Source organism: Candidatus Afararchaeum irisae (assembly GCA_034190545.1).
GTDB lineage: Archaea > Halobacteriota > Halobacteria > Halobacteriales > Afararchaeaceae > Afararchaeum > Afararchaeum irisae.
In genome coordinates, this window is sequence record JAXIOF010000048.1 from 11,134 (window position 1) to 58,806 (window position 47,673).

Sequence of the window (47,673 nt, forward strand, 5' to 3'; positions counted from 1 at the left end):
CTCGGCGACGAGATAAGAGCCTCTCCCGCAGTCAGCCAAGACGGCTCGACGGTCTATGCCGGAACAGTCGGAGGCGACCTCTACGCCATCGACAGTTCCAACGGCACTCCTGAGTGGGAGTTCTCGACACGTGACGAGATACATACAGCACCCGCTGTCTACGACGGAACAGTCTACATAGGGAGCACCGACGGACGTGTCTACGCCGTCGACGCCGAGTCGGGTGAGGAAGCCTGGAACAGCAACCAGCAGTACGCAGTCCGCGTCTCGCCCGCGGTCGACGAGTCGGGTGTCTACACCGCAAGCGACATCGGTCAGGTAATTTCGTTCACTATGGACGGAAGTATGAGATGGGGTAAGAGCTACGAGATAGAGGCAGCACCTACTCTCGGAGACGACAGCCTGTATGTCGGAAGTACCGACGGTAGCCTCTACTCCCTGTCGAAGAACGACGGCTCCGAGAACTGGAGCTTTGAGACGGGGGACAAGATTCTTACTTCACCCGCCTTAGCCGAGGGGGTCGTCTACTTCGGGAGCCTCGACGGAAGCCTCTACGCAGTTGACGCCGAGTCGGGAGAAGAGGTCTGGAGCTTCTCCGCGGGGAGTGAGATAAGATCCTCGCCTGCTGTTACGGCTGAGACCGTCTGTTTCGGAAGCTCCAACGGAAATATATATGCGGTGTCGAGAGACGACGCGTCGGAGGTCTGGAGTCTCAAGACACGTTACGGCACGAGGTCGTCGCCCGCTGTGGTAGGAGAAAGAGTCTTTCTCGGAAACCAGAACGGCAATCTCTTCTCTATAACCGGCAGCTTCTAGAGCTCACAGCCTATGTCTCTGTACATCCAGTGGGTCATTATATAGACACCTATCACCATTCCGACGGTTCCGACGACTGCGTTCATCGTAAGCTGAGCGAGACCCGAGTACATGTTGGCTATGTTACAGCCGGGTATCATCCTCGAACCTATGCCCATACCCAGACCACCCACGACGGCGTTCGGGACGCGTTTCATCTTAGGCATCCTTATGTCGAACTCGCCGCTCCAGAGCGAGGCTAAGAAAGCTCCGAAGACGAGTGAGGCGACTAGGAGCATCGGTGGTGCTATAGCACCCGGGACTACGGCGTTAGACGGACCCATCGAGAGATTTTTCTGGTAGAACGCCGCTATGTATCCGAAAGGTCCTGTGAACGAGACATTCTGGAGGTCGACTACCGGGTTGAGTATGAGTGCTAGCCAGCCGACCTCGGGTCCTGTCATCGCTATGTACGCACCCGAGTAGCCGTCTATCGTGTTCATGTAGGCGAACCACGGTATGCTCACGAATCCGATTCCGATTCCCGCCGTCTTGGCACTCCACGGGTCTTTCATCCTCTGTGCGAAGCTCTTGTCGGAGTCGAAGAAGCCAGAGACGTACGACTTAGTTCCCTGACTGAAACTGTTCCATCCCGCGGCGAAGACTCCCATGTTAGCCTGTGCCGACTCAGCACCCGAGATGCCCGCTCCCGAGTCGGCGACTTTTCTTCCGACTAAGACGACGTAAGCCACGACGATCGCTCCGGCTCCTATCACTCCCATGACTATCGGCGGAAGTCCCATCTCGAAGAGTGAGAATCCCTCCGCGAACGTGAGTGATGACTTGATAGGCGAGAGAGTCGGGAACAGAACGCTGTAAACTATGTATCCGACACCCATGAAGACGAGTGTTATCCAGAACTGGACGTATCCCTCTCCTGCACGGTAGAGTGTTCCGCTCGCACATCCCCCGGCATATGTCATCGAGACGCCGAAGATTATGCCTCCTATGATGCCGAAGAGCGATATCGACGAAGTCCACCAGTTCGCGCCTCCCATAACCGTGGCGACACCTGCCCAGAGGAGCATAGTGACGCCTATCGCCGAGACGACTCCCTTGGTGACACGTGAGTCCTTGAAGGCGATGAAGTCTCTCAGGGCGTGTACGAAACAGAACCTCCCCTTCTGCATGAACACCCCGATAGCTGTTCCGACGACTACCGAAAGTACGAGTCCCCCTAATCCTATTGCCATTTTTTCCTGTGTTATAAGATGAATAAGCTGGGTTGTCTGTGAACTGTACGTCAGAGCCTATCTACGCCATCGTGACGTAGAGGTGGAACGTGCCGTCGTTGTCCCAGTACTTGACATCGCCGTCGTCACCGACTACTTCGGGAACGTTCTCGACCGAGTCGACGTGGTCGGTTACCTCGACGAATGTCTCTCCCGGCGACAGCTTCTTCATAGCCTTCTTCGCCTCAAGCTGGGGATACGGACATACCTCTCCTGTTACGTCTATCTCCATGTCTGCGTCTATCTCGTCTGCCTCATCCTTGGTAATCTCTGTCGGAGACATACTGTACTCTTACCGAGAACTGTACATAAAACTTTCTTCGACGTATTAGCTACGACATTTGTCAAGTAAAATTCGAAAATGTGGGTAAATTACACGTAAATTTGGGGCATATGCCCGAAAGACTTTAAGTTAGTGCCTTTCGGAGTTACTGTAGGAGCGGTGACGTAAGAAGCTAACGGAAAGTATGCACACGAGACGTAGATTCCTCGGCTTGGTCGGGGGAACAGCTCTGACAGCTTCGGTGGCTGGATGTACAGGAGGATCGGAAGCCGAGATAGAGCCCGAGACGGTGTCTCTGACGGCGTCGGACGGTGTTGGTATAGAGGCTACCTACTACGCTTCCGACGAAGAGACTCCGCCGGCTGTCGTACTTGCTCACCAGCTCGGCGGCGACAGGAGTCAGTGGGGAGACTTCCCGAGACTCCTCGCTCACGAAGGCTTCAGCGTAGTCTCTGTCGACCTGAGAGGACACGGCGAGAGCGAGGGTGACTGGCAGAGCTTCGAGGAGGCTGACTTCAGAGGCATGGTCAACGACGTCGCGGCGGCGGAGTCTTATCTCTTCGAGAGGGGAGCCGACGACTCCCGAACCGGAATGGCGGGTGCTAGCATAGGTGCCAACACGGTTCTCGACTACGTCTCTGAGGGCGACCCCGACGCACTCCTCCTCCTGTCACCCGCGAAGTCGTACAGGGGGATAGATGTCGTTGAGGAGGCTGAGACATACGACAAGCCGGCACTCGTGGGATACTTCTCGGAGGACAGATCCGAAGCCGCGAGAAACGAGGCGGGAAGCATCGGCGAGTCTCTGGGAGCGAAGGTCGAGGAGTACGAAGGAGAGGGACACGGCGTCGACGCACTTGACATAGAGGGAAAGCCTCAGGAGTACGTCGACTGGCTCTCGTCGAACTTGAGCTTAGACGACTAAGACCACCACGGCGGTGAGTATCACGACTCCGAGTATGTCACAGACGTTGGTCACAACGGGTATTACGACGTCGTCGGGGTCGACACCCGTGACGTAAGCGAGGTATGTCGCCACGAGACTCACCACTACTACAACCGACGCGAGTACGGTTCCGCTCACCACAGAGACCGTGAGGACTGTTGCGAGGCTCAGACTTCCGCCTATGACTGTTATGCTCAGACCGTACGTAGAGAAGCCGAGGAGAACGAAGACAGTCAGGGCTAGCCCGAAGACAGCGACTATGTTCGACGCCACAGCCGGATCACGTGGGTCGAGCCTCATGGTTCCGAGATGGAGACTTGTCGAGAGACGTGACGACAGCATAGAGCCGAGGTTTCCCCCCATGCCTATCATGACGGGAACTAAGACGAGTAGCGAAGGGTTCTGTAGGTAAGACCTCCGGAGACCTTTGAGTATCACCCCCGAGCCCATTTCGAGAGCCGACAGGACGACGAGGAGCGGAAAAGTAGAGCCCACTAGCCTTCGGACGTCCCACGACGAGGACACCGACATCAGAGTAAGCCCCCATCTACTACGAGAACTCCAACATAGAGGTAGACGACTCCAAATACGTCTCCCGAGGTCGTGACTATAGGACCTATGAGGAGGTCGGGATCGAGACCGCGTCTGTATCCCGCGAAGAGTACGACCAGGAGGAAAAACGTGAGTGTGACTGCACTCAGAACCGCAGCCACGACGGATATACCTATCAGACTCGGAAGCGGAGCGGGCTGTCTTCCGAGGAGAGGCAGGAGTAGCCACGACGCGAGTCCTATCAGAACAGAGATCGATACTCCGTTTACGACCGAAGCCGTGACGGCGTTCGCGAGTCTCTCGTCGTACTCGAACCTCGGCTCTACGAGACCCTGGTGTAGACCCGTCGAGATCCGAGCCCCGAGCGAGCCGTATACGTTGCCTCTCGTAGCGAGCATTGCGGGAACCATCACGAGAAGACCCGGCACCGACTCCATCGCCGACCTCATTGCGTTTCCGCCGAGAAATACACCCGCGAATAGACCCCCGACGAGGCTGACTAAGAGAACAGGAACCGCGTCTCTGTAGATCTCCGCGCTCCTCTCTAAGACGGTTCCGCGCGTCTGATCCATACAGTTCTATCCATGTGGCTCGACTTAACTCCTGTCACGTAACGTCAGCCTCGTCAGTATCCTACCTTCCGAAGATCCACCATTTGATACGTCTCGGAAGCGAAGCCTCACGGTACTCCTTCTGTTTCTTGAGGTACGCCTTTATCTTCCGCCTGTCCTCCCTGTCCTGTATCAGCTTCGACTTCTCGTACTCGAGACGTGCGACAGTCGATTCGAGACCCTCTATGCGTTCCTCGGCTTTCTCCTCCAGATCCTCAAGAGCCTCTCTGTACCTCTCCTCCTTCTTCTCGATCTTCGCCTCGTGTGACTTGAGCTTCGTGTAGAGCTGTTTCCTGTCCCTCTTGACCGACTTGAGCCTGTCTCTAAGCTCCTCGACCTCCTCCGACCGGCTACGTCTCTCTTCCTCTACCGTCTCTGTCAGCTCTTCGAGCCTCGACTCAGCCTCCCTCTTCTCACGTCTGAGCCTCTCGTTTTCGTCTTCGAGTTCTTCTATCCTCTCTTTGAGCCTCTCTCTCTCGTCCTCGTGCCTACTTATCTCTTCCTCGTACTCCTGTCTGAGATCGTGCAGGTCGGTCAGCTTAGACAAGCCGTCTCTGAGGCCCTCGTCTCTCAGGTCTACCTCGAGGAACTCCTCGGAGTCTCTCTCAGTATCAGTATCGGGGTTAGACTCAGACGGGTCGTGTCTCGGGAGTTCACCCCCCTCCTCCGATCCCGAGTCGTCGGTCTCCTTCTGAGTAGAACGTACGGACGGCTCATCCATCTTACTTCAGAGTTGACTTCTAACCTCATATACCCTGTGTCAGACGTCCGTCTTACTGTCTGTGACAAGACATACCAAAGATTTACCTCATAGACGACTAACCGTGTATTAATGCGCGGCATAGAGTACGAGCCACGTAACGTCAAGGAGATACTCACGGAGATGAAGGACACCTCCGAGCTCATGGTCGACCTCGCCTACTCCGCTGTCCTCTTCAAGAACCGTGAGATAGCGCAGGAGGTTCTCGAACTCGAAGAGAGGATGAACGTCCTCCAGTACCACGCACGTATCGCTCTGATGCTCGCCGCGCGAAGCTCCGACGACGCAGAGAAGCTAGTCGGAATCTTTCAGATAGTCGGAGCCGCCGAGAAGATATCGAACGCCGCCGAGGACATAGCCGAGGTTCTCCTCAGGGAGATGGGTCTTCCTGAGTCGCTGAGGGGTGCTCTCCCCGAGGCTAAGGAGTCGGTGATGCGTGTGACTGTCGAGGAAGACTCCGAGATCGCGGGTAAGTCACTCGGGGAGACTGACCTCGAAACACAGACAGGGGCTCATGTCTTCGCCATAAAACGTGACAACGACTGGATATTCGCGCCACAGAAGGAGACACGTGTCCTCAAGAACGACGTCGTCTTCTGTGAGGGACCCGAGGAGGGTCTGAGGGACGTCCATCTCAAGGCGACTCGTGAGGAGAAGAGCTACGAGGGTGCCGTCGCGAGCGCGATAGAGGATCTCGACAGGGCGGTCAAGGCGATAATAGCGATGAAGAACAAGGCGGAGCTGTCGGTGGGTCTCGCCTACAGTGCTATACTTTTCGAGAACGAGAGGCTAGCGAGCCAGGTTCAGGTATTGGAGTCGGAGACTGACGAACTCATGCAGAACTTAGAGGACTGGGTTCTCGAGTCAGCGTGTCAGGTCGAGAATCCCTCGGATCTGAGAGGACTCATACATCTCGCTATCTCGTCGGAGGTCATCTCGGACGCCGCACTTGAGATGGCTGACGTAACTATGCGTGACATGGATCCCCATCCCGTCTTCGCCGAGGCTGTTATGGAGAGCAACGAGATAATAGCCCAGGTCGGGGTCGAGGAAGGGAGTAAGCTCGACTCAGAGACATTACGGAGTCTCAACCTCGAGACTGAGACGGGCATGCACGTCATGGCTGTGAGACGAGATGAAGGCTGGATATACAACCCCTACGCTGAGACACGTCTCGAAGCCGACGACACAGTGATAGCGAGAGGCACGCGTTCGGGCAAGAAACGTCTCAAGAAGATGGCGCGGTCTAGAAGCTGACTCACTCCGTCTTTGTCTCCGTCTCCTTCATACCGAGTCTCAGCCAGTTGGCGAGTGTGAGGCTTATAGTCACGAAGCCCGTGAGCGCGACTGCCGAGACTACTGACAGAGCCGCGTAAAGATATAGGGGATATGTGTTGTTCCCGGCGTTGAGAGTCCGGGCGTAGAAGAAGAAGCCCCCTACGACTACACCTAACACGCCGCCGACTACGGCGTTTCTCCTGACTCCCAGCCTCTCGAGGAACTCCCTTCTCATACCGTCAGAGTACGCTGTCTCGTCACTTTAAGCTGTCGGAAACTACTATGTCCCCGGAGGTGGGAGTATAAACCAAGACAAGACCATGTCGGATCTACACAGACGTGCCTCGAACGCCCTCCGGAGAACCGACTCGACTGTAGCGACCGCTGAGTCGTGTACCGACGGAAGGGTGGCGTACCTACTGACGAGGACGCCCGGAGCGAGCGACTACTTCGAGACCGCATTCGTGACCTATACCTACGACTCGAAGACGAGACATCTCGGGATAGACCGGGAGACACTCGACCGACACGGTGCTGTGAGCGAAGAGGTCGCAGCCGAGATGGCGAAGGCGGCGCGCGACAGAGCCGTGACGACGTGGGGTGTCTCGACCACGGGCTACGCGGGACCTACGGGCGGCGACGACGAAGATCCCGTAGGAACGGCTTACGTAGCTGTCTCGTACGCCGGAGACTGGGGGTCGGAGGAGTCTTATACTGTCGTCGAAAGGATCGAGTGTGACGGAGACAGGGACGAGAACCGCGACTGTATAGCCCGGAAGGCGGTCGAGCTACTCAGTTATGAGATAGACGACTAGCTCTTCTCTGACTCCGCCATCTCAAGTATAACGTCGGTGTCGAGGTTCTGCCTAACGAGACGTGCCGCCTCGTCGTACGGGTTGGAGACATCGAGGTCTTTCTCGGCTCCTCCTAGGGACTTGACGAAGAACTCCCTGAAGCCGTCGTTAGAGAAGAGACCGTGTAGGTAGGTTCCGAGGACTCTGTGGGTGACGAAGCCGTCGTCTCCGAAAGCCGTCTCGACCTCGACCTCGACCTCGTCGTCGTCACCGAGAGCCTCCGTCTCCCCCATATGTATCTCATACCCCTCTACGGTGTCCTCAAAGCCCGAGAGAATCCCCTCCTCTCCTGATCTTAGCTCCACCTGACGCGTCGTCTTCTCGTCGTCGGAGTCGAACCGCGTTCTGACGGGTAAGAGATCGAGACCCTCTATCTCTTGTCTCTCATCGGCGACCGACTCCGCGCCCTCATCTATAATCGACTCGCCGAGCATCTGGTAGCCCCCACAGATCCCGACTACGACGCCGCCGTACGATCTTATCTCGTCGAAGAGGTCGGTGTCTCTCAGACTCACGAGGTCGTCGGCTGTGTTCTTAGTCCCCGGTATCACGACGGCGTCGGGATCATCTAACGAAGAGTCGAGGTCGATGTACCTCAGACTCACGCGGGGGTCGGCTTCGAGCGGCTCGAAGTCGGTGAAGTTCGAGATATGCGGGAGACGTACGACGCCGACCTCTACACTTGCGTCTTCGGAGCCTCCTCCTGATCTGTCGTCTATCGACAGCGAGTCCTCCGAGGGCAGGTCGAGGTCGGTGTGGGGAAGGACGCCTAAGACGGGGACTCCGGTGAGGTCTTCGAGGTCTTCGAGACCCGGCTCCAGAACGTCGAGCGAGCCTCTGAACTTGTTGATTATGATACCCTCTAAGTTCTCACGTATGTCGTCGGGAAGTAGCTCAACTGTGCCGTAGACGCTCGCGAAGACGCCGCCTCTCTCTATGTCGGCGACGAGAAGTACAGACGAGTCGGTGAATCTTGCTGTCTCTATGTTAGACAGGTCGCGGTCGTGTAGATTTATCTCGGCGGCTCCTCCCGCGCCCTCGGCGACTACGACGTCGTTCTCGTCTGCGAGTCTCTCGTACGCCTCTCTTGCGTGGCGTCTCATCTCGTCGAACTCGTCGTAGTACTCGGTCGTCTCCCTGTCGCCGTGTACGTCTCCGAGGAGTATCACCTGTGAGACGCCGTCGCCCTTCGGCTTTAGGAGGACGGGGTTCATCTCGACGGATGGCTCCTTCCGCGCCGCCCACGCCTGTACCGCCTGTGAGATTCCCATCTCACCTCCTTCGGAGGTCACCCACGAGTTGTTGCTCATGTTCTGCGCCTTGAAGGGCGCGACTTCGTAGCCCTCGTCTGACAGAAAACGGCATAGCGCGGTCACTACGGTACTCTTTCCGGCGTGGGAGGAGGTTCCGAGTACGAGCATGGTCAGTGTTTGGGTTTGAGACGTCTCACTAAGACCGACGCGAGGAGACCCACTAAGACGAGAGCCGCGACTGCGAGGGGTGTCCCGGGTCTGATGAGGCTCTCCGACTCGCCGTTTACGACGGGATCAGTCACTCTTTCGAGACCCGCGGGCGTCTTCGAGGGTGGCTCCTTTATCTGTGCGTTGTACTTGGCTATCAGCTTTGCCTGTTCGTAGACCTCGAACTTCATCCTCTCGTCTTCGAGCGAGTTCTGGCTAAACAGGTAGAGGCTCACTGGGAGTGTCGAGTCTATTCCTTTTCTCTGTGCGTCGAGTATCTCAGCTCTTGCCTCACGTTTCGAGGTCTTGTACTCACGTGTGATATTGGGGTTGACGTCGAACGACTGGAGACGAGCCGAGAGGACTCCGAACGCCGACAGCGAGTCGATCATCGAGCCGTAGTAGTAGCCCTTCTCGTAGTTGGTGCGTGCGGTAGTCAGGCTGTTGGGTCTGAAGTTATCCGGGAGGTCAAACATCACCTGGAAGTAGTCCCAGACTCTCTCGGTTCTGTCGAGATGTGACTTCGCGACCGTCTTTATACGCGGGTAGTCGCGTGTCTCCGACTCGGGCTGCTGTGTCACGTTGACCCAGTAACGTGCGGTTCTCGCCCTCTCGTACGCGAAGCCGAGCCTGTTTGCTGCGACATCGACCTCCGTGGAGTCGAGACTACCGACGCCTTCGAGACGTGCCTCAGCCTTCGTTATACGTGACTCCGAAGCCTGCAGTCCCGTTAGTGCGGTCGTCTCTCTCCGTGACTCCAGGTACTCCTTGCTCGTGTCTATCTCGTTCCTTACTTCCTGCTTGACTGCATCGAGCCCCTCGTTCTCTATCTTCCTCTCGAATATCGCCGACCTCATCGTTATCATCGACTGGAAGAAGGCACTCGTGCTCGAGTAGTAAGACTCGTTGTCGAAGTAGCTCTCCCCTCTCTCGATCTCGTTCTCAGCCTGAGTCGTGTTTATGCCTCTCTCGCGCGACTCTTCGAGGAGGGCGTACGAAGAGTTTCTGAGATTCGAGGCGAGACCTCTCATACGTCTCGTGAACGACTCCGACCTCACAGACGCGTTCATATTCACTTTGTTCTTATCACTTGACACCTTCTTACCTGTGACTACCTCGACTGCTTCTGCGACAGAGCCGACTTCTACTACTTCGATGCCTCTCTGGTTACCGATCTTAGTCAGGTTGGTCTTCTCGGTGATTCTCGATCCTCGCGGGCCTCTCTCTATATCCTTTATCCTCGTCTGCCCCGTCGGAACTACGAGCCTGTCGTATCCCTCCGACGCCGAGACGTTGAGTTTACTCTCGACTCCTCCTACAGGACCTATGCTACCGTCGGGATTGACCATTCCCGTAATTACTGTGTCGTCAGTCTCCCAGCCCTCTATCTCGGCTACGGTCTCGACAGCCATAGCCGCGCCCGCGCTCGGTCCGTCGATCTTCTCGGAGTTGATCTCGACTCTGTATACGAAGTCGTACTTCGACATGTCTATGTCTGTCATGTCGCTCGCGACGAACGCCGCGAGGTACGCACTCCCTCTCAGAGTGTCGCCTATCTCGGTTCCGTCGGTTCCCTCGACCGTGACCTCTCCGGTTCCTTCACTTATGACCACGTCGACCTCGGCGACACTACCCTGGTCTCCGTCTTTCGTCACAGCAGGGACGTGTATCGTAGCCGAAACCGGCTCGACACATACAACGAGTAAGAACAACAGAGACAGAGCTTTCCTCGTCGTAGGACTCAGACTCAAATGCATGTGCTTAGCCGAGATTCGTCTTCTTACACGATAAAACCTCCCGTATAAGAATCAAAACAAAGCTCTTATAGCACAAACAGTCCAAGACATAGATAGAGGGACCGTAGGGTAGCTTGGTTATCCTCGGCCGCTGGGGGCGGTCGGACTTGAGTTCGAATCTCAACGGTCCCAGTTCACCAGTCCCAGTTTTACTGATAGATGTCCCAAACATAGATATGGACGAGAACACGGGCATGGGCAGACCAGCCGTCAAGTACGTCTTGTCATTGTTGTTCTCACTGTTAACAGCCAGCCTTGTCGGGGTTACTCTCTTCGAGGAGAGTCCCGATCCCGGGAGTCCACAGAGGTTAGTCTTAGTCATAGTATTCTTCACTGTATTCACAGTTCTGTTTGCGTGGGACTCGGGGTATCTAGGACAGTGAACTCCCTCATCTCAGATACTCGACTACGAGTGCTGCGACGTATCCGACGCCGAATCCCAAGGTGCCGAAAACGACCGCGGCTACGCTAAACACAAATAGACTCTCCGGGTCGAGAAGAAACGCTGTCTTTTCTGCCAGACTCCGGCTAGAAAGTCCGAAGAAAGCCCAGTCAGCGTTGAAACCGAAATATGACCCGAAGACGGCGATCCAAGAGACGAGTAATGGCTGTTTCCGATACCCTAGGGAGACAGACATTATCATACCAACGGCAGTTGCGTCCCCGGGAAGAAAGATAACTCCGCCTTCTACCCCAAATACGCCTATCGCATATCCCACGAACGTCCCAAGACCTACTACTATACTGGCGAGAACTCCCAGTCTTCTTTCGTGTCTGTCTCCGAGTATTAGACTATCTACTGATTCTAGGACTTTCATCGTATTACGCTAACTGGACGTATAGCTCGCCTCACAAATCCTATCAGTGTTTTTCGTACAAAAGCCACCAGACCTGTCTCGGTCTCATCGAGGACATATTTCTCCTCTTCCCTGTGTACAACGCCCGAATCCACGAGGTATTCGATGGCTTCCTTCACACGCGACTCGGTGAGTTCACACTCCTTGGACAGACTCTCGATGTCCTGTGGTCTGTCTCTGAGTTTATCCGCGATGAGATGTGAATGGCTCATCAAGAGAAACAAGTCAGTCGACGACAGGTCTTCCATCTCGTCGTGTCTGGAACCCGGACTGCTTCTGTCGTAGAAATCAGCCAAACCATCCAGCAGTATCCAGACTCCGAAAACTAACAGTACCGCAGGAAGCCATAGCTCTCCGCTGTCCCCGGAGAATGAGATATACCCCATACCTAAACTTGCCGTAACCACTCCAACCCCCACCGCGACCTTGACGTATCTCCTGTCAAATCTCGATCTATTAAGTTCGAGTGTCTGACTGAGTAGACCTGAAACGATCACGACAGCTACTGTCCCCCACGAAATATCGAAGAACACCCGGGCTACTACGACAACTCCAACTGCTGAGAGAAGAGTAAGAGGACTGACCTCCTCACGCAGTTCAGAGTCCTTCCTCAGCATATAGAAGAGATTATTCTTATTTCATTAAGGACTTGTGGTATTTAAAAGAATGATCCCACATAGATAACAAGAAGTCCTTTGTATAGTCAAACTGTCCTTGGTGTATGGCTCCTCCTGTGTTCGAACAGGCTTCCCTCTTCATCTCGGGAGTTCTCGTACTGATGGCTCCGCTCAGTGTACTACTCGCGCCTACGAAATACAGTCAACATCAGATAACCGACACAGTTGTCCTCTACCACCTCTATCTCTTCGGCTGTGTCTGTGTCTCGATAATCGGAACCGCAAGTCTGGTCTGGATACTCATACGAGGGCTTCCAACTATCTGGGTGTTTCCCGCACTACTAACCGTACCTCTCCCTGTCAATATACTTCAGTGGAGACTCGAAAATAAAATGGGGTACACGGGATGGCTGGATCTTCCCTAGAAGCCATCGTTCCGTAGTACTCTCAGCCAGACGTAGTTGCCGAGATGGACGGCTACGAACGCGCCGGTGCTTGCCACGAGCCGAGACACAGACAGAAGACTTACTCCCGCGACGTATACACCCGTGAACTCGGCTCCTGCGACTACAGATGCCCCGACTGTCCAGGCTACAGCCTTCGTGTCTGACGAGTACCTGACCCAGTATTCTGAGTAGGCTCTCGGTACCGAGTTAGCGAGAGTAAGGAGTAGTAGAAAGCTCCCCTCGAAACCGAAAGCCGTGTTGAACCAGTAGGCTCCGACGAGACCCACGAGTACCGCGGTAATCAGGACAGCGTTGTCCTGGCTCCTCAGACGTCCCGGAAGAGACATACCGACTCTCGGCTGTCGGGGTACTAAGCATTTCTGGAGTCGGGGTACTCTGACGGATTTATGTAAGACGGCGTCGAACCGTCTTATGTGAGAACGCGTCAGAAGGGATTTCTACTCGCTGGGACACTGGCTCTCAGCCTCGTGCCTCTCGCCGGTGTCGTTGTCTTAGGCTGGTCGACCGAGAAGGTTCTCTTTCTCTACTGGGCAGAGGCGGTCGTCTCGTCGGTGACTGCCTCGGCTAAAGCCCTCTTCGCGGAGCGCGCCTCAGAGGAGATCGATGTTGGAAGCCGTCTCCCTCTCGAAGAGCTACGTCACAAACGCGGCGGCTTGAGCCTACGGAGTCTCCCGAGTCTCTACGTCAGAAACATACCTATCAGTCTCAGTATACTCGGGATCTCGACTTCGCTCCTCGTGCTCTTCGGTCTCTTTCTCGGTCTCCAAGTCTCGGTGAGTCTCTCCGAAGTTCTGACTCTCGGCGTGGCTGTCTCAGTTCTCAGCTACGTCTTCTCACAGGCGGCTGAGTTCGAGACAGAGTACATACGACGACGTGAGTACGAAGACGTCTCGGCGCGCAGGATCGCCGCTGTTCCCGCGAGACGTGTGCTTCTCCTCATACTCGTCTTGCCGTTCGCGGGCGGATTAGAGTCCGAGTCGGGCAGACTCATTCTACTGACTGCCGTGGTCGGAGCCAACCTCGTCAACGACTCCTACTCGTTCTACGTCGACTACATAGGAGAGCCACGAGACAGCAGGATACTCAGAAAGCTCCTCGGCGCGACACAAGACATCCAGCCGCCCGAGGAGAAGCTGAGATCACAGATCGACGACTCGGTTCTCGAAGCCGAGCCCGAGGTAAGCGTCACAACTCACACACGTGCGGTACTTCTTAGCTCGGTCGCAAATGTCGCAGTCGGACTCATGAGCCGTCTGGGATACTTAGCCGTAGCCGGGATCGTACTCGGTGGACTCGCCTTCGGATGGTTGGGCGTCGGGATCAGTCTCTCGGTAGTAGCTCTGATAGCCCTCACAAAGGTCGGAAGCCATTACCTCGTACACGGAGGTGTCGAGTACCAGATACGCCGAGACCACCTCGTAGCCTACGACAGACTCGTGGACGAGATACAGTGGGCTGTCGAGACCGGGTCAGTCGATGACGAATGCGTCTCAGCCGTGAACCGTATCTCTGACAGAGTCCTCGGAACACTGACAGTCGGTGTCTCCGAAGTCGAGTCCGACGGCTCGGACGGTCAGATAGGACCTCTCAGAGACCCCGACGTAGTAGACAGTCTGGGTCTGGATGTGGATGACCTGAGCCGTCCCGAGGCTGACCGACGTGTCTTAGCCGTCTCGTTTGCTCTGAGCGCGTGTTTCCTCGCGGTTCCTGTCGCACTTTTTTTCACCGACGCAGTCACAACTGGAGAGGCAATCGCTGTGACCGTCGCTCTGGGTCCCTTCTTCGTACTTACAGTTGGACTCTTAGTCGTCAACGGACTCCTGAGGCTGTAGTCATCCATGGGTTAGTTATCTGATCCGAACCTAAAGAGTAAGTCTCAACAGCCCTGAGACAAAGACGATGGCTCTCGGTCTCGAACCTCTCGTCGTGGTCGCCGTGGTACTCGCAGCACTCGGCGTCTTCGGGAGCTTTCTGCCTCTCATACCCGGCGCGATCCTGTCGCTTTCGGGCGTATACATCTACTGGTTCTCGACCGGCTACTCCGATCCCGGATTAGCCGTACTGGCTCTACTCACGTCTGTCGGACTCGTAGTCATAGCCGTAGACTGGTTCGGAGGGATGTTCGCGGCGAAGGTGGGAGGAGCATCCACTAAGCTGGCTGCCGTCGCGGGTGTAGCTGGTGTCGTGGGACTTCTAACCCTTGGACCTGCCGGGGTACTTCTCGGATCAGTCGGAACTGTGTTCGTGGTCGAGTACCGGCGTAGCGGCGACCATCGACGGAGTCTCCGAACCGCCGCCTACACCACAGTCGGACTCTTAGCGACGAACGCCGTACAAGCAGTTCTCACCTTCACCATACTCGCCGGACTCGTGGTCGTTATACTCGTCTGACCTACGGCGGTTTACTCGTCGTCTTCGAGGCTGTCTGCGATACGTTCGATAGCCTTACGTGTCTGCATCATCTCGTTACGTAGCTCCTCGACCTCCTTCGCGAGTCCTCTGACCTCCATCGCCGTACGGTCGTCGTCTCCTCCGCCACGTCCTCTTCCTCCCATCATTCCTCCGCCCATGCCTCCCATCGCACCGAGCATCTGAGCCATCGCGTCTTCTCCTCCCATCATCTCCTCAAGCTTCTCCTCTCTCGACTTCTCGTCGTCGGAGTCGGCTTCGTCTGAGTTTGAGTCTCTTCCTGACATACCAAAAAGTCGGGAGTCCAGCGGGTTAAAGCTTGTACTTCTCGTACCCGCGTGTGTCGAGGTAGTTATGCGCGAGAGTGATCGAGTCGTCGGCGTGGAGACTCTTAGATCCCAGACTCACACGTCTGTCCCGAACCTCCTCGACGAGACGTGACTCGCCGTCTGTGAGGTCATGGTGATCCGAGAGGACGAAACACAGATTACGCTCCCTTCCGTCCTCGATGTCTGTCTCTATCTGTGTCACGGGCTCGCCGTCCTCGTGTAGCTCTACTACGTCGACGCTCGTTTCCGAGTCTGTGTCTGTGTCTATCCCGCTCAGGACGTCGTCGAATCCCTTCCGTGACACGTATATTCCCGGCGTCGACTCCGCCTCGACCATTCCGACTACGTCGTCTTTCTTCTTGAGAGCCTTCCGTATGAGGGACGCCGTGCTCCTCTCGTCGGGGTTGAGATGTCTGAGTTCGTCGCCCTCGAACCTCAGAGTCACCTCGTCGCTCAGGACGAGGTAGAGACGCGTGTCGTCACGCAACGAGTGGGAGAGTACGAACGACGAGGTTACGCATCTGCACAGGAGGTCGAGTCTCCCCTGAGTTAACGAGTCGAGAGAGAAGTCGGGCTCCGTCGGAGCGTCGTGTCCGAGAACCACGAACTGTCTCGGCTTCGTCGAGTGTATCATTTTATGTCATGTCACGTTATGTCACGAGTCGGAGACGCCCGCGTCGTCGAAGGTCGCCATCTCCCTCAGCGTCGTACACGCGCTCTCGAAGACGTTGAAGGCGAGACACGCTCCCGTTCCCTCGCCGAGACGCAGGTCGAGGTCGAAGAGAGGATCGACTCCGAGACAGTCGAACTGAACCTCGTGTCCCGACTCGACCGACGAGTGTGATCCCAAGAGGTAGTCGGTGACGTCGGGCTCTATCTCGGCAGCGACGAGACACGCCGCGCCGGTTATGAATCCGTCGACTACGACGGGTATACGGCGTGACGCGGCTTCTAGTGCGACTCCCGCGAGACCTCCCATCTCGTAGCCTCCGAGCTCTGCTAAGACATCTATCGCGTCTTCGGGATCGGCTCTCTCGACGGCTGTCTCGACCACGTCTGTCTTCTTCCGGAGTGAGTCGTCGTCGACCCCCGTGCCTCTTCCGACGACCTCCTCGGCTGTAGCGTCGGCAACGTAGGCGGTCACAGCCGATGACGGCGTCGTGTTTCCTATTCCCATGTCACCGAGACCGATCACGTCGGCGTCCGGGGCGTGTTCACGGACTACCTCACGTCCGGCTTCGACCGCCTCGACCGCCTCGCTCCGTGTCATAGCGGGCTCCTCTGCTATGTTCGATGTACCGTAGTCGACCTTCTTGTCTACGAGGTCGGGCGACTCTATCTCCTCGGCGACCCCCATGTCGACTACGACGTTTCTGGCGTCGGCGACGTCGGCGAGGGAGTTGACCGCGGCACCGTCTTCGAGGAAGTTATAGACCATCTGTGCGGTGACCTCGGGGGGATACGCGCTCACGTCCTCCTCTACCACTCCGTGGTCTCCCGCCATGGTTACGACCGCCTTCTGATCGAGCCTCGGCGTCGGATTCGCCTTCATACCTGCTATCCTCACCGAGAGGTCTTCGAGGTCTCCGAGGCTTCCCTCGGGCTTCGTGAGACGTGACTGACGCTGTCTCGCTTTCTCCACCGCGTCGTCGTCGAGCGGCGGAATGTTAACTTCGATCTCTGTCTCCGCGTGTGTCTCTAAGCCGGAGTCAGAGTTAGCGTCAGACATCCATACCACCGACGTGTAATCTGTACTCGCCTCTCAGACCGTCCTCGTCGTCGTACTCCATCGGCTCCTCGACCGCGGCGAACCTACGGCTCTCGGAGTCTACGTCGACAGCAGTGACGACCCCCTCGGTGTGGAGATGGTCTATGACGGGGTTCGACTCCGCCTGTGTGTCGTAGATCTTGACACCGTGGACGTCGGGGTCACGCGTCCTGAGGTTCTGAGCCGAGGCGACTCCTAAGACGCCGCTGTCATACGATATTCTCTGTGAGAAGCCGCCGAGGTCGTCTTCCCATAGCTCTTCGCCGTCGGACGAGTAGGCTATCAGGCTGTTCTCACGCGGATGTAGTGAGTCGGGCTTCCTCGTCTCCTCGGCGTAGGTGTTTCCGGTGACAAAGACTACAGCGTCGTCGGAAGCGTGGACGTGGTTGGGATAGGCGTATACGGTGTCTCCGTCGACGTCTCTCTTCGCCGAGATCTCGCGTCGCCAGACCTCGCCTCCCGCCCCACTCAGAAGATAGCCCGAGTAGTCGCCGTGGCTCGCCACTCCGATTTCGTCGCCGGAGAACGAGACGTCACCCACGCGTCTGTTTCCCTGTGTGCCGGGATCCCACGTCATACTCAGGTCGCCCGTCTCGGTGTCGAGTACGACTAAGCCGTTGTCGTGGCTCTCTCCCGCCCTGTTGAACCCTACGGCGAGCCTCTCACCGTCTTCCCTCAGGCTCGCGTTTATCGGAGAGGCGTCGTTCTCGTATCTCCAGAGTACTTCCCCAGCGTCGTCGAAGGCGTAGACACAGCACGACCAGCTTCTCGACTCTCCGCGGTCGTACCGCCGTGAGACGGCGTATACGGTGTCGTCAGCCACGACGTCGACGACGTAGGGGTAGTAGAGCTGGTGATCCTTCGTCGCCTCGCCTACGTCGTGTGACGTCTCGTAGCTCCATCCTGTCTCTCCGTTCTCCTTGTCGAGAGACCTCACGACGCCTCCCTCGGCGCGTTCTCCGACTATCAGTCTGCCGCCCCTCTCGTCTAAGCTCACGACGTTTCCTCTTCCCTCGACCGACCAGAGACGTTCGCCGTCGACGATGTCGTACGCCGAGACAGTGCCGTCCGCCTCCCCGACGTAGACGGCGTCGTCACCTACGAGGACACTAGATCTCTGACGCAGGTCTCGTGTACGTACGCCCTCGGCGTCTCCGAGGCTTATACTTATACTCTGAACCCCGGTGCTCATTCTTCCACCTCGGGTGCGACCGTCTCTCCGTCTCTCACGACCCTGAGGGCGTCGGGTGGACATGCCTCTGCCGCCGAGACTGCGTCGTCGATCAGGTCGTCGTCGAACTCTCCTCTCATTACTCCGTCTTCTATCTCGGCGTCCTTGACTCCGACCTTCTCGCCCTTGACGTCCTCGTAGAGATGGACGTCGTCACGGACGAGACACGCGAATATCCCGTCGCAGTTCTTACGGTCGAGCTCTATCTCGTACTCGGTCATCAGTAGTCGTACTTCTGGTGGTAGCCACGCGGTGTCACCATCTTGTCGTTCCAGACGTACGTCTCGTCGTTTCCGACTATAAGTGTCGTCGTCATCGTGATGAGATCGGTCTCGCCCCAGTCGTCGAGCTCTCCGAGGGGGACGACCTTCGAGACCTCGTCCTCACGTCCCGCGTCTCTGACTATTCCCACGGGAGTGTCGTCGGGACGGTGGTGCTGGAGTATCTCGACCGCCTTCTCGAAGTTGTCACGTCTCTTACGGCTCCACGGGTTGTATATGACTATCGTGAACTCCTCTCTCGCTGCCGAGTGGAGACGTGACTCTATCTCGGGCATCGGCGTGAGGTAGTCGGAGAGACTGACCGTCACGGTGTCGTTGACGAACGGCGCGCCGAGACGCGCGCCACACGACTGTGCTGCGGGGATTCCGGCGACCACGTCGAAGTCGACCGCCTCGGGTGTCGCGCCCTTCGACTCTAAAAGCTCCATTGAGAGGCTTCCGAGTGCGTAGACGTTGGGGTCTCCGCTTCCGATTATCGCAGTGTCGTTTCCGTCTAAGACGCGGTCGACAGCCTCCTCGGTTCTTGAGACTTCGCCACACATCGGCGTCGAGAATATCTCGGTTCCCTCCTTCACCTTCTCGGGAAGGAGATCGACGTAGGTCTCGTATCCGACTATGTGGTCGGCTTCGTCGAGTGCCTCGATAGCCTTCTGTGTCATTTCCTCGACGCTACCCGGACCGAGTCCGACGACAGTGAAGCTTCCGAACTCCGACTCGTCTCCTGCGGTTACGTCTGTGCTCCTCCATCTCTCGCCGGGCTCCCATGTCGAGTCGGACGTGTCAAGGTCGTCGTCCGACGTGTTGGCGGTACAGCCACCCGACGAACTCCTGCTGTCTGTCTCCGTCGATCCGCCGCATTTCGATTCTGTGTCTGTGCTCGTCTCAGTCGTACTGTTGGAGTCTGTGCTCATTTTGATCACCTGTATGTTATTAGATATTAGAAGTCCTCTATGTCTCTTCCGCCTCTCGGCGTAACTAGGTAGTCCCTGTCGTCGGCTTCCCAGACCTCGGTCTTCGAGTTGCCGACGAGGACAGAGACACCCATTCCGGATATCTCGTCGGAGTACTCCTTCATCTCTCCGACGTTCGTTACTCTATATACTTCGCCGTCGTCGTTCCTCCCGTGTTCCTCACGTCCGGCGTCGTGGACGATCCCGACGGGAACCTCGTCGTCGAGTTCTTCCTGTAGGATATCTGCCGCCTCGTCGTACCCCGTCCAGCAGTTGTAGAGGAGTATCACGAAGTCGGACCTCGCGGCGTTCCTGAGACGGTCTTCTATGACGTCCCAGTCGCGCCATTTGTCCGACAGGCTCACCGTCGCGAAGTCTCCCGACAGCGGTGCTCCGAGGTCGGCGGAGACACTCATCCCCGCGGTGACGCCCTCGACTATCTCGACGTCGACGTCGGTCGTGTCGGCGTGCTCTAGAACCTTGAAGACGAGATCCGACTTGCCGTAGGTGTTGGGATCGCCCCCGCTGACGTGTGCGACGTCCTGCCCCTCTCGGACACGTGCTATCGCCTCGTAGGCGAGTTCGACCTGTCTTCCCATCGACGACTTGACGAGAAGCTGACCGTCACCCTCGTCTCCCGTGTCGATGTAGTCGGCGTATCCGCTGTCGAGCGTGGTTATGAAGGCGTCTATGCCCTCGTCCTCGACCTTCTCCTCAGCCTCCGAGAGTGTAGCACCCTCGACGTAGAGAGCACCTCCGGGGGTAGTCGTGACCTCTAAACGCCCTTCTTCTCCCGTGTCCTCGTCTATCGGGAAGGGGTCTTCGTCAGCGAGTTCCTCTATCCTCTCGTCGTCTGTGATCTTGTTCCCGATCACGTCGTCGAGACGGAGGAACTTCTGGTAGAGCGACGAAGCCACTACGACCTCCGAGTCGCGTATCACGTCACGCGCCTCCTGTGTCATCTTGTCGGGGACTCCGGGTCCTATTCCTACGATGTATAATGTTCCTTCACTCATTCTTATTCAGCTACTGCCACAGTTACCGCCTTGTGGTAGGCGTTCTTTTCGAGTACGAGTTGCCTCTGTCTGCTTCCAGCGAGAGCCGACGACTCGGCGACCCCAGGCCAGCCCACGAGATCCTCGGCACGTGAGTCGCTGGGTCCGACGTGGCTCTGAAGAGTCTCCTTGTCGAATGTCACGACACCGACGTCGAGCTGGCGCGCGGCTTCGAGTATGCCCTCCTCGTCCTCCTTCTTCGTCGCGGTGGCTATGAACTCGATGTCCTCGACATCTCTTCCGATCTCTCCGAGAGCCGTCTCTACGGCGTCCTTGACGTCGTCTGTCTCGACGTCGCTGACCGCACCAACTCCGACGACTACTCCTTCGTTCTCATCCTTGTTTCTCTTGAGAACTGTGACGTCGTCGCCCACGAGAACCGCACGTGGACCTTCGAGACGTTCCACGGCGTCGAGTTCGTCGTTGAGGACGGCGAGGTTAGTCTTCACAGTCGAGTCTCCGTTGACTACGTGGGCGTCGAGTGCCTTAGCCTTCGACTCGACCGACTGCTTCCCCGCGACCTCGCTCGCTGTCGTCATCGTCGGGACAGCACCCAGCTTTTCGAGATCCTTAGCGACCTGGTTCGCGCCGTGGTGTCCTCCCGTGATGGGTATCGCCCACGTAAGCTCCTCGTCTGTGACGACTATACCGGGGTCGTCCCATTTTGACTCAAGCAGAGGAGCGATCTTTCTGACCGCGATTCCACTCGCCATCAGACCTATGAAGGCGTCGTAGTCCCTCCAGTTCTCCTCGAAGACATCCGAGTGGTACTCTACGACGTCGACCGTCTCGTACTCCGACTCTATCCCCTGCTTTACGTCTTCGGCTGTCTCCATCTTCCTCTCGAACGAGATAATAGCGACGTCCTTTGCGACCTCTCCCTCGGAGTCGGGATCAGAACTCACGTCTGACCCTCCTCTTTGTCCTTCTGTTCGTAGTCGTCGCTGTCATTATCCGAAGCCCAGTCGCCGTAGAGGTACGACCTCTCGTATCCGCTTCCCTCGACAGCCTCTCCTATCATTACGAGCGCCGACGCACGGTAGCCCGCCTCCTCGACCTTGTCGCCTATGTCCTCGATAGTTCCGAGTATGACGTCCTCGTCGGGCCACGAGGCGTGGTAGACGACTGCGACGGGAGTCTCGGGGTCGTGTCCGTCGTCCAAGAGACGTTCCATAGTCTCTGAGACTGCGTGTGTACCGAGGTAGATACACGTCGTGACGTCTCCCATCTCGACGAAGTCGCTTATGTGATCCTCTTCCTCTGAGAGCGTCTTGCCCTGTGGACGAGTGAATGCGACGTGGTTGGACACCTCGTTGAGAGTAAGCTGTGTCCGGAGCGTCGCCGCGGCGGCGAAAGCCGATGTCACACCCGAGACGAAGTAGGTCGGGACTCCCTCTTCCTCCAAGGCGTCCATCTGTTCGAGTGCCGCGCCGTAGATCGAGGGGTCTCCCGAGTGGAGACGCACGACGTTCTTTCCTTCGTCGTAGGCGTCCCTCATCAGAGGCACGAGCTCTTCGAGATCCTTACCCACTGAGTTGACCTTCTCGGCGTCGTCACAGTAGAGGTTGAGTATCTCTGAGTTGACGAGTGACCCCGCGTGTACGACGAGGTCTGCGTCCTCCGTAAGCTGCTTTCCGCGAACCGTCATCAAACCCGGGTCTCCGGGTCCCGCTCCTATGAAGGGTATGCCTTCGTCTGTCTCAGTCATGCTGCCTCCGTCTCTGTCTCGGTTTCCGTCTCTGTCTTCGTCCTTTTCGTGTTCTCGTCATCATTCTGTGTCTCGAACTCCTTCGTAGCAGTATCCTTCTCGACACCCCGTCTCTCGGCGTAAGCGAGGGTGTAGTAGTCCCTCTCCTCGACTCTCTCGGGGTCTTCTGTGACTACGGTGTCCCCCTCCTCCATGTAGAGACGTCTTCCGAAGACGACGTCGTAGCCCGCGTCGTCGAGCTTCGTCGCCGTCTCGGGGGCGTCGGTGACCTTGAACAGAACCATCCGGTCGTTCTCAGTCGGCGCGTCGCCGTCGCTCGCCTCGTGGAGTCCGAGGCTAGAGCCCGCCTCTATCTCGACACCCAGAGCCGTCGCGAAAGCAGTCACGCTACTGACGCCGGGTATTATCTCGACGTCGACCTCGGGATGGAAGGCGTCGAGTGTCCTCCTGAGATGTCCGAAAGTAGAGTAGATATTGGGATCGCCGAGTGTCGCGAACGCGGCGTCTTGGTCCTCCGCAGTCGAAGCGACCTCGTCTGCGGCTTCCTTCCACGCCTCCCTGAGCTTCTCGGGGTCGCGAGTCATGGGAAAGTCGAGGTCTCCTATCTTGTCCTCCGAGACGTACTCGGTCACGACGCGTTTCGAGAGACGTCCCGGCGTGTAGACGACGTCTGCGTCTTCGAGGGCTTCCCTCCCGCCGATAGTCAGGAGGTCTTTCCTACCGGGTCCTAAGCCGACTCCGTAGACTGTCACTCGTCTCCCTCCTCGTTCGCGTTCTGGTTACCCTTACCTCCGTCACACGATCCGACTACCATGTATGTCTGTGTGTTGGGCTTGAAAGCCGTCTGTCCCACTAACTCCCTTCCCTTCGAGACCTGTATGTGGAAGCTCTCTTCGAGTATCTCTCTTTCCCTGAACTCCGATACCATCTCTGCCGCAGTTTCGAGACGTGCGGCGTTCATCACTACCTTTCTGACTCCCTTTTCCTCTAAGAGATCCAGAACAGACTCGAATCTGCGTGACCCTCCTATAAAAGCGACGTCGGGTTCGACACCGGCTATCGCGTCGGGCGCGACTCCGTGGACTACCTCGACCGAGTCGGAAAGACCAGCGTTCTCTACGTTCGCACGTGTAGACTCGACTGCCTCCTCACGTCTGTCAACTGCTGTGACATCGGCACCCCGGCGCGCTGCCTCTATCGAGACAGCACCCGTGCCGCTTCCGACGTCGAGGAAACTGTCGTCCTCCTCTAGATTGAACTTCTGGAGAAGTATACCACGTACCTCGGGCTTCGTAGGACCCGCACTCACCTCCTTGACTATCTCAACCGCCATACTTCGAACTCTCGTTCGGGGCATAAAACAATTACGTTTGTCTTAATTAAAATGGATTTGTACTTCTGCGACTGGGCGTCTCAGTACGAGTGAGGTAAGACGCAGAGATACGAGACGGAAGAAGGAAAGACTGTGTCTAAACGTAGTCAGATATTCTCTCGACGCCTTCCTTGATCCTCTCCTCGCTCGCGGCGTAAGACATACGCAGGTAGCCGTCTACTCCGAACGCACTACCGGGCGTCGTGGCTACGTGTTCCTCCTGGAGTATCTCCTCGGCGAGAGCGGCGTCGTCGTCTGTCTCGACGGGAACGAAGGCGTAGAACGCCCCCTTCGGCTCGGGCATATCGACACCTATGTCGGCGAGCGCGTCCATCAGTAGGTCACGTCTCGACTCGAAGGTGTCACGCATACTCTCGACAGGCTCGTGGGTACCGTCGAGTGCTGCGAGCCCACCCCACTGTGCGAAGTTGGTCGCACAAGAGACCGAGTGGGAATGTACCTTACCCGCCTCGTCGAGGAACTCTTCGGGGGCGGTGAAGTAGCCGAGACGCCATCCAGTCATCGCGTACGCCTTCGAGAAGCCGTTGACGGTTATCGTGCGGTTCGCCATGCCGTCCATCGCTCCGAGCGAGTGGTGTTCGGCGTCGTAGATTATCTTCTCGTATATCTCGTCGCTCACGACCCAGAAGTCGTGGTCGACGGCGAGGTCACGTATCTCCTTGAGTTCGTCCTTCGAGAAGACGGCTCCCGAGGGGTTCGACGGCGTGTTGACGATCATCAGACGCGTGTCGTCGGAGACGTGTTCGGCGAGGTCGACGCTTCCGGGAGTGAATCCCGTTTCGGGGTCGAGCTGTACCCGGTTTATCTCTCCGCCAGCCATCTTGACTATAGCCTCATATGACACCCACGCGGGGTCGAGTAGAACCGCTTCGTCGCCCTCTGAGAGAAGCGAGAATATCGACTCGAAGAGGGCGTCCTTCGCGCCCGGGGTGACGTATATCTCGTCCCTCTCGACGCTCAGTCTGTTCTCCTCTCTGAGCTTGTGGGCTATCGCCTCACGTAAGTCGGGAATGCCCTTCGTAGGCGTGTATCCCGTCTCTCCCCTGTCGAGAGCCGCCTTCGCCTCCTCACGTATGTGCTCGGGGGTCGTGAAGTCGGGCTCTCCGACGCTCAGGTCGACGACGTCGGCTCCCTCGGATTCGAGGCTACTAGCGAGATCACTTATACGTAGAGTCGCGCTCGGTTCGACGCGTCCTACCCTCTCTGAGAACTTCGCCATAGTAGGCTATCCCACGGAGCGACAAGCCTTAAGTCTAGTCTTTCGGTGTGCGGATCAGTCCTTCGCGTTCTTGTTGGCGAGCTCTTCCATACGTGCGCCGACACGTCCCGTCTCGGAGAACTCGTCGTCAGCCATCACGTTCGCCATCTCGTTTCCGAGTACGAAGATAGCCTGCTTGTGCTCGCTCTTGCTCTGGTGTATGTCCTCGGGCTTGACGTCGAGATCTGTGTAGTCGTCGAAGAACTCGTCGCCTTCCTCGGCGTCGTCGAAGTACTCGCTTATGTCTGCCATCAGCTCGTGGAGATGGATCAGATCTTCCTTGTGCATTCTTACTCTGACTTACTCTCAGAACGAATTTAAAGCTTCGCGTCCGTCGGCGTACCGTTAGATTTTTAAGTTACTCCTCCTCGTCGTGGTTCGACTCCGACTCGACGGCGAATAGGACGTAGTAGCTCAGACCGATTATGAGAGCCACGGTTGCGAAACCGACTGAGAGCATGGCGGGCTGGCTCAGAACCGAACTGACGAGTGAGAGTAACATACATGAGATACGTCGTCGGATGGATTAAGCTTACGTGTCGAGGTCGGGATCGACGCCGAGTGCCTCCGCCTGGTCGTGGTACCTGTTACGTATAGTCACCACGGAGGCGTCGGAGACATCGCTGACCTTCTCCTGTGTGACCTCCTCGCCGAGTAGCCTCGCCGCGAGGTAGACAGCCGCGCCCGCGTACGCCTTCGGCGACTTCCCGACCCCGATCCCCGCCGTCTCTTCGAGTATCTCGACAGCCCTCGACTCGACCTCAGGGCTCAGGTCGAGTTCGGAGGCTATACGTGGCACGAACTCGACGGGATCTGCGGGGGGAACTTCGAGTCCGAGCTGACGTGACAAGTACCTGTATGTCCCCGTTATCTCGTCCTTCTCGACGCGCGACACGTCGGCGATCTCGTCGAGCGAACGCGGTATACCCGCCTGACGGCACGCGGCGTAGACAGCCGCCGATGCGACTGCCTCGACTGATCTCCCGGGAAGGAGCTCGTCTTTCTGGGCACGTCTGAGTATAACGGCTGCGGACTCACGGGCTCCGTCGGGGACTCCGAGGGCACTCGACATACGGTCTATCTCGCCGAGACCGAAACGCAGAGTCCTCTCGGTACCTTCTGCCCTCGCTCTCTCGTGCCATTTCCTGAGACGTCTCATAGTCTCCCGTCTCTCCGACTTCTCGACATCGCCCCGTGAGATCTCGGTCGTTAGACCCTTCTCGTGCATCGTCTGAGTCGTCGGCGCGCCGACGCGCGACTTCTCCTCTTCCTCCTCCGACGAGTAGGCACGCCACTCCTTGCCTCTCTCGACGCGTTCCTCCTCTATCACGAGACCACAGTCGGGACAGACGGTCTCACCTCTCTCCGACTCGACAGCCTCGGCTCCACACTCGGGACAGACGAGAACATCCTCGGACTCCGTCTCCGTACCCCCGGAGCCGTCCTCGTCGTCGGTCTCAGTCTCGCCCATGGCTCTTAGTACTTCGGCGTGTGTAATATAACCCGGCTCCAACCTCCGACAGTATTATTTATTTGGGATGACGTCACTGTAATAATGGGTCTCAGACGGAAGGTCTCCGGACTAGTGTCTCCGAAGTCGTCCTTAGAGGCTAGTATAGACGAGTACGAGCCTACCCCCGACGACATGTTCGAGTTCGAGCCACGTGAGGGACACGAGGAGACACGGAGGTACTGGCTCGACGAGCCTTACTCGACAGCAGTGATAACACAGGACGGCGACGGAGTCCTCCACTACAACGCAGTCGAGCCGTCTGTCACCGACTTCGAGAGGGAGCTTCTCAACACGCTTTACTACGACCTGCGTGACGTCTTAGCAGTCAAGGAGTTCGAGGACGTCGAAGACTCCGAGGACGTTCTCAAGAAAGGTGTCGTCGAACTCATACACAGCTACGGTATTCAGGTCGAACCCGTCTCTTTCCACAGGATATTCTACTACCTCAGGAGGTCTTACATGGGGATGGGGAAGATAGAGCCTCTACTCGAAGACCCCTACGTCGAGGACATCTCGTGCCACGGCTACGGTGCTCCTATCTATCTCTACCACGGCGACTACCAGGACATAAGAACCAACGTTGAGTTCGACGAGGACGAGCTCAACTCGTTGATAATCACTCTGTCACAGAAGTCGGGTAAACATATCAGCATAGAACGTCCTATAGTCAGCGCGTCTCTCCCCGACGGCTCACGTGTCGAGCTCACACTCGGAAGGGAAGTCACACAGGAGGGATCGACCTTCACGATACGTAAGTTCTCGGAGGAGCCTTTCACCCCGACCGAACTCATAAAGTCAGGTACTTTCTCGGTCGAACAGATGGCGTACCTCTGGGTCGCGATAGAGAACAACAGATCTCTGATATTCGCGGGAGGTACAGCGAGCGGAAAGACGACGAGTCTAAACGCCGTCTCTATGTTCATACCCCCGAGGTCGAAGGTAATCTCGATAGAGGACACACCCGAGATACGTATACACCACGAGAACTGGGTGCCGAGTGTGACGCGTGAGGGGATAGGAGTCGAGAGCGAGATAGACATGTACACACTCCTCCGGTCGGCTCTGAGACAGCGTCCCGAGTACATAATCGTGGGAGAGGTACGTGGCGAGGAGGCTATGACACTCTTCCAGGCTATGTCTACGGGACACACGACCTACTCGACTCTACACGCCGACTCGATAGAGACCGCGATAAACCGCCTCGAAAACCCTCCGATAGACGTCCCTAGGTCGATGCTCGAAGCCCTCGACATACTCTCGATACAGGTTCTGACGAGGTACGAGGACGAACGTGTAAGACGTAACAACGTCTTAGCCGAGATAGCCGGGATCGACTCACGTACCGGAGACATAAACGTCAACACACTCTACGAGTGGAATCCGTCGGACGACAGCCTCGACCAGATAAGTGAGAGCGTCGTCCTCAAGGAGATACGTGACGACATGGGTCTGTCACGTGCCGAGCTCATGGGTGAGATACGGACGCGTGAGAAGATACTGCGTTACCTCGTCGAGAACGACATCACCGACTTCAGAGAGTTCACCAACCTCGTCAACAGGTACTACACTAACCCCGAGAAGGAGCTAGAGTCGATGGGTATACAGCCCGAGGGAGAGACAGTGATAGCGGGCGAGTCGGACGCCGACGAGAGCCGATAAAAACAGACATGATAGAGAGGATACCGCCGTTCAGAGTCGCTATATACTGGCTCGGCGAGTTAGCCGAGAGGATAAAGTCGAGGTATTACTCTGTCGAGGACAATCTGCGTTCGGCGAGGATGCCGCGCACTTACAGGTCTTATATGTCTCGGACTCTCCTCTACTCGGCTCTCGTCTTCCTCGGTACTCTCGGCGTCGTCTCGGCGTCTCTGTACGTCTTCTGGGACGACCTCGTCGGTGAGGGTGTTGCGGACATCGTCGTACTCGCAGTCTACTTCTCCCCCGTTGTGGCTTCCACGGCTGTGTCTTACTCCGTCTTCCGTCTCCTCATCTACCTCCCGAGGTACAGAGCCGACACAAGGGCGAGACAGATCAACCTCAGCCTGACGGGAACCGTCAGCATAATGTTCACGCTGTCTAGAGGAGGTATGTCGTTACCACGTGTCATCGACACGATCTCAGCGAGGTCGGAGTACTTCGGGACGAGTGCCGACGAGCTCAGTGTCGCTTCACACGACATGGAGTACTTCGGGATGGATGTCGTGACCGCGCTCCGCGAACTCGGTGACACGACTGCGAGCGATGAGTTCGCCGACTTCGTCAAGAACCTCGTGAGCGTCTTCACGAGCGTAGGTGACATCAGCGACTTCTTAGAGGAGAGGGTCAACGCCTACTACGACGAGGCTGAACAGGAACAGAAGGAGTTCCTGACTAAGCTGGGTCTGATTGCCGAGTTCTACGTCGTTGTCTTCGTCGCAGGACCCCTCTTCGTCATAGTCACCCTCATAGTCCTCGGCTTCGTCGGAGGCACGCCCCTTCTCGTACTCAGGGCGTTCGTCTACCTCGTACTCCCACTCGCGGGTGCGGGTCTCTTGGTCTTCCTCGACGCCTTCTTCACTAACCCCGTGACAGAAGGTGGAAAGGAGTCAGTAGAATCCGACACGGATAGGGTCGGCTTCATCGACGACATAGACCACGACAACCGAAGAGACGGCGAGACCCAGATAGAGAGTCTCAGGAGGGGAAGGAGACTCAGAAGTATCAAGACACGTCTCTCCTCGCCCCTTGAGAGCTTCAAGAGACGTCCCGTTCTCAGCCTTTACCTCGGCGTCTTCGTCGGCTTCGTCTACCTCTCGGCACGTATCTACGCCGGGGTTACGGTCGCGGGTGTCAGCTTACTCCCCGAGGTCACCGTGGCTCAGATAACAGCCGGAGACGTCAGTGTGTCTCCCGAGGCGGTGAGGTACGTAGACGACGCCTTGATAGAGGCTTCGCTGATTCCCATGTTCCTCTACGCGCTCTTCCACGAGATAAAGTCGGACTACCTCCGCCGAGTCGAGGACAAGCTTCCGGATTTCCTCGAACGTCTCGCCGACCTCAACGAAGCGGGAGCCACAGTCTCTGAGTCTCTCAGGTCTCTGTCTGAGACTGACCTGGGTGTCCTCAACCCTGAGATAGACAGGATGGAACGTGACATAAGATGGAACACAGAGGCGAACACAGCCCTGAGGAGGTTTGCGAACAGGGTTCGTTCTCCTATGGTGAGCCGTGCAGTCGTCCTAATGACGAACGCGACGAAGGCGAGCGGAAGGCTGGAGGAGGTTCTCAACATAGCCTCGCGCGAGGCGGGTCTCAGGAGACGTCTCGCACAGGAGAGGAGGAGCGAGATGTTTCTCTACACCGTTGTGATATACCTCTCGTTCGTGATATTCCTCGTGATACTCGCGATACTCGACTCGGTCTTCCTCCCAGCGATACCTCAGACGGGAATCACGGGTGCCGGCACGGGAGGCGGAGTCGCGGGTACCCAGACCTCGTTCGTACAGGAGGGATTCAGCCCCGACGAGTACCGTGTCCTCTTCTACCACGCCGGAGTGATACAGGCTCTCCTGAGTGGTCTCATAGCGGGCAAGATGGGCGAGGGACGTGTCGCGTCGGGAGTCAAACACGCCTTCATAATGGTCTCACTCGCCTATGTCACCTTCACCTTCTTCCTACATGTTGTGTAGTCACGGGAAAGGATGCGGGTCGGGGTTCGAGACGTCGACGTCGCCTCCGAGACGTCTCATGTCGAGACCGAAATGGAGTGGTTGAGCCCTCGGGACTACGACACGTACGGCGTCGAAGCCTATGCTCGTGACGTCGGGCGAGGTGATATTCGAAGCTATCACCTCGTAGCCAGCGTCTTCGACCCTCTCTCTGACTGCGTCGAGCTTATCGAGGGGCTTCTGAGGGACATCACCGCCCATACCGATCTCGTCAAGACCCAGAGCTCCGTCGGTCTCTGACACGAACCTCTCGACAGAACCGGGTCTGTCAGCCGCGTAGGCGACGTGTTCCTCGCTCGTGGATATCTCGTCGGCGTCTTCGACTTCGACGTCCGACTGCTTCACCTCGCGCCTCGACTGGACGGCTTCTTCGAGAGCCGACCTGAAAGCCTCCTCGGGGTCGAGCGACGCGCCGGCTGCGACGGCGAAACGCGGATACTCGTCGGAGGTCAGTGCGACGCCTACGACGGGAACGTCTATCTCCGCCGTAAGGTACGACGCGTGTATGTCTATTCCGGCTGACCTCACGCGTGAGACGAGTTCGGACGTCTCTGTTCCGAGATCCGTGACGTCGAACTCGATCTTCTCGGGACGTCTGTCTTCGAGCCAGGTCTTCATACACGCGTCCCTCTCTATGACCTCTAAGAGACCCGACTTTATCGCCTCCGTCTGTGTCGACCCAAGTGCGAGACCCGTCGTGATCCCGGGCGCGAACTCCGAGTCGAACGGGAAGTAGACGAACTCCGCGGGGACAGCCACGCCGTCGTCACGTGTGAGTGAGTAGCCGGGTGTCCACTCGATTACGGGAGACGAAGAGGGATCTGTGTACGGGACGTCGTCGTACTGTCCGTCGGAGAAGAGTGCGAGATCCGCGGGATCGATAGGGTCTCTACCCTCGTCCACCATCGCGTCGTAGGTCGCGTTCTCGAACTCGTCGTGTCTGTAGACCGCCGCTGAGTACCTTTCTAGCCCCTCACCCATAGCCTTCATAAGTGCCTTCTGCCAGTCGACCGATACCCCCGCGGCGACGTCTGGGGACGACGCGTCGGAGAACGGGGTGTCTGCGATCTCGACTACGTAGTACGGGACACCCGTCTCGTCGGACGGAAGCTCGGCGGCGGCTCCGAGTATGCCGGTTACGTCGTCGAGAACCGCCTCTGCCCTGTCGAGCGCGCTGTCGAGATCCGACGGTGGACTGTCTCTCGGAGCCACACCCGCTATCGGACGTCCTGTCCAGCAGTCGGGACAGAAAGGCACTCGTGCCGTAGTGTGTACCTCGAACGGCTCGTCGTCTCCGGCTCCTATGAGACAGACCCCTCCTATCGTCTCGGCTCCCGCCGTACTGAAGTAACGTCCCGTCTCAAGAGCCGCGAATCCCTCGGCGAACGACGTATACGCCTCGTCGGGAACCGTAGGAGTCGCGTGACTCCCACAGCCTCCCGCGTGGTCTTCTGAGGTATCACCACAGCCGCAGGCTTTTTCTTCTTCACCGTCTCTCAGACCCTCTATCCTGAGCCTGAGACACGTCCTACACGCCGAGGATCCCGGATGTACTAGAGGTCCTATAGCCGCCGCCGCTCCCGTCTTCTCACACACCTCTCCGCCGAACTCGACCCCGAGCGAGGGGGTACGGCTCTCGACGGATCTCTTGTTTGTCTCGTCGAGTGACTCCTCGGATATTACGAGGTCGGCTGTCTCCCGAAAGGCGTCGTCGAGGTCGGAGATCCTGACTTCGGCGTCGAGCCAGTCTAATGCCTTAGCTATCTCGTCGCCACCCACGACAGAAATCTCATGTCTCTCCTTCTCTTCTTGTGCCATACTGGGGAACTGTCGGGATCAGCCTTAACCCTGATGAAACAGCTAGCGACGACGAGAGACGAGACTGAGACTACGCCTGCCTGAGTCTTACCTTGAAGACGCTTCCCTCACGTGACCCGGTGTCTTCCCTGTCCTCGACCCAGACATCGCCGCCGTACTCGTCGACGAGTGTATCGACGAGATACAGACCTATTCCGGTTCCGCGGCTTTCGAGACCCTTCTCCTCCTTTCCGAATATACTCTCCTTGGAGTCGTCCGACACACCGGTTCCGTTGTCGGAGACAGACACAACGACTTCTCTGTCACCTCTCCTCTCGGCTGATACCTCTATCCTCGGTATCTCCTTGTTATTGTGCTGTACGGCGTTGTTGAGTAGGTTCCTGAAGATTGTCGAGAGGAGACTGTTCGCCTTCACATCGACGTCGGGAATCCCCTCGACCCTGAACTCGGCGTCGTCGTAGGTCTCTCTCTTGACCCGGGTAACGTGTTCGACTGTCTCACGGAGCGAGACAGAGCCGAGATCCGACGTCTCACCGCTCTCTATCGACTCGACGAAGTCGCGCGCTGTCTTTGTGAGGTCGACTACGTGTTTGCTGGCGTCGAGAACCCTTTCGAGGTACTCCTCGCCGTCTGAGTCGACGTACTCCCTTAGCTCGCTTCCCCAGCCGAGTATGAGATTCATGTCGTTACGTATGTCGTGACGGACTATACGGTTGAGTAGAATCAGCTCCTCGTGCTCGTTTTTTATCCTGTCCTCAGTTCTGAGAGCGTAGATACCAGCTGACAGGTCGTACGCGAAGCCCTCTAAGAGACTCCTCTCAGTCTCGGAGATACCCTGTGGCGGAAGATGAACCGTCATAGCGCCGTAGTCGTTCCCCCTGTGGCTGAGAGCCACGCCTATAGCGCCGTGTCTCTCCGCCGACTCGTCTGTGTGGTGTCTGTGCGGAGGCTGTGTGACGTCGTCGATCACGAGAACCTCGTTTTCGAGAACCTCGTCTACGTAGGCGTCGGTGTAGACGTTATGCCAGCCGTTCGCCTCCTTGTCGCCGTCCGACCCCGAAAGACGCCCCGCCGAGTATACGTCGGAGAGGTCGCCGTCGTCGTCGAGTACTGCGATAGACGTACATCCCTTCTGTCTCGACGCCAGAACCTCACACGCCCAGTTGAGGAGGTCGTCCTCTTCTTCCGCCTGTAGAACCGACCTGTCTATCATCTGAATACATTCGAGTATCTCCTCCATCTCCTTCCTCTCGGTTATGTCTCGCAGAACCACGAGAGAGGCTGACGATCCCTCGTACTTGATCTCGGTAGTCTCGACCTCGACGGGCTTACCGTCAGCCTCCGAGTCCGACATTACCTCGCCTTCGAGTTTCTCGTCGGCGTCTATCTCTTCCTCCAGACTCACGAAGTCGGTGAGTCCACCCCCTTTCACCTCGTCTCTGGCTCTCCCGAGTATCTCGGCTGCGGTGTCGTTGACGTATGTGACACTCCCTTCCTGAGTCACTACTACCCCGTCGTCGAGGCTCTCTACTATCTTTCTGAAACTTCCGTGGCTTTCCGACATATTTCTGCTTCTCCCCTCTCTTAGAGCTACCGGATCTACGTATTTTAAATCTTCCTCTCCAAAGGCGGTTTACTACGAGTAATATACAGCTTTACGACGATCTACTAAATTAATATTAAAATAATACACCTAAGTCTTATATTTACAAAATTAATATTAACTAAATTTTGTCTTGTTGGAACAGTAAACACACTGGACAAGGCTGTACGGAAATCTTGAGGTTTAATAGATTCTACGACGAATCCCGAACTGTGAATCTCACGTCTGAACCAGTAACTATCGGGGTCATAGGAGGCGGACAGCTCTGCCGTATGATCTGTGAGGCTGCGTCGCCACTCGGCTTCGAGGTCGTCTTTCTCGACCCCACTTCGGACGCGCCCGCACGATCCGTCGCGAGAGAACAGGTCGTCTCGGGGTTCGACTCGGTTGAGGGAGCTAACGAGTTGGTCGAGTCAGCCGACTACGTCACATACGACATAGAGCTCGCAGACCCCGATGCCGTCGAGGGTGCCGACGTTCCCGTGCATCCTAATCCTGACACTCTGAGACTCATACAGGACAAGTACCGTCAGAAGGAGGCTCTGTCAGAAAGAGGGGTTCCGGTTCCCGACTACACCCGAGTCGACACGGTCGACGACCTTCGACGAGCGGCTGACGGTCTGGGTCTGCCACTCATGGTCAAAGCCCGCGAGGGTGGCTACGACGGACGCGGTAACTACCTCGTCGAGTCGCCCGACGACTTCGAGGACGTTCTCGACGAACTCAGCGGCGAACTCATGGCAGAGGAGTTTATCGATTACGACCGCGAGCTCTCGGTCATCGGTGTTAAGGGGGACGGCGAGACCGACGTCTATCCGGTGACTGAGACGGTACACCGCGACGAGATACTCAGAAAGACGGTCACCCCCGCGAGAACCACCACTCAGGTAGCTGAGAAAGCCCACGAGGTCGCCCGCGAAGTCCTCGAAGCCATGGAAGGGAGAGGTGTCTACGGCATAGAGCTCTTCGAGCATGACGGCTCTGTCCTCGTAAACGAGATAGCACCACGTCCCCACAACTCGGGACACTGGACGATAGAGGGAGCCGAGACGTCACAGTTCGAACAGCACATACGTGCAGTAACCGGTCTCCCTCTCGGCTCGACTGAGCTACGTGATCCCACTGTCTCGGTCAACATACTCGGCGAGTCGGGTGACAGAGACGTCAGACTCGAAGGCGTCGACGGTCTCCTCGACTCGGGGGCACATCTCCACTGGTATGGAAAACGTACTGAGTATCCTCTCCGAAAGATGGGACACTTCACTGTCACGGGAGACGACACCGAAGAGCTACTCAGACAAGCCGAGGAGATCAAAAACAGCCTAAGTTTCGAACCATGAGCCAAGTCGAGAGAATCATAGACGAGCTTGAGGAACAGGCGGAGTCGGACGAACTCGAAGACGAGGAGACCCCCAATATAGGTATCATAATGGGGTCTGACTCCGACTTCGACGTCATGATGGGGGACGGCGACGACTCCGTGGGAGCATACGACGCTCTCAAGCGTCTCGGATTCGAGGAGGTCACCGACTACTACGAACCACCCGAGAGCCGTTACACCTTCGAGACCTACGTCGTCTCGGCTCACAGGACGCCCGAACTCATGTACGCTTACGCGAGGACTGCGGAGGATCGCGGAATAGACATCATTATAGCGGGCGCAGGCGGAAAGAGCGCTGACCTCCCCAACATGACAGCCTCGGTAGCCTACCCCGTTCCGGTGATCGGCGTTCCCGTCCAAGAGAAGTCGGTCGACAGTGTCATAGGAATGCCCACGGGAGCACCCATCGTGGCGACCGACGCGGGCAAGTCGTTCAACGCCGCCCTCTCGGCTGCCCAGTTCCTCTCGGTGACTCACGACGATCTCGCCGACCGACTAGACGAGTACCACGATGACCTCAAGGAAGGCGTCGGGGAGGTCTCTCGGGAGATGCACGAGTCGGGAACCCCCGAGTTCCGTAGGCGCGACGAGTAGTCGTCTCCGTAGATAGGGTACCGTATGACAAGATATAATATTACACCTCTTGAAGGCTAAAACAACCCATGGCGACGATAGACTCACCTTATGAGGCGGTACGTGAGAAGCCCTTGACGGCGGCAGCCGTAGGCGTAGCCCTTCTGTTTGGTCTCGACCTGATACGTAGGCTCGTCCTCGGCGGTCTCGCCTACTCGACAGTCTTGACCTACGTCTGGGAGGGATCAGTCTTAGGTCTCACAGTGGGTCTCGCGGGAGTCGGTCTCTCGATGACCTACAGCATACTCGGCTTCGCCAACTTCGCACACGGCGACTACGTAACTACGGGAGGCTTCCTCGGCTGGGGACTCACCTACGTCGTCGTCGGCTACGGTGCCCACGACTTAGGCAGGCTGATACTCGTCGGACCCGGAAGTGAGGTCTACGGTGCCCAGATAGGTGTCACGGTTCTCAACACTACTTTCGCGGTCTTTCTGGGGATACTCTTCGCCGGCGTAGCCACCGCAGGGGTCTCGGTTCTGATAGACAGGTTCGTCTACAAGCCGATGAGGGACAAAGACAGTATCTCACTCCTGATTGCGAGTGTCGGGGTCTCGTTCGCCCTCAGATACCTGATAGGATTCGTCTACTCGACCAACAACAGAGGTACGACGCCCATACCCGAGTCGTGGAAGCTCGGACTCACCGAGGGCACTGTTACAGTAACGTCACACCAGGTCGCTCTCGTAGCCGTCTCCCTCGTTCTGATGGCTCTCGTACATCTCGTACTCAGGTACAGTAAGCTCGGAAAGGCGATGAGGGCGACCTCCGACAACGAGGATCTCGCACGCATAACCGGAATTCCGACCGAGAGGGTCGTGAGATGGACATGGATACTCGGCGGAGGACTCGCGGGCGCGGCGGGGTATCTCTCGGTTCTCGAAAGCGGAAGCATAAGCTACCAGTTCGGCTGGCTCCTCATACTTCTCATATTCGCGGCTGTTATACTCGGAGGAATAGGATCGATATACGGTGCTATGGCGGGAGGTCTCGTTATAGGCGTCTCACAGCAGCTCTCACTCGTCTGGCTACCGAGCGGTGACTTCACTCTTCCGACGGCGTTCCTCATAATGATTCTACTACTCGTACTCAAGCCCGAAGGACTCTTCTCAGGGAGGTCGACAGCATGACACAGAACACGACGACAAAAGAAGTACTCGCCGAGGCTCTCGAAGACGACACCGTGAGGATAGCCGCGATGATGCTCGGAATCTACGTCGTCTACACCGCTGTAGGAGGGGTTCTGGGTCTGAGCACCAACGGAATAGCCAACACACTCAGACGAGTGACGTTCCTGACGTCCGTCTACGCTATGCTGACGCTCGCGCTCAACCTCCAGTGGGGATACGCGGGTCTCTTTAACATAGGAGTCACGGGGTTCATGGCTGTCGGTATCTACACGACGGCGATCTTCACGCGTCCGTCTGTTCCCGCCTCGGAGGAGGTTCCTCTCGGATTCGGGGTTCCCGGCTTAGGAATGCCACTCATCGTCGGGATAGTCGCCGGAATGGTGGCGTCGGCTCTCTTAGGCTTCCTAGTCGCACTCCCCGCTCTGCGTCTCCGCGCCGACTACCTCGCTATAGTCACTGTCGGACTCGCCGAGATACTCCGTCTGAGCTTCAAGTCGGACGCCTTAGGTAGCTTCACACTCCTAGGCACGAGGCTCGGAACGGGAGGAGGAAACGGCATAGCTACACCCACGAACCCGGTACGTCTGATCTTCTACAAGACAGCCGAGGGAGCCGGCGAGCCCAACGGCTTCGGAGCCTCCGTCTTCTCAGTGATGGAGTCGGTGGGAATCCAGAGCTCAGTCGTCGTCTCGTGGGCTTATGTCGTCGTACTCGCAGTCTTCGTCGGAGCGATCTACTGGCTCGCTATGCGTGTCGGATTCTCGCCTTTCGGACGTGTCCTCAAGGCGGTGAGAGAGGACGAGGACGTCGCTCGCGCGCTCGGAAAGAACACCGACGTCTTCAAGATAAAGATCTTCATGCTCGGCTGTGCCCTCATGGGTCTCGCGGGTATACTCTGGCGAGGAAGCCAGGGACGTGTCTACCCCGACGTCTTCCAGCCTGAGTTCACCTTCTACGTCTGGGTCGCACTCATAATCGGCGGCTCGTCCTCGAACACCGGAAGCGTCCTCGGAGCCGCTGTCTTCTCGGCGGGTCTCTGGGAGGGTCCACGTTACCTCAACCAGATCGTGACTAACCTATTCGAGATAGGCAGCCCGCCGTCGGCGTTCGACGACGCCGTCGCCCCTATCTTGTCACTCGACTTCGGTCCCTTCATCGCCTACTCCGTCGAGTCCCTGAGGGGCACACTCCGTCTCGTCATAATGGGAGTAGTTCTTATCTGGCTGATGCAGAGACATCCCGAGGGACTCCTCGGACACAGGAAAGAAGAGGCGTCGGCTGTCGATCTGTCGGTTAGGAAGGGAGGCGGTGACGTCGAAGGAGGTGGTGACACGTGAGCCCGAGCCCGACAGCCGCTCTCAGGGTCGAGGATCTCAGGAAGAAGTTCGGCGGCATAACAGCAGTCGACGGTGCTACCTTCGAGGTCGAAAAGGGGTCTATAACCGGCTTGATAGGTCCCAACGGCGCGGGTAAGTCGACGACCTTCAACCTCATCACGGGACAGATAAAGCCGACGAGCGGGAAAGTCTACTTCGAGGGCGAGGACGTAACCGGAGACGAGCCCCACGTCATAGCACAGAAGGGTCTCGTACGTACCTTCCAGATAGCACGCGAGCTATCCGAGATGACAGTCCTCGAAAACATGATGCTGGCTCCCCAGAGACAGAAGGGCGAGAAGCTCTGGCGGTCTGTCCTTCCGGGAGCCCGTCGCGGCGTAATCGAGGAGGAAGAAGAGATACGTGAGAGGGCATGGGAGACACTCGAACTCTTCGAGATAGACCACGTAGCCACCGAGTACGCCGGCAACCTATCGGGAGGACAGCTCAAGCTTCTAGAGATGGCGAGGTCTATGATGACAGATCCCGACACACTCCTCTTAGACGAGCCCTTCGCCGGAGTCAACCCGACTCTCGAGTCGAAGCTTCTCGAACGTATACACGATCTCAGGGAGGACGGCTACACCTTCCTCATAGTCGAACACGACATCGATCTCATAATGGAGAACTGTGACGACGTGGTATTCATGCACCAGGGAGAAGTCCTGACAGAAGGAAGCCCCGAGGAGGTAAAGTCGGACGAACGTGTCATAGAAGCCTACTTAGGAGGTGTCTGAGATGGCGTTACTCGAAGTATCCGGCTTAGAGGCGGGATACGGCAGCCTACAGATACTCGACGGCGTCGACTTAGAGGTCGAGGAAGGCGAGTACGTCACCATAGTCGGACCCAACGGAGCGGGGAAGTCGACAGCTATGAAGTCGGTCTTCGGTCTCACGACACATATGGGCGGCTCGGTCGTATTCGACGGAGACGACATAACCGGACTCGAACCCGAGAGGATAATACACGAGGGGATCGGCTATGTTCCCCAGAACGACAACGTCTTTACCTCTCTCTCAGTAATGGAGAACCTCGAGATGGGAGCCTACATACTCGACGAGGTTCCCGACGAGACAGTCGACGAGGTATTCGGCTACTTCCCCGTCTTGGAGGAGCGCAAGTCCCAGAAAGCGGGCACTATGAGCGGTGGACAGAGACAGATGCTCGCGATGGGACGTGCCCTGATGCTCGACCCCGACCTCCTCCTCTTAGACGAGCCGAGTGCGGGCTTAGCACCCGACTTAGTCGACGAGATGTTCGACAGGATAGACGAGATCAACGACTCGGGAACCTCCATACTCATGGTCGAACAGAACGCGAAGGAAGCTCTCAGAAGATGTGACCGCGGATACGTCCTCGCACAGGGTCAGAACAGATTCTCCGACGACGGCGACAAGCTCCTCGAAGACCCTGAGGTCAGAGAGGAGTTCCTCGGAGGCTAAATCTCCTTTTCACTGAGGACTCAGTGCCTGTTCGAGCTTAGCCGTGTAAGACGACTGCTGTTTCTCGAACGAGACCTTGTGGTAGACCTCTCCGCCGTACTCCTCGGTGAAGTTGTCGGAGAACTGTTCGGAAAGCTGCTGTCCGTACGAGTTGTTGACGTAGAAGGTCGAGGCGGTCGAGGCTCCCAGCCTGTCCGACGCAACACGTGCCATAGCCTGTCCCTGGAGAAGATCACTCGGCGCAGTCCTGAATATGTAGCCGTCGTCCTCTAGGAAGGACACACTCAGAGCGGTACTCGAAGGCGAACATCCCACGACTCCGTTGGGTATGAGGACGTTCTTCGAGACGGGGACGTTGATACCCGACGACGCCGCGCCGACGACGGCAGGGTATCCCGCGTTGACGAGAGCCTCCGCGCCGCTTATACCCGCCGACTGGCTCGTCTGTGTGTCCTGTACCGAGTGGTCGACTTCGAGGTCGACGTCGGAGTTATTTATCTCGTTTATCGGAAGCATAGCGGCGTCTATCATGGGGTTTCCGAGAGGTGCTAAGTCTCCCGTCTGTGGGAGGAGTATTCCGACCTGAAGAGTTCTCCCGAGACCTCCGGGCGACTCGTCAGCCGCCTCGCCGGCGGGCTCCTGACCCGTGAAGCTCACCGAGTCGACGACTTCTGTGCCTTCGTCAGCGAACTTCCAGACGTCGTATGTAGCCGATGTTGGGTCGCCCCTGTCGTCGAAGTCGACGGTACTCGACGCTCCCTCGTAGTTTATCTCCTCGCCGTTTGCCGCCGCCTCAGCTGCCTCGGCTATCTCCCCGGGTCCGTACTTCTCTCCGGGCGGGTTGGCTACGCGTCTCATCTGCATCTTGACAGCCTCCCCGTCGTTCTCACCCGCGGCGGCGTTCGCAAGCAGAAGCACAGCTGTTGCGTCGTAGGTGTTAGACGTGAAGACACTCGGTTCGGAGCCGTACTCGTCTGTGTAGAGATCCTCGAAAGCCTCCTGGTTGGGACCCGCGGCACCCGGAGCCGTACCTGTGACGTTCGACATGTCGGCTCCTACCCTCTGGGGAAGCTCTCCGTCCCTGAGTCCGTCGGGGACGATTATCTCCGCCGAACCCTCGAAGTTGGTGTAGAAGTCCTTGAATATCTGTATACCGCTCTGGGGATACCCGATTATGTTGAGTACGTCTGGACCCCCATCACCACCTCCGTCGCCGGTGTCGCCGGTGTCGTCGGTCGTCTCGTTCTGACCTCCGCCGTCTCCACCGGCGTCCTGAGTATCCTCTCCTCCGCCACCGTTACCGTTTCCTCCGCTTGTACATCCCGCGAGACCTGCTACTCCCGCGGCACCTATTCCCTTGAGGAACTTCCTCCTATCTGTGTCACGTGCCATACTTGGTACTATATCCCACACTACATATAAATAAACATCCCTCATTCGCTCCTGGTTCTCGCTGTCAGAACCGGAACCTCCGAGGTACGTATGACTGTCTCAGCAGTGCTTCCGAGGAGGAGCCTTCCTATGCCCTTTCTGCCGTGTGTCCCCCTCGCTATTAGGTCGATACCGTGTTCCCGTGAGTAATCGGTTATCTCACGTCCGGGGACTCCCATCACAACATCAGTCACGACCTCTGTCTCTTCATCTTCCTCTATCTCGCCGGCGACCTCGCGCGTGGCTCTCTCGCCCTCCTCCTCAAGTGCGGTGACCACGTCGGGTATCACTCCAGTCGAGCTTCCTATACGTATGTCTATGACATAGACGACGTGTACAGTCGAGCCGTACATACGTGCGATACCCGCGGCGTTCTCAACCGCCGCCTTCGACCCCGGACTTCCGTCTGTCGGAACGAGTATACTGTCGTAGACGTAGGACGACTCGTCTTTCCCCCGTGACGGAACAGTGAAGACGGGAACCTCGGATCTACGGACGGTCTTAGCCGCGTTACTCCCGAGAAGGAGTCTCTCGAAGCCCGTCCTCCCGTGGGTTCCCATGACTATGAGGTCGATCGCCTCGTCCTCGACGTAGTCGAGAACGACATCGTGGACTGAGCCGTAGGTGACGACTTCCACGGTCTCGACCCCTCTCTCGGACGCAGTCTCCGAGACCGACTCGACCGCTTCTCTTCCCTCCTCCTCGACTATGTCTCTCTGTCTCTCGACTGACTCGTTGCCCGCCGAGACGTACTCGTGTGTCTCGACGGCGTTGAGGACGTGTAGCTCCGAGCCGAACCTCTCAGCTATACGTACTGCGTGTCTCGCGGCTTCGTCGGCACAGTCGCTTCCGTCGGTGGGTATGAGTATCCTGTCGTACATGCTTACTTACCTCAGACTCTCCTCGAACCAGTTCGCCGCCGTCTCGGCGACTTCTTCGAGTTCACCCTCTCCCTCGAAGAGATGTCCCGCGCCTTCGACCACATGTAGCTCCTTCTCACAGCCTAGGCTCTCGTATATCTCACGGTTGAGTTCGAGTACCTGTGTGTCGGCTCCTCCGACTATCAGGAGGGTCGGCGACTCGACCTCGTCTATGACCTCCTCGGCGAGGTCGACACGTCCGCCTCTCGACACCACCGCGCCTATATCTGTCCCCAGACGCGCGGCTCCCCTGAGTGCCGAAGCCGCACCTGTGCTCGAACCGAAGTAGCCGACGTCGAGGTCTCCGGTCTCGTCTCTCTCGCCGAGCCATTCGGTGACCGAGACGAGCCTGTCGGTAAGTAGAGGTATGTCGAACCTGTTCTCTCTCTTTCTGTCCTCCTCTTCCGTCAGGAGGTCGAAGAGGAGTGTTCCGAGATCCCTCTCGCGCAGAACCTCGGCGACGTACTTGTTGCGCGGGCTCTTACGGCTGCTTCCGCTTCCGTGTGCGAATACGACGACCGACTCGGCTCCGTCAGGGAGTATTAGCTCGCCTTCGAGTTCGACACCGTCGGCTGGGATCTCCACGAGCATGGTGACTGTCTAAAGACTCAGGGGTTAAAGTTGTTTGTCACCTATATATACTTCAATCTCGAAGGTTTAGCTCGGCTATGGCATTCGACGACAGGACAGACGCCGGGAGACAGCTCGCCGAGGCTCTTGAAGAGAGAGAAATAGACGCCGACATAGTCCTCGCGATACCTCGTGGAGGTCTCCCTCTCGGACGAGAGGTCGCTGACGCGCTCGGCGTTCCTCTCGATATCGTAGTGGCGAAGAAGATGGGCGCACCCCACAACCCCGAGCTTGCGATAGGATCAGTAGCGAGCGACGGGTCTGTATGGCTCAACGAGAGCTTGATAGAGGATCTGGGTGTCGACGACGACTACATAGAAGACGAGACACAACGCGTCGCCGAGAAGGCGAGACAGAAGCTCGAAAAGTACAGGGGAGACCGTGAAGCCCCCGACCTCGAAGGCAAGACCGTCGTAATAGTCGATGACGGCGTTGCGACGGGTGCGACTGCGATACCGTGTATCAGACACGTCAAGAAGGCGGGAGCCGAGAAGACTGTTCTCGCGGTTCCGGTTGGGTCACCTGACACCGTCGAGAGACTCGGGGACGAGGCTGACAAGGTCGTCGCAGTTGAGACTCCGGCGAGTTTCAGAGCCGTGGGTCAGTTCTACTCGTCTTTCAGACAGGTCACTGACGACGAGGCAAGGGAGTACCTTGAATACTGATACTAATGTCGCTCCAAGACACCGTGGCTGCGGCACGTCAGAACTCGGCTCGGCTCACCCAGACTAATATAGACCGTCTCGTCGACGAGATAGGCGACGCTAACTACGTCCTACTCGGCGAGGCGTCACACGGCACCTCCGAGTACTACGTCTGGAGGTCGCGCATAACCGCTAAGCTCATAGACGAGAAGGGCTTCTCGTTCGTGGGGGTCGAGGGCGACTGGCCCGACTGTTACAGAATAAACCGTTACGTCAGCGGCGAGACCGACAAAGACGCATACGACGTTCTCTCGGAGTTCGAACGCTGGCCTCAGTGGATGTGGGCTAACTGGGAGGTTCACGAGTTCGTCGACTGGCTCAGGAGGTACAACGCGAAACACGACACAGACGTCGGCTTCTACGGACTCGACGTCTACAGTCTCTTCGACTCGATGGAACGCGTGGTCGAGTACCTCGAAGACGTCGACCCCGAGGCGGCGGAAGAAGCCAGGAAGGCGTACGCGTGTTTCGAGCCCTACTCCGAGAACGCTAGGGAGTACTCGCGTTCCCTCAGGATGGTTCCCGAGACGTGTGAGGACGAGGTTGTCGAGATACTCTCACATCTCGAAGAGAGACAGTCGGAGTACGTAGGTAGGAACCACGAGTCGTTCTTCGACGCCGAACAGAACGCCCTGGTAGCCAAGAAGGCGGAGGAGTACTACAGATCTCTCACGAGAGGAGGAAAGGAGTCGTGGAACGTCCGTGACAGACACATGACGGAGACCGCCGAACGTCTCGTCGACTACCACTCCGAGGACGAAGACGCCAATGCCAAGGCGGTGATCTGGGCTCACAACACACACGTCGGCGACGCGAGGGCTACCGACATGCCCGACAGAGGCAGGATAAACCTCGGACAGCTTATACGTGAGAGAAACCCCGACGAAGACGTCGAGGTCGTGGGATTCGGCTCTCACCACGGCGACGTCATTGCCTCCTCAAGCTGGGGAGAGACCTGGAAGGAGATGGCTGTTCCCAAGGCGAAACAGGACAGCTACGAGGACGTCTTCTACGAGGCGGGAGGCGACTTCATACTTGACACCGACTCTCACGTCTTCGACGAGGAGAGGGGACATAGAGCGATAGGCGTAGTCTACAATCCGCGCAGGGAGGCGGGCAACTACGTCCCGACGAGCCTATCGAACCGTTACGACTACTTCGTCTTCCTGGGTGAGACCGACTCACTCAACCCCATAAGGACGGAGGAGACCGAGGAGTACGAGCCCGAGACCTATCCGTGGGGGTCTGAGGCTACATATCCTATGTAAGGTAACATATACTATATATAATTATGACGTAACCTATATAATAGGCTCCGTACAACGACTCGGTGATGCCCTCCGTAGTCGAGCCTCCGAAGTTCGAGAAGGTCGAACAGGTACATTTCGAGCCGGGATACTGGAACAACGTGTACGTCGTGGGCGATGTCCACGGCTGTTTCGACGAGATGAAGAAGCTTCTCCGGAAGTTAGACGTATCCGACGACGAACTCGTCGTCTTCGTGGGTGATCTCATAAGAAAAGGTCCCGACAGCCCGAAGGTAATCGAGACGGTCAAGTCGAACGACAACTTCGTGAGTGTCCGCGGGAACAACGAGGAGAAGGTAATAAGAGGCAAGGCGTCCGTCGACGACGAGACAGACACCGAGTACATATCTACTATGCCCGCGGTCGTGTCGTGGGGGTCTTCTGTCGCCGTACACGGTGGGATAGATCCGTCCTTGCCTCCCGAACAGCACCGTCTCAGTACGTTACAGAGTATGAGATCCGTAGACGGCGGAGGCTACGACGGCGAACTCTGGTTCGAGAACTACGACGGCGACTACCGCGTCTTCTTCGGACACACGGTTCTCAGATCTCCTGTCGAAACAGACTCGGCTGTGGGTCTCGACACGGGCTGTGTCTACGGCGGCGAGCTAACCGCTTACGACACCGGCGAGTCAAGGTTCGTGTCTGTCCCCGCCGAATCTGAGTACAGATCGAGACGCGACGACAAGGTGGTCTCTACGTCTGACATATGACTGACACGGACACGGAAACGGACACACAGAAGGAGACGGAATACAGCTGTCCAGTCGAGGGATGTGACTTCTCGTCGGACAACGTAGGCTCCGTCAAGGGTCATCTATCTCGGAAGGAGACTGACGGTCATAAAGGTCTAACAGCCAAGGCTGGAACGGGTGACACGGTCGAGGTCGTAGGGGAGCCGAGAACTGAGACAGACGAGTCCGACGAGGCTCTCAACGGATCGGACTCCGAAAACACCGAGGAAAGCCGACCGACGGAGACAAAGCCCAGCCTCGAAGACCCCGACTACTACCTCAACAGGGAGCTGAGCGAACTTGAGTTCCAGAGACGTGTCCTCCATGAAGCCGTCGACGACAGAAACCCTCTACTCGAACGCGTGAGATTCCTGTCGATATTCACGAGGAACATGGACGAGTTCTTCATGAAGAGGGTCGGTGGTCTCAAACAGCAGATAGCCGCGGGTGTGACCGAGCTAACTCCCGACGGAATGACTCCTCAAGAACAGCTAGACGCCATACTCGAACAGTCGCGTGAGATGTTCGAGAGACAGTCCGACTGTTACAGAGACTGCGTCCTCCCCGAACTCACGGAGGAGGGGGTGGAAGTACTCGATTACGACGACCTCTCCGACGCCGAGAGGAGGCGTATGAGACAGAGGTTCAAGGAAGAGATACTCCCGGTTCTGACTCCCCTGACGTTCGACCCCGCACATCCTTTCCCATTCATATCCAACCTCTCTCTTTCACTCGGTGTCCTCACGAAGGGCGAAGACGACGAGGAGCCCGTCTTCTCACGTATCAAGATACCGAAGAACAGACCCCGTTTACTCGAAGTCGAATCCGAAGGCGAGGACGAGAACCGCGACGGAGACACGAGGTTCGTCCTCATCGAGGACGTCATAGCCGACAGCCTCGACCTGATCTTCCCCTCCGTCGAGATCGTCGACTGTTCGAGCTTCCGTGTCACGCGGAACGCCGAGGTCAAACGTAACGAGGAGGTCGCCGAGGATCTCATAGAGATGATAGAGGAGGTTCTGCGGGAGAGACGTTTCGCGACAGTCGTCCGTCTCGAAGTCGAGGAGGGAACCCCCGACGCGATACTCGATGTCCTCACCCAACAGCTCGAAGTCGACGAAGACGAGGTATTCGAGCTACAGCCACCTCTCGACATGGGCGACCTCTCGAGGCTTACCGAGGTCGAAAGACCCGACCTGAGCCTCGAAGCCTGGACTCCTCAGCCACATCCGCGTCTCTTGGGCGACGGCAGCGTCTTCGACGAGATAAGGTCTAAGGACATACTACTCCACCATCCCTACCACTCCTTCGAGGGGACTGTACAGCGTTTTCTCGACGAGGCGGCTTCCGATCCCGACGTCCTAGCCATAAAGCTGGCTATCTACCGTACTGCGCCCGACTCGAAGGTCATAGAAAGCATAATACAGGCTGCGAAGAACGGAAAACAGGTCGCTGTGATGGTCGAGCTAAAGGCACGTTTCGACGAGGAGAACAACCTTAGATGGGTCGAACAGCTTGAGGAGGAGGGAATACACGTCGCGTACGGAACCCTCGGATACAAGACACATACCAAGACAGCACTCGCAGTACGTGACGAGTCCGACGGCGTAAGGATCTACTCACACGTCGCGACCGGAAACTACCACTCCGAGACTGCGAAGGGCTATACCGATCTCGGTCTCCTGACAGCCGACGAGGAGATAGGACACGACGTCATGAAGCTCTTCAACTTCTTCACGGGACATTCCCACCACGACGACTACGACGAGCTTCTCGTAGCACCCGGTAACATGCGCGAGAGGTTCTCCGATCTCATCCGTAACGAGGCAGACGTCGCGAGACGTGGAGGCGACGCACGTATAGTCGCCAAGATGAACCGGCTCGAAGACCCCGAGATAGTCAGACTCCTCTACGAGGCTTCTGTCGCAGGCGTCGAGATAGAGTTGGTCGTACGTGACATCTGCCGTCTGCGTCCGGGTATCGAGGGCGTGAGCGACAACATAGAGGTCACGAGCATAGTCGGAAGGTTCCTCGAACACTCACGTATATTCAGATTCGAGAACGACGACCCGGGCTACTACATAGGATCAGCCGACTGGATGACGAGGAACCTCGACAGCCGCGTCGAGGCTGTCACTCCTATCCACGACTCCGACCTCCAGAGCCAGCTCGACGAGATTCTGAGAATAGCCCTGAGCGACAACACGAAGTCGTGGGAGATGAAGCCCGACGGCAGCTACGTCCAGAACACACCCGACGGCGACCAAGCCGTAAACTCACAGGAGGCTCTCATGGAGAAGACGCGTCACGAAGTCGAGGAGACGAGACGCAGGATGCTTGATAGTGTTTAGTTCGAATCCTTACCGGTGAGATACGGCCAGATGTTCGGTTCG

50 protein-coding genes, 1 tRNA gene and 1 pseudogene are annotated in these 47,673 nt (G+C 57.3%); 21 read left to right on the forward strand and 31 right to left on the reverse strand.

Annotation, left to right across the window (positions count from 1 at the left end; genetic code table 11):
• Positions 1-816, forward strand: an 816-nt coding sequence (locus SV253_06310) for a PQQ-binding-like beta-propeller repeat protein (protein MDY6775675.1), incomplete at its 5' end; no start/stop codon positions are given.
• Here the strand turns inward: SV253_06310 and SV253_06315 are convergent.
• Both SV253_06315 and SV253_06320 read right to left on the reverse strand, forming a co-directional pair.
• A complete protein-coding gene (locus SV253_06315) occupies positions 813-2,048 on the reverse strand; it encodes a YeeE/YedE family protein (GenBank protein ID MDY6775676.1) in 1,236 nt (411 codons plus the stop codon). The genes SV253_06310 and SV253_06315 overlap by 4 nt on opposite strands.
• 61 nt (positions 2,049-2,109) lie before the next feature.
• Positions 2,110-2,370, reverse strand: a complete 261-nt coding sequence (locus SV253_06320; GenBank protein MDY6775677.1) for a sulfurtransferase TusA family protein — start codon at positions 2,368-2,370, stop codon at positions 2,110-2,112.
• Positions 2,371-2,554: 184 nt separating this feature from the next.
• Here SV253_06320 and SV253_06325 point away from each other — a divergent pair, with 184 nt between their 5' ends.
• A complete protein-coding gene (locus SV253_06325; protein MDY6775678.1) occupies positions 2,555-3,295 on the forward strand; it encodes an alpha/beta fold hydrolase in 741 nt (246 codons plus the stop codon).
• Here the strand turns inward: SV253_06325 and SV253_06330 are convergent.
• The 3 genes from SV253_06330 to SV253_06340 form a co-directional block, all read right to left on the reverse strand.
• Positions 3,284-3,847, reverse strand: coding sequence for a magnesium transporter (locus SV253_06330; protein MDY6775679.1), 564 nt, complete (start codon positions 3,845-3,847; stop codon positions 3,284-3,286). The genes SV253_06325 and SV253_06330 overlap by 12 nt on opposite strands.
• The gene (locus SV253_06335; GenBank protein MDY6775680.1) at positions 3,847-4,440 is read right to left on the reverse strand and encodes a magnesium transporter; all 594 of its coding nucleotides are present in this window, start codon (positions 4,438-4,440) and stop codon (positions 3,847-3,849) included. Before SV253_06335 ends, SV253_06330 begins: the two co-directional genes overlap by 1 nt.
• Positions 4,441-4,501: 61 nt before the next feature.
• Complete coding sequence (locus tag SV253_06340) at positions 4,502-5,200, reverse strand: hypothetical protein (protein ID MDY6775681.1); 699 nt, start codon at positions 5,198-5,200, stop codon at positions 4,502-4,504.
• A gap of 111 nt (positions 5,201-5,311) precedes the next feature.
• Between SV253_06340 and SV253_06345 the strand changes: the two genes are divergently transcribed.
• Entirely contained in the window at positions 5,312-6,496 is a 1,185-nt protein-coding gene (locus SV253_06345) for a TrkA C-terminal domain-containing protein (protein MDY6775682.1), read from the forward strand.
• A gap of 1 nt (position 6,497) precedes the next feature.
• Here the strand turns inward: SV253_06345 and SV253_06350 are convergent, their stop codons facing one another.
• Positions 6,498-6,752 carry a hypothetical protein gene (locus SV253_06350; GenBank protein MDY6775683.1) on the reverse strand — a complete coding sequence of 85 codons (255 nt, stop codon included), beginning with the start codon at positions 6,750-6,752 and terminating at the stop codon, positions 6,498-6,500.
• A gap of 85 nt (positions 6,753-6,837) precedes the next feature.
• Between SV253_06350 and SV253_06355 the strand changes: the two genes are divergently transcribed.
• Positions 6,838-7,332: a CinA family protein gene (locus tag SV253_06355; GenBank protein ID MDY6775684.1), complete on the forward strand. Its 495-nt coding sequence runs from the start codon at positions 6,838-6,840 to the stop codon at positions 7,330-7,332.
• On the opposite strand, the gene SV253_06360 is transcribed toward SV253_06355, so the two are convergent.
• On the reverse strand, positions 7,329-8,792 hold the full coding sequence (locus tag SV253_06360) for a cobyric acid synthase (protein ID MDY6775685.1): 1,464 nt from the start codon (positions 8,790-8,792) through the stop codon (positions 7,329-7,331). The genes SV253_06355 and SV253_06360 overlap by 4 nt on opposite strands.
• A 2-nt stretch (positions 8,793-8,794) precedes the next feature.
• The gene (locus SV253_06365) at positions 8,795-10,543 is read right to left on the reverse strand and encodes a S16 family serine protease (GenBank protein MDY6775686.1); all 1,749 of its coding nucleotides are present in this window, start codon (positions 10,541-10,543) and stop codon (positions 8,795-8,797) included.
• A gap of 142 nt (positions 10,544-10,685) precedes the next feature.
• On the opposite strand from SV253_06365, the gene SV253_06370 reads away from it, so the two are divergent.
• Positions 10,686-10,759: transfer RNA gene (locus tag SV253_06370), tRNA-Pro, on the forward strand.
• Positions 10,760-10,803: 44 nt separating this feature from the next.
• Positions 10,804-11,010 carry a hypothetical protein gene (locus SV253_06375; GenBank protein MDY6775687.1) on the forward strand — a complete coding sequence of 69 codons (207 nt, stop codon included), beginning with the start codon at positions 10,804-10,806 and terminating at the stop codon, positions 11,008-11,010.
• A 6-nt stretch (positions 11,011-11,016) separates the two neighbouring features.
• On the opposite strand, the gene SV253_06380 is transcribed toward SV253_06375, so the two are convergent.
• Together SV253_06380 and SV253_06385 are read right to left on the reverse strand one after the other, a co-directional pair.
• Complete coding sequence (locus tag SV253_06380) at positions 11,017-11,265, reverse strand: hypothetical protein (GenBank protein MDY6775688.1); 249 nt, start codon at positions 11,263-11,265, stop codon at positions 11,017-11,019.
• Positions 11,266-11,441: 176 nt separating this feature from the next.
• The gene (locus tag SV253_06385) at positions 11,442-12,101 is read right to left on the reverse strand and encodes a hypothetical protein (GenBank protein MDY6775689.1); all 660 of its coding nucleotides are present in this window, start codon (positions 12,099-12,101) and stop codon (positions 11,442-11,444) included.
• Between the two features lie 104 nt (positions 12,102-12,205).
• On the opposite strand from SV253_06385, the gene SV253_06390 reads away from it, so the two are divergent.
• Positions 12,206-12,526, forward strand: coding sequence for a hypothetical protein (locus tag SV253_06390; GenBank protein ID MDY6775690.1), 321 nt, complete (start codon positions 12,206-12,208; stop codon positions 12,524-12,526).
• On the opposite strand, the gene SV253_06395 is transcribed toward SV253_06390, so the two are convergent.
• Positions 12,523-12,894 (reverse strand): hypothetical protein, encoded by a 372-nt coding sequence (locus tag SV253_06395; GenBank protein ID MDY6775691.1) that lies wholly within the window; start codon positions 12,892-12,894, stop codon positions 12,523-12,525. The genes SV253_06390 and SV253_06395 overlap by 4 nt on opposite strands.
• A gap of 87 nt (positions 12,895-12,981) precedes the next feature.
• Between SV253_06395 and SV253_06400 the strand changes: the two genes are divergently transcribed.
• Together SV253_06400 and SV253_06405 are read left to right on the forward strand one after the other, a co-directional pair.
• On the forward strand, positions 12,982-14,400 hold the full coding sequence (locus tag SV253_06400; protein ID MDY6775692.1) for a DUF6498-containing protein: 1,419 nt from the start codon (positions 12,982-12,984) through the stop codon (positions 14,398-14,400).
• A 67-nt stretch (positions 14,401-14,467) separates the two neighbouring features.
• Positions 14,468-14,959 (forward strand): DUF456 domain-containing protein, encoded by a 492-nt coding sequence (locus SV253_06405; protein ID MDY6775693.1) that lies wholly within the window; start codon positions 14,468-14,470, stop codon positions 14,957-14,959.
• An 11-nt stretch (positions 14,960-14,970) separates the two neighbouring features.
• Here SV253_06405 and SV253_06410 read toward each other — a convergent pair whose 3' ends face one another.
• The 15 genes from SV253_06410 to SV253_06480 all read right to left on the reverse strand — a co-directional run bounded on the left by SV253_06410 (position 14,971) and on the right by SV253_06480 (position 26,421).
• Positions 14,971-15,264: a hypothetical protein gene (locus SV253_06410; GenBank protein ID MDY6775694.1), complete on the reverse strand. Its 294-nt coding sequence runs from the start codon at positions 15,262-15,264 to the stop codon at positions 14,971-14,973.
• Between the two features lie 25 nt (positions 15,265-15,289).
• Entirely contained in the window at positions 15,290-15,940 is a 651-nt protein-coding gene (trmY, locus tag SV253_06415) for a tRNA (pseudouridine(54)-N(1))-methyltransferase TrmY (GenBank protein MDY6775695.1), read from the reverse strand.
• 21 nt (positions 15,941-15,961) lie between these two features.
• A complete protein-coding gene (gene cobT, locus SV253_06420) occupies positions 15,962-17,035 on the reverse strand; it encodes a nicotinate-nucleotide--dimethylbenzimidazole phosphoribosyltransferase (GenBank protein MDY6775696.1) in 1,074 nt (357 codons plus the stop codon).
• On the reverse strand, positions 17,028-18,266 hold the full coding sequence (locus tag SV253_06425; protein MDY6775697.1) for a PQQ-binding-like beta-propeller repeat protein: 1,239 nt from the start codon (positions 18,264-18,266) through the stop codon (positions 17,028-17,030). The genes cobT and SV253_06425 overlap by 8 nt, the downstream gene beginning before the upstream one ends.
• Positions 18,263-18,526, reverse strand: a complete 264-nt coding sequence (locus SV253_06430) for a ferredoxin (GenBank protein MDY6775698.1) — start codon at positions 18,524-18,526, stop codon at positions 18,263-18,265. The genes SV253_06425 and SV253_06430 overlap by 4 nt, the downstream gene beginning before the upstream one ends.
• A complete protein-coding gene (cobJ, locus tag SV253_06435) occupies positions 18,526-19,497 on the reverse strand; it encodes a precorrin-3B C(17)-methyltransferase (GenBank protein MDY6775699.1) in 972 nt (323 codons plus the stop codon). The genes SV253_06430 and cobJ overlap by 1 nt, the downstream gene beginning before the upstream one ends.
• Positions 19,498-19,523: 26 nt before the next feature.
• Entirely contained in the window at positions 19,524-20,552 is a 1,029-nt protein-coding gene (locus tag SV253_06440; protein ID MDY6775700.1) for an SAM-dependent methyltransferase, read from the reverse strand.
• A gap of 2 nt (positions 20,553-20,554) precedes the next feature.
• Entirely contained in the window at positions 20,555-21,496 is a 942-nt protein-coding gene (gene cbiG, locus SV253_06445; protein ID MDY6775701.1) for a cobalt-precorrin 5A hydrolase, read from the reverse strand.
• Entirely contained in the window at positions 21,493-22,299 is an 807-nt protein-coding gene (locus SV253_06450) for a cobalt-precorrin-4/precorrin-4 C(11)-methyltransferase (GenBank protein ID MDY6775702.1), read from the reverse strand. Before SV253_06450 ends, cbiG begins: the two co-directional genes overlap by 4 nt.
• Complete coding sequence (locus SV253_06455) at positions 22,296-23,051, reverse strand: cobalt-factor II C(20)-methyltransferase (GenBank protein MDY6775703.1); 756 nt, start codon at positions 23,049-23,051, stop codon at positions 22,296-22,298. The genes SV253_06450 and SV253_06455 overlap by 4 nt, the downstream gene beginning before the upstream one ends.
• Positions 23,048-23,656: a precorrin-6Y C5,15-methyltransferase (decarboxylating) subunit CbiT gene (cbiT, locus tag SV253_06460; protein MDY6775704.1), complete on the reverse strand. Its 609-nt coding sequence runs from the start codon at positions 23,654-23,656 to the stop codon at positions 23,048-23,050. The genes SV253_06455 and cbiT overlap by 4 nt, the downstream gene beginning before the upstream one ends.
• Before the next feature lie 112 nt (positions 23,657-23,768).
• Positions 23,769-24,911: a pyridoxal phosphate-dependent aminotransferase gene (locus SV253_06465; protein MDY6775705.1), complete on the reverse strand. Its 1,143-nt coding sequence runs from the start codon at positions 24,909-24,911 to the stop codon at positions 23,769-23,771.
• A 54-nt stretch (positions 24,912-24,965) separates the two neighbouring features.
• Complete coding sequence (locus tag SV253_06470; protein MDY6775706.1) at positions 24,966-25,238, reverse strand: UPF0058 family protein; 273 nt, start codon at positions 25,236-25,238, stop codon at positions 24,966-24,968.
• 70 nt (positions 25,239-25,308) lie between these two features.
• A complete protein-coding gene (locus SV253_06475) occupies positions 25,309-25,452 on the reverse strand; it encodes a hypothetical protein (GenBank protein ID MDY6775707.1) in 144 nt (47 codons plus the stop codon).
• Between the two features lie 30 nt (positions 25,453-25,482).
• Positions 25,483-26,421, reverse strand: a complete 939-nt coding sequence (locus tag SV253_06480; GenBank protein MDY6775708.1) for a TFIIB-type zinc ribbon-containing protein — start codon at positions 26,419-26,421, stop codon at positions 25,483-25,485.
• Positions 26,422-26,505: 84 nt separating this feature from the next.
• On the opposite strand from SV253_06480, the gene SV253_06485 reads away from it, so the two are divergent.
• Both SV253_06485 and SV253_06490 read left to right on the forward strand, forming a co-directional pair.
• Complete coding sequence (locus SV253_06485; GenBank protein ID MDY6775709.1) at positions 26,506-28,122, forward strand: type II/IV secretion system ATPase subunit; 1,617 nt, start codon at positions 26,506-26,508, stop codon at positions 28,120-28,122.
• 8 nt (positions 28,123-28,130) lie between these two features.
• Positions 28,131-30,131, forward strand: a complete 2,001-nt coding sequence (locus tag SV253_06490; GenBank protein MDY6775710.1) for a type II secretion system F family protein — start codon at positions 28,131-28,133, stop codon at positions 30,129-30,131.
• Here the strand turns inward: SV253_06490 and SV253_06495 are convergent, their stop codons facing one another.
• Positions 30,132-31,988: a YcaO-like family protein gene (locus SV253_06495; protein ID MDY6775711.1), complete on the reverse strand. Its 1,857-nt coding sequence runs from the start codon at positions 31,986-31,988 to the stop codon at positions 30,132-30,134. It abuts the gene before it with no gap.
• 70 nt (positions 31,989-32,058) lie between these two features.
• Positions 32,059-33,552: an ATP-binding protein gene (locus SV253_06500; protein MDY6775712.1), complete on the reverse strand. Its 1,494-nt coding sequence runs from the start codon at positions 33,550-33,552 to the stop codon at positions 32,059-32,061.
• A 251-nt stretch (positions 33,553-33,803) separates the two neighbouring features.
• Here SV253_06500 and SV253_06505 point away from each other — a divergent pair, with 251 nt between their 5' ends.
• The 6 genes and pseudogenes from SV253_06505 to SV253_06530 all read left to right on the forward strand — a co-directional run bounded on the left by SV253_06505 (position 33,804) and on the right by SV253_06530 (position 39,554).
• Positions 33,804-34,931 carry a 5-(carboxyamino)imidazole ribonucleotide synthase gene (locus SV253_06505; GenBank protein ID MDY6775713.1) on the forward strand — a complete coding sequence of 376 codons (1,128 nt, stop codon included), beginning with the start codon at positions 33,804-33,806 and terminating at the stop codon, positions 34,929-34,931.
• Positions 34,928-35,566, forward strand: coding sequence for an AIR carboxylase family protein (locus SV253_06510; GenBank protein ID MDY6775714.1), 639 nt, complete (start codon positions 34,928-34,930; stop codon positions 35,564-35,566). The genes SV253_06505 and SV253_06510 overlap by 4 nt, the downstream gene beginning before the upstream one ends.
• A 68-nt stretch (positions 35,567-35,634) precedes the next feature.
• Positions 35,635-36,735 carry a branched-chain amino acid ABC transporter permease gene (locus SV253_06515; GenBank protein ID MDY6775715.1) on the forward strand — a complete coding sequence of 367 codons (1,101 nt, stop codon included), beginning with the start codon at positions 35,635-35,637 and terminating at the stop codon, positions 36,733-36,735.
• Positions 36,732-38,072, forward strand: coding sequence for a branched-chain amino acid ABC transporter permease (locus tag SV253_06520; GenBank protein ID MDY6775716.1), 1,341 nt, complete (start codon positions 36,732-36,734; stop codon positions 38,070-38,072). The genes SV253_06515 and SV253_06520 overlap by 4 nt, the downstream gene beginning before the upstream one ends.
• A 20-nt stretch (positions 38,073-38,092) precedes the next feature.
• Positions 38,093-38,848, forward strand: a pseudogene (locus SV253_06525) (ABC transporter ATP-binding protein).
• Between the two features lies 1 nt (position 38,849).
• A complete protein-coding gene (locus SV253_06530) occupies positions 38,850-39,554 on the forward strand; it encodes an ABC transporter ATP-binding protein (GenBank protein ID MDY6775717.1) in 705 nt (234 codons plus the stop codon).
• 9 nt (positions 39,555-39,563) lie between these two features.
• On the opposite strand, the gene SV253_06535 is transcribed toward SV253_06530, so the two are convergent.
• The 3 genes from SV253_06535 to SV253_06545 are packed head-to-tail and all read right to left on the reverse strand — an operon-like array spanning position 39,564 to position 42,496.
• A complete protein-coding gene (locus SV253_06535; GenBank protein MDY6775718.1) occupies positions 39,564-40,946 on the reverse strand; it encodes an ABC transporter substrate-binding protein in 1,383 nt (460 codons plus the stop codon).
• 41 nt (positions 40,947-40,987) lie between these two features.
• Positions 40,988-41,866, reverse strand: a complete 879-nt coding sequence (locus SV253_06540) for a universal stress protein (protein ID MDY6775719.1) — start codon at positions 41,864-41,866, stop codon at positions 40,988-40,990.
• Between the two features lie 6 nt (positions 41,867-41,872).
• Positions 41,873-42,496 carry a dienelactone hydrolase family protein gene (locus SV253_06545; protein MDY6775720.1) on the reverse strand — a complete coding sequence of 208 codons (624 nt, stop codon included), beginning with the start codon at positions 42,494-42,496 and terminating at the stop codon, positions 41,873-41,875.
• Positions 42,497-42,573: 77 nt separating this feature from the next.
• On the opposite strand from SV253_06545, the gene SV253_06550 reads away from it, so the two are divergent.
• The 4 genes from SV253_06550 to ppk1 all read left to right on the forward strand — a co-directional run bounded on the left by SV253_06550 (position 42,574) and on the right by ppk1 (position 47,631).
• A complete protein-coding gene (locus SV253_06550) occupies positions 42,574-43,200 on the forward strand; it encodes a phosphoribosyltransferase (GenBank protein MDY6775721.1) in 627 nt (208 codons plus the stop codon).
• Positions 43,201-43,205: 5 nt separating this feature from the next.
• Positions 43,206-44,507: an erythromycin esterase family protein gene (locus SV253_06555; protein MDY6775722.1), complete on the forward strand. Its 1,302-nt coding sequence runs from the start codon at positions 43,206-43,208 to the stop codon at positions 44,505-44,507.
• A gap of 65 nt (positions 44,508-44,572) precedes the next feature.
• Positions 44,573-45,259 (forward strand): metallophosphoesterase family protein, encoded by a 687-nt coding sequence (locus SV253_06560; protein MDY6775723.1) that lies wholly within the window; start codon positions 44,573-44,575, stop codon positions 45,257-45,259.
• Positions 45,256-47,631, forward strand: coding sequence for a polyphosphate kinase 1 (gene ppk1, locus SV253_06565; GenBank protein MDY6775724.1), 2,376 nt, complete (start codon positions 45,256-45,258; stop codon positions 47,629-47,631). The genes SV253_06560 and ppk1 overlap by 4 nt, the downstream gene beginning before the upstream one ends.
• The last annotated feature ends 42 nt before the right edge of the window (positions 47,632-47,673 follow it).

Bases quoted from the DNA above. Each gene is read 5' to 3' on its own strand.
- SV253_06465 (MDY6775705.1), bottom strand. From the start codon at position 24,911: ATGGCGAAGTTCTCAGAGAGGGTAGGACGCGTCGAACCGAGCGCGACT.
- SV253_06485 (MDY6775709.1), top strand. From the start codon at position 26,506: ATGGGTCTCAGACGGAAGGTCTCCGGACTAGTGTCTCCGAAGTCGTCC.
- SV253_06340 (MDY6775681.1), bottom strand. From the start codon at position 5,200: ATGGATGAGCCGTCCGTACGTTCTACTCAGAAGGAGACCGACGACTCG.
- SV253_06325 (MDY6775678.1), top strand. From the start codon at position 2,555: ATGCACACGAGACGTAGATTCCTCGGCTTGGTCGGGGGAACAGCTCTG.
- SV253_06320 (MDY6775677.1), bottom strand. From the start codon at position 2,370: ATGTCTCCGACAGAGATTACCAAGGATGAGGCAGACGAGATAGACGCA.
- SV253_06315 (MDY6775676.1), bottom strand. From the start codon at position 2,048: ATGGCAATAGGATTAGGGGGACTCGTACTTTCGGTAGTCGTCGGAACA.
- SV253_06470 (MDY6775706.1), bottom strand. From the start codon at position 25,238: ATGCACAAGGAAGATCTGATCCATCTCCACGAGCTGATGGCAGACATA.
- SV253_06515 (MDY6775715.1), top strand. From the start codon at position 35,635: ATGGCGACGATAGACTCACCTTATGAGGCGGTACGTGAGAAGCCCTTG.
- SV253_06500 (MDY6775712.1), bottom strand. From the start codon at position 33,552: ATGTCGGAAAGCCACGGAAGTTTCAGAAAGATAGTAGAGAGCCTCGAC.
- SV253_06360 (MDY6775685.1), bottom strand. From the start codon at position 8,792: ATGCTCGTACTCGGAACCTCCTCCCACGCCGGAAAGAGTACCGTAGTG.
- SV253_06335 (MDY6775680.1), bottom strand. From the start codon at position 4,440: ATGGATCAGACGCGCGGAACCGTCTTAGAGAGGAGCGCGGAGATCTAC.
- SV253_06355 (MDY6775684.1), top strand. From the start codon at position 6,838: ATGTCGGATCTACACAGACGTGCCTCGAACGCCCTCCGGAGAACCGAC.
- SV253_06490 (MDY6775710.1), top strand. From the start codon at position 28,131: ATGATAGAGAGGATACCGCCGTTCAGAGTCGCTATATACTGGCTCGGC.
- SV253_06480 (MDY6775708.1), bottom strand. From the start codon at position 26,421: ATGGGCGAGACTGAGACCGACGACGAGGACGGCTCCGGGGGTACGGAG.
- cobJ (MDY6775699.1), bottom strand. From the start codon at position 19,497: ATGAGCACAGACTCCAACAGTACGACTGAGACGAGCACAGACACAGAA.
- SV253_06520 (MDY6775716.1), top strand. From the start codon at position 36,732: ATGACACAGAACACGACGACAAAAGAAGTACTCGCCGAGGCTCTCGAA.
- SV253_06345 (MDY6775682.1), top strand. From the start codon at position 5,312: ATGCGCGGCATAGAGTACGAGCCACGTAACGTCAAGGAGATACTCACG.
- SV253_06535 (MDY6775718.1), bottom strand. From the start codon at position 40,946: ATGGCACGTGACACAGATAGGAGGAAGTTCCTCAAGGGAATAGGTGCC.
- SV253_06405 (MDY6775693.1), top strand. From the start codon at position 14,468: ATGGCTCTCGGTCTCGAACCTCTCGTCGTGGTCGCCGTGGTACTCGCA.
- SV253_06530 (MDY6775717.1), top strand. From the start codon at position 38,850: ATGGCGTTACTCGAAGTATCCGGCTTAGAGGCGGGATACGGCAGCCTA.
- SV253_06510 (MDY6775714.1), top strand. From the start codon at position 34,928: ATGAGCCAAGTCGAGAGAATCATAGACGAGCTTGAGGAACAGGCGGAG.
- trmY (MDY6775695.1), bottom strand. From the start codon at position 15,940: ATGATACACTCGACGAAGCCGAGACAGTTCGTGGTTCTCGGACACGAC.
- SV253_06430 (MDY6775698.1), bottom strand. From the start codon at position 18,526: ATGACCGAGTACGAGATAGAGCTCGACCGTAAGAACTGCGACGGGATA.
- SV253_06425 (MDY6775697.1), bottom strand. From the start codon at position 18,266: ATGAGCACCGGGGTTCAGAGTATAAGTATAAGCCTCGGAGACGCCGAG.
- SV253_06380 (MDY6775688.1), bottom strand. From the start codon at position 11,265: ATGTCTGTCTCCCTAGGGTATCGGAAACAGCCATTACTCGTCTCTTGG.
- SV253_06550 (MDY6775721.1), top strand. From the start codon at position 42,574: ATGGCATTCGACGACAGGACAGACGCCGGGAGACAGCTCGCCGAGGCT.
- SV253_06410 (MDY6775694.1), bottom strand. From the start codon at position 15,264: ATGTCAGGAAGAGACTCAAACTCAGACGAAGCCGACTCCGACGACGAG.
- SV253_06350 (MDY6775683.1), bottom strand. From the start codon at position 6,752: ATGAGAAGGGAGTTCCTCGAGAGGCTGGGAGTCAGGAGAAACGCCGTA.
- SV253_06390 (MDY6775690.1), top strand. From the start codon at position 12,206: ATGGCTCCTCCTGTGTTCGAACAGGCTTCCCTCTTCATCTCGGGAGTT.
- SV253_06440 (MDY6775700.1), bottom strand. From the start codon at position 20,552: ATGAGTGAAGGAACATTATACATCGTAGGAATAGGACCCGGAGTCCCC.
- SV253_06545 (MDY6775720.1), bottom strand. From the start codon at position 42,496: ATGCTCGTGGAGATCCCAGCCGACGGTGTCGAACTCGAAGGCGAGCTA.
- SV253_06540 (MDY6775719.1), bottom strand. From the start codon at position 41,866: ATGTACGACAGGATACTCATACCCACCGACGGAAGCGACTGTGCCGAC.
- SV253_06450 (MDY6775702.1), bottom strand. From the start codon at position 22,299: ATGACTGAGACAGACGAAGGCATACCCTTCATAGGAGCGGGACCCGGA.
- ppk1 (MDY6775724.1), top strand. From the start codon at position 45,256: ATGACTGACACGGACACGGAAACGGACACACAGAAGGAGACGGAATAC.
- SV253_06385 (MDY6775689.1), bottom strand. From the start codon at position 12,101: ATGCTGAGGAAGGACTCTGAACTGCGTGAGGAGGTCAGTCCTCTTACT.
- SV253_06555 (MDY6775722.1), top strand. From the start codon at position 43,206: ATGTCGCTCCAAGACACCGTGGCTGCGGCACGTCAGAACTCGGCTCGG.
- cbiT (MDY6775704.1), bottom strand. From the start codon at position 23,656: ATGCCCCGAACGAGAGTTCGAAGTATGGCGGTTGAGATAGTCAAGGAG.
- SV253_06395 (MDY6775691.1), bottom strand. From the start codon at position 12,894: ATGTCTCTTCCGGGACGTCTGAGGAGCCAGGACAACGCTGTCCTGATT.
- SV253_06495 (MDY6775711.1), bottom strand. From the start codon at position 31,988: ATGGCACAAGAAGAGAAGGAGAGACATGAGATTTCTGTCGTGGGTGGC.
- SV253_06330 (MDY6775679.1), bottom strand. From the start codon at position 3,847: ATGTCGGTGTCCTCGTCGTGGGACGTCCGAAGGCTAGTGGGCTCTACT.
- cobT (MDY6775696.1), bottom strand. From the start codon at position 17,035: ATGTCTGACGCTAACTCTGACTCCGGCTTAGAGACACACGCGGAGACA.
- SV253_06375 (MDY6775687.1), top strand. From the start codon at position 10,804: ATGGACGAGAACACGGGCATGGGCAGACCAGCCGTCAAGTACGTCTTG.
- SV253_06475 (MDY6775707.1), bottom strand. From the start codon at position 25,452: ATGTTACTCTCACTCGTCAGTTCGGTTCTGAGCCAGCCCGCCATGCTC.
- SV253_06560 (MDY6775723.1), top strand. From the start codon at position 44,573: ATGCCCTCCGTAGTCGAGCCTCCGAAGTTCGAGAAGGTCGAACAGGTA.